Genomic DNA, 44,731 nt, shown 5'->3' with positions numbered 1-44,731 from the left:
CATTCTGGGCGGCGCATCCAACTCGCGTGACCTCCAAGACCTCTCCACCCTGATCGGAGAACGGGACGAGTTCACCGACTCGATCACGCTGGGAGCTTCGTAGCTGACGACTTGGCGGTTATCCGATTCTGACGCGGCGCGGCATCACTGCTCGCGGCGTCGTTCGTCCCACTTCTCTTCCAGATTGTTCATAAAACCGCTCTTTTGCTTGGCGGCTGACTGAGCCCCAGGCTTGCCCGGGGATTCGCTGGCAGCACCAAACTTTGATTTGGTCAGGGAGACGTAAACACCTGCTCCCATGAGGAGAAACCCGAGAATACCCACCACGATCAGATGCGTTGCGACGCCGGCCAGCAGCACTAGCAGTCCGGCAATCATCACCAGAACTCCGATGACAATGTTTCGCGTTGACATTGAGCGCGTGGGTGAGCTCGACAAGGCATGTGCAAATTTGGGATCTTCAGCATGCAGCTGCTGCTCTAATTGATCCAGCAGTCTCTGCTCGTGCTCGGAGAGGGGCATGACGACCTCCTTCAGGTCAGGGCCGTGGCGTTTGTCTCGTTAACGTCTTAACAGCGTTATTGGTTCCCGCTGGTTCAGTGTCGCGTCGGTAATCGCTGCGTCCCTGGCACGGCTGGAGTGCCAACAATGTTGAAGTCATCAAAGAGTCAACTCCTACTACTACTAACAATAGGCGTGTTCTTGCCGAACTGAAACCCAGTGTGACGTTGCTGTGACTCAGTAGTTGGCCGGCTCCGCGCAGCCACCGCACACTACGCGGAATCTCTGGGCTTGAGGAGCCTAGCGGGACCAATTTTGGCGTTTCCAAAACGTGCCGCAATGGCATCGCCCACCACTTCGGCGTTGCGCGAATTCCCGTCCCGAGGATCCAGTTCCAATTGCAACGGAACCTCATCGAGCGCTTCTAGCTTTTCCACGCGCACCCCGATCAGCCGCACGGCCTGCCCCCTGGGACCCAGCCCCTGCAACAGTGCCACGGCGGCAGCGTAAATGGCGGCTGAGCTATCAGTGGCCGCCCCCAGAGTCCGGGAGCGGCTGACAGCGGAGAAGTCTGCATATTTTAGTTTCAGCGCCACGGTCCGCCCACTCAGCTCCGATTGCCGCAGCCTTGCAGCTACCCGGTGCGAGAGCCGCAACAACTCACGGGTGAGAATGACGTCGTCGTGCGTGTCATGAGCAAAAGTCTCTTCGGCCCCAATGCTCTTCTCTTGATGCTCGGGGGTGACGGGCCTGGGGTCAATCCCCCAAGCGAGAGCATGCAGATTGGCGCCGCTACTGCCCAACGCCCGTTGCAGCGCGGAGACCGGCGTCGCGGCAAGATCGGCCACGGTGAAGATGCCCAGCCGGGCCAATGTCTCGCGGGTCTTGGCCCCGACACCCCAGAGCGCCTCCACGGGCAGAGTGTGTAAATACTCCACCGTGCGGGACTTTTCGATCAGCAGCATCCCGTTAGGCTTGCACCGAGTAGAGGCCACTTTGGCAACAAATTTGCTGGCCGCGATGCCTACGGAGGCGGTGATGCCCAGTTCGGCGGCAATGCGAGCCCGAATCAGGGCGCCGATCTCCAACGGGGTCCCCAATCGACGTAGCGAACCGCTGATGTCCAGGAACGCCTCATCGACGCTGAGCTGTTCCACCGTGGCCGTAATGGAGTGGAAGATCTCCATGATTTGACCAGAGACTTGCTGGTAGAGCTGATGTTGAGGAGCAATGACGACGGCGTTCGGGCACATCCGTTGGGCCGTCACCATGGGCATGGCCGAGCGGACGCCGCGGGCGCGTGCTTCGTAGGAAGCTGACAACACCACCGATCGCCCCTCAGGGTGGCCCACAATGACCATCTTGCCCTTGAGCTCGGGCCGTGTACGCAGTTCCACTAAAACAAAGAAGGCATCCATGTCTACATGCATGATGGTGCAGCCGTCCTGGACGGGGACGGGCGGATCCGCTGGCTGCTCGGGTTGATTCACCCCTCTAGTCTAGTGATCCGGGTTTACGCTGCGACCATCTGCGAGTGAGCTGCGCAACACGGGCCGGTACGCCTTCGCTCAACATGGGTAAACTGGTCAAGATGTCACCGCACCGGCACCGGCAGCTAAGGAAAACAGTCATGAATCCCACCCCGCTTCGGGCACTGCCCTCCCGCCGCAGGCAGCTTGTTGCAGCCGCAGCAGTCTCTGCCGCCTTGTTCTTGGGTGCGTGCTCAAGCCCGGCTGGCCAGGATGTTCCGCCCACCACAGCCTCCACTTCAGCGCCCGCTCCTTCAGCGACGGACTCATCGGCTTCTGCGGCCGCCTCTGCCTCTGCATCTGGCACGCCCGCCCCTTCGGCGGAAACAGCTGTCAAGGAGTTGGTGGCCAGCTTCCCCACCCAGGTACTTGCTTTGCCCAAGGGGGCTGCCATTCAGGCCTCGAGCCTTGAAAAGGGAGCAACTGTTTCCGTAGCCCAAGTGACAGCAACCACTACGGAAACACCGGCACAGATCCTGGAGTTCTACACCACCTCGTTAACAGCTCAGGGATTCAAGGCCCAGCCTGGCGATGCCGTGGACGGTGTCCCTCTGAAAACCTACGTTCGGGCCGACGGCCAGGAAATCGTCACCGTCTCGGTGGTGGTCACCTCCGGCACATCCACCTTCACCGCTGGGGCCACGCTGCTGCCGGGGTCACTGAAGTAAGCTCTCGGCCCCTCAATCAGGCCCTCCCAGCAACCCATCGCCGCCCATGGCTGGCAACCACCACAGCAAGGAATCTTGAAAGCATGAACCAAAAGCCTGGCCTGCCCCTGATCTCTCCCGCAGGCGAGCATGACGCCTACATTGGGGCGGTGGCAGCGCAGCTCAATAGTTTTCTGGCGGAGAAGCACCAGCTTTTGGCACAAATTTCCCCGGCGACGTTGGTCCTTGTTGACTCCATAAAGACCTTGGTCACCGGTGGCAAGCGCATGCGTGCGCTGCTGTGTTACTGGGGTTGGCGCGGAGCCGGAGGGGCTCCTGATGCCGAGGCCATCGTTCAGGCGGGCGCGGCCCTGGAATTATTCCAGGCCGCTGCCTTGATCCATGACGACATCATTGATCGTTCAGATACTCGCCGCGGCGGTCCCAGCGTGCACAAACAATTCAGCACCTTGCACACCGATAGCGCCTGGTCCTTGGACGAGGAGCGGTTTGGTCATGCCGCTGCCATTCTCACGGGTGATCTGTGCTTGTCGCTCAGTGAAGAAATGTTTTCGCGCATCGGCGCCGGAGCCACCAGCCGGGCGCGTGAGGTTTTCAACCTCATGCGCACCGAGGTGATGGCCGGGCAGTACCTTGACATTCTCGAAGAAGTTGCCGGCCCGTCAGAACCTCATGAAACGGCCGTGGCCAGGGCTTCAGCCATCATTCGCTTTAAGAGCGCCAAGTATTCCTCAGAACACCCCCTGGTGATGGGCGGTGCCCTGGCCGGGGCCGACGAGGCCATGTTGAAGGGTTACAGTGCCTTCGCGTTGCCCTTAGGAGAGGCTTTCCAGCTGCGCGACGACGTCCTGGGCGTGTTTGGGGATCCGGCCAAGACGGGCAAGCCTGCCGGCGACGATTTACGCGAAGGCAAGCGCACAGTTTTGGTTGGCCTAACCATTGACGCTGCCTCAACGCAGGATCGGGACTTTGTCGACCAGAATTTGGGCCGCCAGGATTTGAGCGAAGCAGAGGTGGCCCGGATGTGCGCCATCATGGTTGAATCCGGGGCATTGGAAAACACTGAGGCCATGATTTCCGGACTGAGCCAAAAGGCGTTCACTGCTCTGGCGGAACTTCCCGTCGAAGCCTCGGTACGCGAAGCATTGCTAACCTTGGGCCAGAGCGCCGTTTCCAGAACCTCCTGAGCCGGGCTGATGTTGCCGCTCCAGCGGATGTAATCCAGTGCCAGCTCCCGCGGATGTAATACAGTGCCAACTGCACTCACGCTGCTTCTTGCCGAAGCAAGGCAGCAGCGTGAGTGAGTATTACCAGCCGAGTGCGGCGGCGCGCCGGCGGATTTCTGTTTTCCGGCCTGCGTGCAAGGCGTCAATCGGACGCCCGGGCAGGGATTCGTCTGCCGTGAACAGCCAAGTGATGACTTCCTCATCTTCAAAACCTGCATCTTGAAGCACAGAGATAGTGCCTCGCAAGCTTTCCAAGATGTGATCCTCAACGATGAACGCTGCGGGAACCGCGCGGATATTGCGCTCTCCCACACGTGCGGCCAGCAAGGATCCGTCCTTGACGAGGGCGTGGACTTTGGTTACCGAAACATTTAGTTTTTCGGCAACATCGGGCAGGGGCAGCCATTCACTGACTACAGATTCAAGATTACTCACTCACAAAGGTTCCCACATTTTGGCATCTTGCGTATGAATATTGTGCTTGAATCCACATTCGAGCTCCCTTTGTACCGCCCTTTGGTGTAAATTCTCATTAGTCACACTAGTAACATCAACACCACTAGTACCGTCAGCAACGGAAACCCGAGGTCCGCACCCATGACTCCCCCACGCCCGTCTGCCACTTCCGGCAAACAGCTTGCAGCAGTTGCCACAGCAGCCATCCCCGTTGTAATGCTCTCTTCCTTGGCTATGGCGGTTCCTGCGACCGCTGCGCCCGTCCAAACCGGGGCGCAGCCACACGGGAATCACGGAGCACTAAACTCGGCAGATGTTCTGGCAGCAATTCAGGCTCGCTCTGCCCAAGCTCAGAGCAAGGCTCAGAGCGTCTCTGCCACCGTAGTGGCCAGCTCTGTACCAACGGCGGTGACCGCCAAGTTCCAGAACGCGGGGGCCCACAGCGCACAGGCGCGGGCGACTCAGAACCAGCCAACGGTTCGCTACACCGTACGTTCCGGGGACACCGTTTCTGCGATCGCAGCCAATCACGGCGTCAGCACGGCCTCGGTGCTGACCTTGAACAAGCTTTCGGCGTCCTCCATCATTCACCCCGGACAGGTCTTGGTGGTCTCCGGCGCCAACGACGCTGCGGCGAACGCGAGCACAACCACCAAAACGGCTACGGGTACTAGTTCCAGCAGCTACACCGTCAAGTCCGGTGACACGCTCAGCGCAATTGCGAGCAAGCACAACATCAGCCTCAGCTCGATCTTCTCCCTCAACGGACTCAACGGCAGCTCCGTGATCTACCCCGGCCAGAAAATCAAGGTGGGCGGAACAGCCGCGGCTGCCGCGCCGTCGAGCACGGCTACCACGCCGGCCGCAAGTACACCGGCTAGCTCGACCAGTTCCAGCAGCTACACCGTCAAGTCCGGTGACACGCTCAGCGCAATTGCGAGCAAGCACAACATCAGCCTCAGCTCGATCTTCTCCCTCAACGGACTCAACGGCAGCTCCGTGATCTACCCCGGCCAGAAAATCAAGGTGGGCGGAACAGCCGCGGCTGCCGCGCCGTCGAGCACGGCTACCACGCCGGCCGCACAGGCAGCCACGTCCGGGAAGTACACCATCAAGTCCGGTGACACGCTCAGCGCAATCGCTGCCAAGCACGGGGTCAGCGTCTCTGCTCTGGTTGCTGCCAATGGCATCAGCGCCAGTGCCGTCATCTACCCCGGCAAGGTCCTTTCAATCCCCGGCTTGAAAGCCAGTTCAAGTTCCATCACGCCCATCACCCCGGCCGCCGGCCTGACCCCGGACCAGGAAGTGCCCAGCACCTTCCTGCACTACACCTACCCTGCCGCAGTGGTTGCCGACGCCAACAAGAACAAGGCCGCCCTGCTCGCAGCCCCCTCACCCACTCGGGAACAGATGAAGCAGATCGTCTCCAGCACGGCATCCCAGATGGGTGTTGACCCGGCGTTGGCCTTGGCCTTTGCGCAGCAGGAATCCAGCTTCAACCACCAGTCGGTCTCCCCCGCAAATGCCATCGGCACCATGCAGGTAATTCCCGACGCCGGCGATTGGGCATCCGGGCTGGTAGGACGCAAGTTGAACCTGCTGGATCCCTACGACAATGTGACAGCTGGTGTGGCCATCATTCGGGCCCTGCTGCGCGGCGCCGCCAATGAGGATCTGGCCATTGCCGGCTATTACCAGGGGCAGTACTCGGTCAGCGTGAATGGGATGTTCGCTGACACGGTGAACTATGTTGCCGGTATCAAGGCGAAACGGGCAACATTCCGCTAGCACCAAAGTTCGCTAGCACCAAAGGTACTGTGGCTTAGCCACAGAGTACGCTCTCAACGAAAAGGGGCCCAGCACAGTGTTGCTGGCGGCCCCTTTCGTTTTGTGCTTCTAAACTACAAGTGTGCACGATGGATCTACCGACCCCCGCGTCGGGCAAACGATTGATGGACGCTACCTGGTCTTGTCACAGGTGGCGCACGGCGGCATGTCCACTGTGTACTTGGCCAAGGACTTGCGGCTGCACCGTAATATTGCGCTGAAGATCCTGCACCCGCATCTAGGCGCCGATCAGGCGTTCATTGCTAGGTTGAGCCGGGAAGCCCAAAGTGCCGCCAGCCTCTCGCACCCGCACGTGGTGCAGATTCATGACCACGGCGTGGGCCCCGAACACGCCTACCTGGTATTTGAGTTTATTGACGGCTACACGCTTCGGGATGTCATCAACAAACAAGGTGCGCTGAGTCCCCGGCAAGCACTGGACTTGCTGGATCCGATTGTGGAAGGTCTCGCCGCCGCGCACAGCGCCGGTCTAATCCACCGCGACGTCAAACCCGAGAATGTCCTCATCTCCCATCAAGGCTGGGTCAAGATTGGCGATTTTGGGCTGTCGCGGGCGGTCACCAACTCCACCAACACCGGCACTCTCTTCGGTACGGTGGGCTATATTGCCCCTGAGCTGGCTCGCGGCGAGGGCGGTGACGCCCGCAGCGACATCTACTCCGCCGGCGTGATGCTGTACGAGCTACTGACCGGCCACCAGCCCTTCCGTGCCGACATACCGGTAGCTGTGGTCATGTCGCACCTCCAGGAGCCCATGCCGGCCCCGTCCGCCGAGATTCCCGGGCTGCCCCCCGTCATGGATGAGCTAGTGCGTTACATGACCGAAAAGGACCCGGACCACCGGCCAGCCAATGGCGCTGTGTTGCTGGAGGATCTGCGCCACATTCGCCAAGACCTAACTCCTGCCGAACTCGATTTCGGGGCCGCTGCGACACGGCAAGACTCGACACGGCAAGAGCAGCCCCAGCCTGCCGATGCTCACCTGACCGAAGCCCTGGGGCAGGCCGACACCACCGTGCTGGCCACCCCGCGTTTCCCCACCTCTGTGCTACCCCGCTCTCCCCAGCTCTATACCGAAGACCCGCATCTTGAACAGTATGCTGTGGCTGCCGCTGCCACCACGTACGACGCCGGACAGGCACCCACCGCTGCCCTCGGCGGCTCTGCTCTCACCTCCACGGTTGAGGAAAGCTCCGCAACTACCGAGTCCGGGCAGCCCAACCTTTCCAAACGGCAGGCTGCCGCGGCAGCGAAGACTCAGGCCAAGGCTAAGGCGAAGGCCGCCGCCACCCCCCAGAAGACTCTCGGTTCACGGCATCCCCGCCGCCGGGCCGTGCTTTGGGTACTTCTGGTGCTGCTGCTGGGTGTTATAGCCGCCGGCGCTGGCTGGTTCTTGGCCTTGGGGCCAGGTGCGTTGGCAACTGTTCCTGAAGTGGGCAATAAAAGTGTTGAGCAGGCCTTGAACCTGTTGCACGCAGAAGGCTTTGACTTGACCTCCACCAGTGCCGTCCATGACGAGAAAGTTGCTGCCGGATTTGTTGTGGCTACTGACCCCACAGCTGGCAGCTCACTCCGCAAGTTCAACACTGTCACTGTTCACGTCTCCGCGGGTCCGGTACTCTATCCGGTCCCTAAGATCACCGGAGTGGCACAGGACAGCGCCACGAAGACACTAACGGACGCGCATCTCGCCGTAGGAACAGTCACAGAGGCGTTCGATGAAAAGGTGGCTGCCGGGGTGGTCCTGCAACAGGATCCCGCGGCTGGGAAAGAGTTCCGTGCAAACACCAAAGTGAATCTGGTGGTGTCCAAGGGTCCGAAACCGATCCCCGTCCCGGCCGTGACGGGCAAAACCCAGGCCGACGCCGAGGCAGCACTCACTGCGGTGGGGCTTGTTGCGGTGATCGCCCCGGAACAGGTCAACAGCCGCACCATCCCGGCCGGATCGGTGGTCACGGCCTCGCCGGACTCAGGCACGCTCACCGCTGGCGGCAAGGTCACGCTTACCCTTTCCAAGGGTCCGAAGATGGTCAGTGTGCCAGATTTGGTGGGCAAACAGGTCGGTGTCGCAACCAGTGAGCTCGAGGCGCTCGGTTTCACGGTCAAGGTGGAGAATCTGCTGGGCGGGTTCTTCGGCACCGTACGCTTCCAAGAACCCCAGGGTGGCGAAGCGCCGGAGGGCAGCACTGTGACGCTGCGAGTCATCTAAGCCCACATTTTCGCGCTGCGAGGTGGGGAGATTCGCGGAGGATGGACTCTTAACTTACGACGGCGGCCCGCCCCTTCGTGCTGAAGGGGCGGGCCGCCGTCGTATGTGGCAGCTACTACTTGGACTGGCGCAGTCCCTCGGAGACGAGGAAGGCCATTTCCAGTGACTGCTTGTGATTCAGGCGGGGGTCGCAGACTGACTCGTAGCCGGTCAGGAATGCTTCCTGGTCGATGGGGTCGGCGCCACCGAGGCACTCGGCCACGTCGTCACCTGTCATCTCCACGTGCAGGCCACCGGGGATGGTGCCCTGGGCCTGGTGGACCTCGAAGAAGCCACGAACCTCGTCAATGACGTCGTCGAAGTTGCGAGTCTTGTAGCCGTTGGGTGAGGTGACGGTGTTGCCGTGCATGGGGTCGGTGACCCACAAGACCTGAGCGCCGGACGCGGTGACCTTCTCGACGAGGCTCGGCAGCTTTTCACGGATGTTCTTCGCACCCATTCGGGTGATGAACGTCAGGCGACCGGGCTCGCGGTTGGGGTCGAGCTTCTCAATGAGGCGCAGAGCGTCGTCGCCGGTGGTGGTCGGGCCGAGCTTGACGCCGATCGGGTTGCGGACGCGGGAGAGGAAGTCGACGTGTGCCTGGTCCAGATCGCGTGTGCGCTCACCGATCCACAAGAAGTGGGCGGAGGTGTCGTACGGCAAGCCGGTGCGTGAATCGATGCGGGTCAGTGCGCGCTCGTAATCCAGCAGCAGGGCTTCGTGGCTTGCGAAGAACTCCACGGTCTTCAAAGCCTCGAAGTCGGCACCGCAGGAGGCCATGAACTTGATGGCGCTGTCGATTTCCTTGGCCAGTGCCTCGTAACGGCTGTGCGCCGGGTTGGAGGTGAAGCCGCGGTTCCACTCGTGGACGCTGCGCAGATCAGCAAAGCCGCCCTGCGTGAAGGCGCGAATCAAGTTCAACGTCGATGCTGAGGTGTGGTAAGCCTTGAGCATGCGGGCGGGATCGTGCTGGCGGGACTCCGGAGTGAACTCGAAACCGTTGACGATGTCTCCACGGTATGCCGGGAGGGTCACGCCGTCGCGCGTTTCATCATTGGAGGAGCGTGGCTTGGCGAACTGGCCAGCCATGCGCCCCATCTTGATGACGGGCAACTGAGCGCCATAGGTCAACACCACTGCCATCTGAAGAATGGTCTTGACGCGCGAGCTGATCTTGTCGGCCGTGGCGGCTTCGAAGGTCTCGGCGCAATCTCCGCCCTGCAGCAAGAAGGCCTTGCCCTGCGAAGCCTGAGCCAGGCGTGAGCGCAGCACATCCACTTCACCAGCAAAAACCAGCGGAGGAAGGACTGAAAGTTCCTTGACCGTGGGGGCAAAGGACGGGGACTCGGACCATGTGGGCTGCTGCGCGATCGGCAGGGAGCGCCAGTCATCGAGGCCGGGGTATACGGCGGCACCGGGTACGGGAAGTCCGGCAGCGGGTGCGTTAGATGTGTTCAAAGTTAGATCAGTCACCTCTAAAGCCTAGCCCCCAAAAGCAGCACCTGCTAACCAGTCCGTTCCATGAGATACCGGGGCCGGTTGACGGGTGAACAGAATTAGGGGGTGGAGGTGCCAGCGTCTGGAGTGGCGTCCGTGCCAGCGACCGGAATGGTGCCCTGGCCCGGCTCAACGGTGGCGGTTTCGGCAGGGGTTTCAACAGCAGCTTCGGCAGTAGCTTTTTTTGTCCCGATCACCGTCACAGTGCCCGGAGCAATGGTGTCTTGAGGCTCGATCCTGACAGCAGCGGCCTTGGCGTCCTTAGCAGCGGCCGGCTTGGCAGATTTGTCGGCCGCCAATTTGTCCTTGACGGTTGAAGCATAGGAGTCCACGTATTCCTGACCGGAGAGCCGCATGAGCTCGTACATGATCTCGTCCGTGACGGAGCGTTGCACAAAGCGGTCATCGGCCATGCCCTGGTAGCGACTGAAGTCCATGGGTTCACCGAAGATGACCCCGAGCCGACGGATGCTGGGAATGCGTCGACCAATGGGCTGGACCTTGTCGGTGCCAATCATGGCTACGGGGATCACGGGGACGTTGGCCGTCAACACCAGTTTGGCTACGCCCACCTTGCCGCGGTACAGGCGACCATCGGGGCTGCGGGTACCTTCGGGATAGATCCCCAGCAGCCCACCACCATTGAGTACTTCCACACCGGTTTGCAAGGAGTTGGCCGACGCGGCGCCGCCAGAACGGTCCATGGGCAACTGATTGGTGAGCTTAAAGAAGGCGGCCGTGAGGCGGCCCTTGATGCCACGTCCCGTGAAGTAATCGCTCTTGGCCAAGAACACCACGGGCCGGGGAACCATGAGCGGCATGAAGATTGAATCTGAAAAAGAAAGGTGGTTGCTGGCCAACACGGCCGGACCGTCAAGAGGCAGATTGTCCAAGCCCTTGGTCCAGGGACGGAACAGCACCTTCAATACCGGGCCTAAAAATATCTTCTTCAGTACCCAATAAATCACGGTGGCATTCCTCCTCTTGCGCGCCCGGTCCTCTGGTAACCGAGATCAGCGGTACCCCCGCTGTCGACGTATCAACAGTAGTCTAGTGACAGCATCATCGAAACGCGGCAGAAACTGCGCCGCAGGACAGAAAAGGACCCCTCTCAATGACGCAGCCCCAACCCAATCCCCAAGCACAGTCAATGGCGCTGTCCCAGTCGTTCCGTTCCGAGGGGCACGGGGAACTGGGCCGGGTGGGCGTAGCAGTGTGCCACGGTTTCACTGGATCGCCCGTAAGCATGCGAGGTTGGAGCGAGTACCTCGCAGAAGCCGGATTCGCCGTCAACATGCCACTTCTGGCGGGACATGGGAGCTCATGGCAGCAGCTTTCCAAGACGCCATGGCAGAACTGGTACCGGGATTTTGAGGCCGCTTACTTGGAACTGAGTGCCCGCTGCGACACCGTTTTTGTTGCCGGCATGTCCATGGGTGGCGCACTGGCGTTGCGGGTTGCTGCGCTACACCCCGTGGCAGGGGTGGCCTTGGTCAATCCCGGTTTGACGTTTAGTGACAAACGAGCGAAATATTCGGGACTGTTGAAATATGTGCTCAAGAGCGTCCCTGCGATCGGCGATGACATCAAGGCGCCCGGCATCTCCGAAGGTGCTTACACCCGTACTCCCGTGGCAGCCGTTCACCAGCTCGCCCGGCTCTTTGCCGACACCACCAGCCTGCTCCCCCAAGTCAGCGCCCCCACCCTCATCTTCCGTTCCACCGAGGACCATGTGGTGCCCGAGTCCAGCATTGATGTCATCAAGGCTGGTCTGGGCAGCACGGACGTTCAGGTGGTGCCCTTGGAAAACAGCTACCATGTAGCCACCATGGACAACGACGCACCCACCATTTTTTCCCAGTCTGCAGACTTCTTTCGGAGGCACCACGATGCAATCTGACCCCGGAGCGGGCACGCCGCACACCGGAGATGACGATGATGTCTGGCTGGACTTGGTGGCGCGGCTTGAAGAAGCCGATGACGCTTTTCTAGAGAGCGGCCTCTCAGGCGCGGGCTCTGCCGAGGCTGGCCATGCGGCCACGAAGGGTCCAGATGCGCACGACGGCGGCGACTCCGGTTCCGGCGACTCGGAACTGGGTGCGCCGGTTCCTAACGCTACGAAACCCCATGGTACGGAGCCACAATCAACCGGACCAAACTCCAATGAGCCAAAGACCGTGGTGGACTTTGACCCGCTCGGCGTCTGGCACGCACAAGAATCATCCCCACCCCGGGAGCCTGCTGCCGGGAGCCGATTCACTGCAACCCCGAGCAGCATCGGTGACGGCGGAGCCGACTTTGGACCGCGCGATTATGAGGTCGACGACGATGATGAAGACGGCTTTGTCCCCGAAGAACTACCGAGTCTGCGCAACTCAGATCCGGCCATCTTGATGTCATGGGTGGGCGCAGCGGGCGGTCCCTTGTTCCTCGTCTTTTCAGCCATCTTCTGGCGGCAGGTCCCCACGCTCTTGGTGGTGGCCGTCATCATGGCTTTCATTGCCGGAACCGGATACTTAATTTTCCGCCTGCCCAACCACCGTGACCACGACAGCGGTGACGGCGCAGTCGTCTAGCTGTCCTGCTCCTAGCTCTTTTTCTGGCTCTGTTCTCTGGCCAGATCAGCAGCGCCGATCAATCCTGCCATGGGCCCCAGCTGAGCCTCGGCAATGATCGCTTCCTGACGGTAGCCGCGGCCGGTGAGGTTTCTCAGGTAGGCCCGACGCGCGGGTTCGAGCAAAAGATCGCCAGCGGCACTGAGCCCGCCACCAATGATGAAGAGGGCAGGATCTAGGGCGGCCGCAAGATTGGCTATGCCCAGTCCCAGCCACTCCCCCACTTCGGCCACCAGTTCCTGCGCGGTGTGCTCGCCTTGCAGAGCTAGTGCCGTCACGACCTGCCCGGTGATCCCTTTGGGCCGTCCGCCCGCAGCGGCCAAGAGACCCGCTGCCATAGGCGAATGCTTGCGAGCCAGTTCCCGGCCCTCACGGCCTAGCGCGTTGCCGGAGGCGTACTGTTCCCAGCACCCCCGGTTTCCACATTCACAGCGGTGTCCACCAGGCATGATGATTTGGTGTCCGAATTCTCCGGCCATGCCAAAACTGCCACGTTCTACGCGTCCATCAAGGACCAAGGCGCCACCAATTCCGGTTCCTAGGGTCAGCATTACCATTCTGTCCCGGTCCCGGCCCGCACCAAAGCGCCATTCCGCCCATGCGGCGGCATCGGCGTCGTTCGTTACCAAAACTGGACGACCCAGCAGGCCCTGCAGATTCTCCTGCAACGGTTCGTCGCGCCAGGCCAAATGTGGGCTGAACACCACCCGTGAGCCGGCCAAGTCCATCCAGCCGGCGGCTCCGATGCCCACGGAACCCAGCTGGTGCCGAGTACCCAGCTCCTGTACCAGCTCGGTAATCACAGCCTCCACGGCACGGGGATCACGGCCGGGGGTATCGCGCCGGAGTTCCTCCACAATGGCTCCGTGCTCATCAACCACACCGGCGGCGACCTTAGTCCCACCAATGTCGATGCCAAGGGAGAGCGCAGGTGAGACGGTGGCGGAGGGAGCAGAGATCGGTGGCAGCATGCCCAAATTCTAGCGAGCCTGCCGAGCTAGCCTGAAATTGAAACTGTGAGCTGAACAACATAATGTTACTAACAAGTAACTTAGCCCTTCAGGCAGATCTCCTGGTTGACGGATAGAGTAAAGCAACACGGTCGCAGTCCCACATATCAAAGGAGCTATTGTGCAAGAGATTTCCGTTCCGGCCAAGGTAGTCAGCCCCAGGACCATGAACACCACCGACTTTGTGCTCCGCCAAGCAAAGTTGGCTGCCAACCCGGCACTCTTCTCAAGGCGCAACGAAGACAATGTATGGATCGATGTTTCCGCCAAGGAATTCCTCGCTGACGTCAGCGCTATCGCCAAGGGCCTGATCGCCTCCGGTATCAAGGTGGGCGACCGCGTGGGCATCATGGCCCGCACCCGCTATGAATGGTCGCTGGTCGACTTCGCCATCTGGTTTGCCGGAGCTGTCTCAGTGCCGATCTACGAAACTTCCTCCCCCTCGCAGGTCGCCTGGAACTTGGGCGACTCCGCTGCGGTAGCAATTTTCGCGGAGACCGGATCGCATGAGAACATCATCCGGCAGGCCGCTCACAACGAGAACCTGACCAACTTGGAGCATGTCTGGCAGCTCGAGGGCGACGGCTTGGATGTTTTGCGTGAGGCAGGACGCGAGGTCTCCGATGAAACCCTGGAGGCTGCCCGCACAGCCAATGGTTTGGATGATCTGGCCACCATCATTTACACCTCGGGCACCACCGGCCGACCCAAAGGCTGCATGCTCACCCACCACAACTTCGTGGAACTGAGCGAGAATGCCCGCGCAGTGCTGGGCCAAAGTGTGGTTCCGCCAGGCTCACAGACCATCATGTTCTTGCCCTTGGCCCACGTCTTTGCGCGCTACATTTCCGTACTGGCCGTTGCGGCTGGGGCGAAAGTCGGCCACACCCCGGATATCAAACATCTGCTCGAAGACCTCCAAAGCTTCAAGCCCACGTTCATTTTGGCCGTGCCGCGAGTCTTCGAGAAGGTCTACAACTCCGCCTCGCTGAAAGCAGAAGGCGAAGGTAAGGGTAAGATCTTTGCCGCTGCCACCAAGACCGCCATTGAGTATTCGCGTGCCAAGCAGGATGGAGGCGCTGGTTTTGCTCTCAAGGCCAAGCACTTCGTCTTCGACAAGCTGGTCTACGTCAAGCTCCGTAACGCCATGGGCGGCCAGGTCCGCCATGCAGTCTCGGGCGGTGGCCCCTTGGGCGAACGCCTGGGTCACTTCTTTCAGGGCATTGGCTTGCAGATCCTGGAGGGCTACGGCCTGACCGAGACCACCGCCCCCATTACCGTCAACCGGCCCGAACACATCAAGATCGGCACGGTAGGCGCCCCGCTCCCGGGTAACGCAGTCAAGATTGCGGCCGACGGCGAGATCCTCGCCAAGGGTGTTTGTGTCATGAAGGGTTACTTTGGTCGTGACGATCTGACCGCTGAAACCTTTGTTGATGGCTGGTTCCGCACGGGCGACATTGGTGAGCTGGATGATCAGGGTTTCCTGAAGATCACTGGGCGCAAGAAGGAAATCATTGTCACCTCAGGTGGCAAGAATGTGGTCCCGGCCTTGTTGGAGGATCAGATCCGAGCCGACGCCATTGTTTCGCAGTGCGTGGTCCTTGGCGACCAGCGCCCCTTCATTGCAGCCATCGTCACGATCGACGAAGACGCGCTGCCACAGTGGGGAAAGGCCCATGGCCTGCCCGAGGGGATCTCTGTTGCCGATGCTGCAAAGCATGCCACCGTGATTGCTGCCGTGCAGGCTGCCGTGAACAAGGCAAACTCCACGGTCTCTGCCGCCGAGGCTATCAAGCAGTTCCGGATCGTTGATACGGACTTCACCGAGACCTCCGGGCACCTGACCCCGTCCCTGAAGGTCAAGCGCGCGCAGGTCATGAAGGACTTCGAGTCCGTGGTGGAGGAGATCTACTTGAGCAAGAAGCCGGCCTAAGCTCAGGCAGCTAAACTCAGACCTCTAACAAAATTGAGACTGCAGCTGATGCGATAAATCCTCAAGATTTATCGCATCAGCTGCGTTTTGGTTTTAAAACTAAGCCAAATGGGAACGGCTGCGCCGGCTCCCCGCGAGGGAGCCGGCGCAGCCGCGCAACCGTCTCAGCTAGGAAATAACTACCAGCAGGTCTCCACCCTGGACCTGGGCAACCCCGGAGACAGCTAGGCGGGAGACCGTGCCACCCACCGGCGTCGTGATGGAGGCTTCCATCTTCATGGCCTCGATCGTGGCAACCGTTGCGCCAGCTTCGACCACGTCACCCACGGCAACAGTCACGGAGACTGCACCGGCGAACGGCGCTGCTATCTGACCGGCCACAGCCGCGTCAGCCTTCTCAGCAGCCTTGACGGTGCTTTCGATGCTCCGGTCGCGGACCGTGATCGGGCGGCTCTGACCGTTGAGCTTAGCTACGACGGTGCGCATGCCCTTCTCATCGGCCTCGGAGATGGTCTCAAGCTCGGCGATCAAGCGCACACCCTTGCCCAACGGCATGACGTGTTCCACGCCGCGGCGTAGGCCGTACAGGTAATCACGGGTGTCCAAGACGGAGACGTCGCCGTACGTCTTGCGGACACCTTCAAAGTCCTTCGTGGGACCGGCAAAGAGCAACCGGTTCAGTGCCGCACGGCGGGTTTCACTGTCGCCGGCGAGTTGCGCGCTGTCCTCGTCCGTGAGCGTGCCCATGCGTTCCACCACGGTGCGACCCTGCAGCGCCTTGGTGCGGAAAGGTTCGGGCCAGCCGCCGGGAGGGGTGCCCAGCTCGCCACCGAGGAAGCCCACGACCGAATCGGGGATGTCGTAGTTCTGCGGGTTTTCCTCAAAGTCGGCCGGATCAGCCTTGATGCCCACCAGGTGCAGGGCAAGATCGCCCACAACCTTGGACGACGGCGTGACCTTGACCAGGTGCCCCAAGATCCCGTCTGCGGCGGTGTACATGTCTTCGATTTCCTCAAAGCGCTCCCCCAGACCCAGCGCAATGGCCTGCTGGCGCAGGTTGGAGAGCTGTCCGCCGGGGATCTCGTGCGTGTACACGCGCCCTGTGGGCGCTGCCAGACCGGACTCGAAGGGTGCGTACAGGCGGCGCACGGCCTCCCAGTACGGTTCCAGCGAGCTGATGGCAGCCAGATCAATGCCGGTGTCACGCTCGGTGTGTGCCAACGCAGCCACCAGAGCAGAGGCGCTGGGCTGGCTGGTGGTGCCAGACAGGGCGGCAGAGGCGACGTCAACGGCGTCGACCCCTGCATTAATGGCAGCCATCAAGGTGGCGAGCTGACCACCGGCGGTGTCGTGCGTGTGCAGGTGTACCGGCAAGTCGAAGCGCTCACGCAGCGCGGTGACCAACTTGGCGGCGGCGGCCGGGCGGAGTACGCCAGCCATGTCCTTGATGGCCAGGATGTGTGCGCCGGCATCAACGATGCGCTGGGCCAGTTCCAGGTAGTAATCGAGGGTGTAGATGTCCTCGGCCGGGTCCAGCAGATCGCCGGTGTAGCAGAGGGCAACCTCGGCAACGGCGGTTCCGGTGGCACGCACGGCCTTGATGGCCGGCTCCATCTGGTCCACATCGTTCAGCGCGTCAAAGATACGGAAGATGTCGATACCGCTGGCGGCGGCCTCTTGCACAAACGCGTCGGTGACTGCGGCCGGGTACGGCGTGTAACCCACCGTGTTGCGGCCACGCAGCAGCATCTGCAGGCAGACGTTGGGCAGCGCTTCACGCAGCTGGGCCAGACGCTGCCACGGGTCCTCGCCCAGGAAGCGCAGTGAGACGTCATAGGTAGCCCCGCCCCACGCCTCAACGGAGAGCAGCTGCGGGGTCAGCACGGATACTGCCGGACCGGCTGCGAGCAAATCCCTGGTGCGCACGCGAGTGGCCAGCAGCGACTGGTGCGCGTCTCGGAAGGTGGTGTCAGTGACGGCTACGGCTGTCTGTGCACGCAATGCTGCGGCGAAGCCTTCCGGGCCAAGCTCTGCCAGCTGCTGCCGTGAGCCGGCGGGTGCATCGGCCAGATCGACGGCGGGCAGCTTGCGTGCCGGGTCCTCAACAACGGAGAGTTCGCCATTTGGCTTGTTGACGGTGACATCAGCCAGCCAGGTCAAGAGCTTGGTTCCGCGGTCGCTGGAGACATGAGAGTTCAGCAGTTCGGGGCGCTCGTCAATGAAGGACGTGGCCACATCGCCTGCGTTGAAGGCCGGGTCAGCCAAAACGGCCTGCAGGAAGGAGATGTTGGTAGAGACGCCGCGGATACGGAACTCGGCCAGGGCGCGGCGGGCACGGGAGACCGCCGTCTGGTAATCGCGGCCACGGCAGGTGAGCTTGACCAGCATGGAGTCAAAGTGCGGGCTGATCTCGGCGCCGGCGTAAATGGTGCCGCCGTCGAGTCTGACACCGGCGCCACCTGCGGAACGGTAGGTGGTGATCGTCCCCACGTCAGGGCGAAAACCGTTGGAAGGGTCTTCCGTGGTGATACGGCACTGCAACGCAGCACCCTTGACGTGAACGTTTTCCTGAGTCAGGCCCAAGTCAGCCAGGGTTTCACCTGCCGCAATGCGCATCTGCGCCTGGACCAGATCAACGTCGGTGATTTCTTCGGTCACCGTGTGCTCAACCTGGATGCGCGGGTTCATTTCAATAAACACGTGCTGACCGGCGCGCTCACCAACTGTGTCAACAAGGAACTCCACAGTTCCGGCGTTGACATAGCCCATGGCCTTGGCAAACTTCACAGCATCGGCATGCAGGGCCTTGCGGATGTTCTCGTCCAGGTTGGGGGCCGGAGCAATCTCCACTACCTTCTGGTGGCGGCGCTGCAGCGAGCAGTCGCGCTCGAACAGGTGGATGACATTGCCCTCGTTGTCAGCCAGAATCTGAACCTCGATGTGGCGCGGGCGCAAAACAGCCTGCTCCAGGAACATGGTGGCATCACCGAAGGCGGCGTCCGCCTCACGCATGGCAGCCTTAAGTGCTTCTTCGAGATCTTCAGCTTTTTCAACGCGGCGCATGCCGCGGCCACCGCCGCCGGCCACAGCCTTGGCAAAGATGGGGAAACCGATCTTCGCCGCTGCGCCGAGCAGGTAGTCCAGATCGTCACTGGGTTCGCTGGATTCTAGGACGGGAATGCCGGCCTTTCGGGCCGCGTCAATGGCGTGGACCTTATTTCCGGTCAGTTCCAGAACTTCGGCGGGCGGACCCACGAAGGTGATTCCGGCGTCGCGTGCGGCGCTGGCCAATTCGGGATTTTCTGACAGGAATCCGTAGCCGGGGTAAATGGCATCGGCGCCAGATTCCTTAGCAACACGAATCACTTCGGCCACGTCCAAGTAAGCCCGGACGGGGTGCCCTTCCTCACCAATCAAATACGCTTCGTCGGCCTTTTGGCGGTGGATGGAGGTGCGGTCCTCATGCGGGAACACCGCAACGGTCTTTGCACCGAGCTCGTAGCTGGCACGAAAGGCACGGATCGCGATTTCGCCGCGATTGGCAACCAGAATCTTCGAAAACATCTCACTCCTGTGTGAATGACGGGGTTGGGGCACGCGCTCCAACACTGTTGAGTCCAGCGATGAACAACACTGTTCAACACTGCTGAAGCGATGACGCTGATTCGAGGACATTTATGGCCAGCACCAGCTGGTGGCGCCGCGCCTGCGTCCCGAAATTCTTTTTCAAATCTTGTAAAAGTACTACCGATAAAACTATTGCCCCGCTATCAGCGAAGTTGTGCAAGTTTTACCCCGGAAGCCCATGAGCAGCAAATCCTGTGGCGCAAGTCACGCCACCCCTCGTAACAAAGCCAGCACCTGACTCCGGCGTGACAAGCCCCGAATGGGCCTACGCTTGCCGGCCCGAGAAATCACGTCAGCGATTTCTCGGGGCGGCAAGTGGTGGCTAGAACACCTCTGCCAGTTCCTCAATGCTGGGGCAGGAGCACACCAGGTGGCGGTCGCCATACGCCTGATCCACGCGCCGGACCACGGGCCAGTACTTGGCACGCGGGTCCACCCCGGCCGGGAAGACTGCTTCTTCTCGGCTGTAAGGGTGATCCCAGTCTTGGGCGATGCTCTGCGCCGTGTGCGGGGCGTTAACCAGCGGGTTGTCTTCCGCGGGCCACAGTCCGTCCTGCACCGCAGCGATTTCCTTGCGGATGGAGATCATGGCGTTGATGAAACGGTCAATCTCGCCCAGATCCTCGGATTCGGTGGGCTCCACCATCAGGGTGCCAGGCACAGGGAAGGACATGGTGGGTGCGTGGAAGCCGTAATCGATCAGCCGCTTGGCCACATCGTCAACACTCACGCCGGAGTCCGCCGTGATGCCGCGCAGGTCTAGGATGCATTCGTGCGCCACCAGATCGTGGGCGCCCGTGTACAGCACGGGATAGTGCTCGCTGAGTCGGCGGGCAATATAGTTCGCCGACAAAATGGCCGTCTGCGTGGCCTGCCGGAGCCCTTCCGGACCCATGAGACGAATGTAGGCCCAGGAGATGGGCAGGATCGACGCCGAACCGTACGGTGCGCTGGAGACCAGACCCACCGAGGTGCCCGCCTCGAGCTCGCGAGCCGGCAGGTGCTTGGCCAGGTGCGCGCCAACAGCCACAGGACCCACGCCGGGGCCACCGCCGCCGTGCGGGATGCAGAACGTCTTGTGCAAGTTCAGGTGCGAAACGTCGGCACCAAACTTGCCCGGCTGAGCCAAGCCAACCAGAGCGTTCAAGTTGGCGCCATCGACATAAACCTGCCCACCGGCGTCGTGAATCATGGCGCAAATGTTGGAGATCTCGGTCTCAAACACGCCGTGCGTTGACGGGTAGGTGACCATAATCGCGGCCAGGTTGTTCTCGTGGATGGAGATCTGCCGCTTGAGGTCATCGATGTCGACGTTGCCGAAGCCATCGGTGGCGACGGGGACAACCTTCAGCCCGGCCATGACGGCGGAGGCGGCGTTGGTGCCGTGTGCCGAGGTCGGGATCAAGACGATGTCGCGGTGCGGGTTGCCGTTTTCCACATGGTGCGCGCGGATGGCCATGAGACCGGCGAACTCGCCCTGTGAACCAGCGTTGGGCTGCACGGAGACGGCGTCGTAGCCGGTAATTTCGGCCAGCCAGGCTTCGAGCTGCGTGGCCATTTCCACGATGCCCACGGTGTCGGCGGCCGGTGCGAACGGGTGCAGATTGGCGAACTCGGGCCACGTAATGGCCGCCATCTCGGCCGTGGCGTTCAGCTTCATGGTGCACGAACCCAGCGGGATCATGCCCCGGTCCAGCGCGTAATCGGCGTCGGAAAGCTTGCGCAGGTAGCGCAGCATCTGCGTTTCGGAGTTGTGCGTGTGGAACACGGCGTTGCTCATGAACTCCGTGGCCCGTGCCGGGGTGGGAAGTTCGACGTCGGCCGCGCCCTTGGCCACTTGCGGCGCCTCGGTGCCGAACAGGGTGGCCAACGCCGCGATGTCGGCCTCGGTGGTGGTCTCATCCACGGCGATCTGCAGGTGGTCGTGGTCAATCTGACGCAGCAGGTATCCGGCGCGGTGAGCCGCTGCAACCAGTTCGGCGGCGGCGTGGCCGCTGCCGGCAGACACCTGCACCTTGACCGTGTCAAAGTAGTTTTCGTGGACCACTGTGTGGCCGGCGGCCGTGACGGTCTCGGCTACGGCAAGTGCCATGGCGTGCACACGGGTGGCAATTCGCTTCAGCCCTTCGGGGCCGTGGTAGACGGCGTACATGCCAGCCATGACCGCCAGCAGTACCTGCGCGGTGCAAATGTTGGAGGTGGCCTTCTCGCGGCGGATGTGCTGTTCGCGGGTCTGCAACGCCAAGCGGTAGGCCTGGTTTCCGGCAGCGTCCAAGGACACGCCCACCAGACGCCCTGGCAGTGAACGCTCAAGTCCCTTGCGGACCGCCATGTAACCGGCGTGCGGACCACCGAAGCCCATGGGGACGCCGAAGCGCTGCGAGGTACCCACAGCCAGGTCCGCGCCGAGCTCACCGGGCGATTCCAGCAGGGTCAGAGCCAGGAGGTCGGCGGCCACAGCCACCACGGCCTTCCTCGCATGGGCGGCGGCAATCACGGGGGCAATATCCCGGATCAGCCCGGAATCGCCGGGGTATTGCAGGAGCACGCCAAAGAACTCAACGTCAGGGAGTTCGTCGTCGAAGTTATGGGAAAGCACGGGAATGCCCATGGCCTTGGTCCGGGTCATGATCACGGCGAGGGTCTGCGGGAAGATGTCAGCGTCAACCAGCAGGACGGCGTCGTTACTGGCACTTCTATTGGTACGACGCATCAGCGCGACGGCCTCAGCAGCGGCAGTTCCCTCATCGAGCATCGATGCGTTGGCGGTCTCCATACCTGTGAGGTCTGCCACAACGGTTTGGAAATTCAGCAACGCCTCGAGCCGTCCCTGAGAAATTTCGGGCTGGTACGGGGTGTACGCCGTGTACCAGGCCGGGCTCTCCAAAACGTTGCGCTGAATGACACCGGGGGTGTGCGTGCCGTAATAACCCTGACCAATCAGGGACTTATTGACGGTATTCTTCCCCGCCAAGGCCTTCAGTTCCGCCAGCATGGCCTCTTCAGAGACGGCCGCCTGGAGGTTCAGAGGCTCGGTGCTGTAGATCGATTTTGGCAGCGCGGCTGTCGAAAGCTCCTCCAAAGAAGAAAATCCAAGGGTGCTCAACATATGATGAACGTGGGGCTGCGCTGCAACCCCAATGTGGCGCTCGCTAAAGTCGGCCGACACAAGACTGTTTGTGTTGGGGCGCGCGGGCAAATTTTCTGGGGTGTTTGTCAATGGATTCTCCAAGTCGCGAACGTTCCACAGCTATTGTATGTGTCAACGCCACCAACCGACACAAGATTTAATAAGCAACGCAAAGGGTAATGGTTAATCCGTGCAAGTAGTCAGTATCAGCAGCCTCAAGGGCGGCGTCGGCAAGACCTCAGTCACGCTCGGGCTGGCTTCGGCAGCCTTGGCTGCTGGCATCCCGACCCTCGTTATCGACCTTGATCCACATGCCGACGCCACCACCGGGCTCGGTGTTGCCCCGCGCGGCCAGCTGGATATTGGCCAGCTGATTAAAAATGCCCGCAAAGCAGATCTGGGTGCCAATGTGGTACCCAGCGGGTGGCTTGCCGCTCATAAGAACGACGGCGGGGCCCTCCCCACGCTTGATGTCGCCATGGGCTCTGCCTTCAGTGGTATTTACGACCGTCCCGACTTGGGCAAGCGGGATCTGCGCCGGCTGGCCACGATCTTGGCGAATGCCGACCGTGACGGCAGCGCCCCGTATCAGCTGGTCCTCATTGACTGTCCCCCGTCCTTGAACGGTCTGACGCGCATGGCCTGGACGGCCAGCTCCCGTGTTCTGCTTGTTGCTGAGCCTGGTTTGTTCTCCGTGGCAGGCACCCAGCGCACCGTCCGCGCGATAGAGCTTTTCCGCACCGAATTTGCCCCGGCCCTTGTACCGGCAGGAATTGTGGCTAACCGGGTCCGCTCCGGCTCGAACGAGCATGCGTACCGTTTGGCGGAGATGAAGACCATGTTTGGCGATTTACTGCTCTCCCCCACCATTCCTGAGCAGGCCAACTGGCAGCAGATTCAAGGTGCTGCTCATCCTGTGCACCAGTGGCCTGGAGACTCCGCCAAGAACGCTTCGGCACTCTTTGACCGGCTGCTCGATTCAGTGTTGACCCAGAGCGCTACACGCAGCCGTCTCTACAGGGGCTAACGCGCACCGTCAACGACCCGCAAGGCAGGCACTGGCAGACACTGGCAGGCACTGCACCCGTTGCACCCACCCCAACCCGCTACACCCGCTACAGCCACCCCAACCCGCTACAACAAGAAATGCCATGGTTTGACGTAAATGCCACAGTTCAAACTGTGGCATTTACGTCAAACCACGGCATTTTTCAACAATGGCCCACAAGTTTCAACAAATACGTTTCAACAAGGGGCCATAACGCGCCCTGCAATCGCGGCGCGACGGAGAAAACTAGGAAATTTTGCGCGCTGCCCGGCGCTTGCCGAGTTCGTCGTCAGGGTAGGACTGCACAGCAGCGTGTTCGCTGGGAAGGGCCGCCAAGCTGCCTTCTACTTCGCGCCACACACGGCCTACAGCAATACCGAAGACGCCCTGTCCGCCCTGGACCAGATCAATGACCTCATCCGCGGAGGTGCACTCGTACACAGAGGCACCGTCACTCATCAACGTAATCTGGGCGAGGTCTTCCACACCACGTTCGCGCAGGTGCTCCACGGCCGTGCGGATCTGCTGCAGGGAAACTCCCGTATCCAGGAGACGCTTGACGACTTTCAGGACCAAGATGTCCCGGAATCCGTAGAGACGCTGGGATCCGGAGCCTGCGGCACCGCGAACGGCCGGCTCCACCAAACCCGTGCGAGCCCAGTAGTCCAGTTGACGGTAGGTGATCCCCGCCGCCTTACAGGCAGTAGGTCCACGGTAGCCGGCATCCTGGTCTAGAACGGGCAGATCTTCGGTGAAGAGCAAACCCTGTGACCCTGCACTTAAGGCAGCGCTGGGGGCAGTGGCTGCGGTCAGCCCGCCGGCGTCACTGGTGGCACTCACGTGGATCCTCCTGTTTCACAGTCCCCTGGATGGTTGGCTGCAAGCCCGCGGTCACACAGCACCTAAGGCACGGGCGCTTAGGGCCCTAACCTCAAGTCTGCCCGTACCAGCCACGGCTTGCAATGGGGAACTCATTACCTTGACGTTAGAGCCACCTGAGAGCAAGGTCAAAGATCTCGAGAGAACTATTTCAGCGTGTCGAAAGTTTCGACCTCAACCTGAACCTTAGGGCCCGCAGGAAAAGCCCTGAAACTCGGGGATTACTTCTCAAAATCCTCAGGTTCAACGTCGTTGAGGAATTCTCGGAATTGACGAACCTCACGTTCCTTGGCTTCCTTATAAGCGGCACTGTCTGTCTCTTCGCCGTCGCCGTCGTGATCGGCAATTTCAACACCAGCTTCAGCTATCAGGCTTTCGGCAGCCCAGATGGAGCACTGTGCCCGCTGGGCGATGGCGATGGCATCTGAGGCCCGCGAGCCCACGACAGTGCCATTGTCCAGAACCAATTCACCGTGAAAAACCCCGTCTTCGACCTTGGTCAGGTTCACCCGCACAATGCTGTGCTCCAAGGCCAGCACCACCCCACACAAAAGATCGTGGGTCAGTGGCCGTGGCGGAACCACTCCCTGCTCGGCCAACGCGATGGCGGTTGCTTCTGCAGCTCCAATCCAGATGGGAATGTGCCGCGAGCCAATGCGCTCACGCAGCAACACTAGCGGCTGATTGGAAGGCATCTCGATCCGCACTCCCACAATTTCCACTTCAATCATGGCGTTTCCATCTCAGCAATCCGGGCCTGCACCAAGGAACTGTGCAAGTTCAGACAGAGCTCGGCAACTTCACGGGCAGCCTCGGCTGCACGCACGGCTGAGGTGCTGTCCTTGCGGGAAGACAGCGGAGCCACCACCCGTTCCACAAGCCCGAACTCCCGTTCTGCCGCTGCCTGGAAGGGACGCAGATGCCTGGGCTCAAGCCCGTGCGCGGCTAGGGCTGTGCAGGCTTGGGCGATCCGGACGGCGTGGTCATCAAAGGTGCCGCCGCGTTGTTCCACCAAACCGTAGCTGAGCATGGTCTCGAGAAGTTCAGTACTGGCCCCCGACTCGACGCGCAATTGCTCGGCCGTTAGCCGGCGAGACTTGCTCTTAAGTTCTCGCGCCAACTCATCGGAGACCATGCGCGGAGCCACAGAAACACCGGGTGGCAGGTTCTGCGGTGTCAGTCCCTGGTCAATAGCTTCCAGATACTCGCGAATAACCTTCAGTGGTAGATAATGGTCGCGTTGGAGCCCCAGGACAAACCTGAGACGCTCGACGTCGGACTCCCGGAATTGGCGGTACCCGGCCGGCGTGCGTTGCGGGGTGATGAGGCCTTTTTCTTCATAAAAGCGAATCTTCGATGCTGTCACGGAGGGAAAATCAGTGCACAGCAAAGCCAGCACTTCACCGATGTTCAAGACAGCTGCGGCACCGGTACGCCGGCTGGTGGACGCTACGTCCACCAACCGGCGCCCGGCACCTGAATTCAGGCTTCCCATGGTGCCCTTAGGAATCCGATGCGGTATCGGCGGAACCCGTGTTCGAACTGAGGTAGTACGTCAGCCGGAACTTGCCAATCTGCACCTCGTTGCCGGTGCGCAGACGAACTGCATCTACTCTGTCCCCGTTGACGTAGGTCCCGTTGAGGCTGCCGGAATCGACAACTTCAAAACCGCCGTCGAACTTAATGAAGTTCACGTGGCGGCGCGAGACTGTGACATCGTCCAAGAAGATGTCAGCGTCAGGATGCCGTCCAGCCGTGGTGACCTGGCTATCCAACAGGAACCGGGCGCCTGCGTTCGGGCCGACGTGAGCAATGAGCAGCGCCGAACCGGCGGGCAAGGAGTTCACCGCATTTTGTTCATCGGCCGCTAAGACTGGCACCGTGGTAGGACCCGCCTGAACGGGAGGGAGCTGAATCGAAGTGGTATCTGGTGCACCGGGCTGATCCTGGAGGCCCGCCTGATCGTTCACCCCGGCGTTGTTACCTCTGTCAACCATTGGTACTCCTCCTTGAAAAAAGTTGTTGAGAGCTCATGTGAACTCCCAAAGTGTTAACAACGTACGAGCTGTTGCTGGGAAAGCCCTGATTTACCGGTTTCAGCCCCGTAATGATGAAGCTGACCCGGTACAAAGTTTCCTAGTTACGAGCCTACCTTTTCTTGGTAGTCCGCTGCACTGAGCAGGGTCCCGAAAGAGGAAGCATCGCTCAGGGTGATTTCAAACAGCCATCCGGCACCGTAGGGATCGGAGTTAATGAGCGCCGGATCCGCGTCTAGGTCCTCGTTGCGGGCCGAGACTGATCCGGTCAGCGGTGCGTAAATGTCGCTGACGCTCTTGGTTGATTCGACCTCACCGACAACGGTGTCTGCGGTGACGTCAGTGCCGGCTTCTGGCATCTGCACGTACACAACATCGCCCAGTGCATCCTGCGCAAAATCGGTGATGCCAACGCGCACCACTCCTTCAGCGGAGGGGGCTGAAACCCATTCGTGCTCGGCCGTGTAGGACAGGTCTGCGGGAATGCTGCTCATTGGGCGCACCTTTCAAGGTTCATCGCTGCCATGCGAGGAAAGTGAAGTTTAATGTAGAACGAAGTAGAACACGGCCGCCAGCTGTTTTAGCCCTTTGACCACAACCAGTCTTTAGTGTGTAACCGTACTTGACAAGTCGAAGACGAGTCGAAGGTACATTCTAGCAATATTGCTTGACTTTCCTGCCCATGGCTACGAAAAATCGACAGCAAATCTGACATGATTCAACTATGACTGAATCTGTGACACCCCCTACCAACGGCGGCCCCGAGACCACCGGAACGGTGGCAGGAGCCAAGGCAAAGATGCCCACCTGGCTTTCGCGCACCGTCATTGGTGCCGTGACCGCCGTCGTTCTCGTTGTTGGTTATCTGATTGGCTCGGTGACGGTGCCCTTGATGTGGGCCACCTCCATCAGGGACCAGATAGGCGGCCAGTTGGGCAACAGCATCCCGCTGGGCATGTTCTATGGGTTCGTGTTTACTTTTGTCCCGGTCCTGATCGCCTGGCAAGCGCACCGCAGGAAACTGAACAAGTGGGTGCGGATCTTCCTGCTGGCTCTGGGCGTGGTCCTGCTGATCCCGAACCTGCTGACCTTGGGTGTCATCTACGGCAATTCTGGTTCAGCCGCGGATGCTCGCAATATCTGGGCCAACAGTGCCAACTGGTTTGGTACGTGGAGCCAGGCCTTCATGTTGGTGGGCGTGGTGTGCGCAGTGGCCTTGATCGTCTTGGGAAGGATGTGGCTGCGTCGCAGCAAGAAGCTCCGTGAACTCAAAGCCGCCGAAAAGCTTGTCAAGAAGGAGCAGCAGTCCCGGGAACGCGCCGCTAGCGAGTACGCCAAGGAAGCCGAAAAGGCTGCTGCACGGGCACGTCGGAACGCCCCCAAAACGCCAGCACCGTCGTCAGAGCCCGCAGCTAGTTCCGGGCCCACACCGTCGATTCCCGCACCGTCTACCGAAGACCCTACGCAGCCGATGGCCTAAATGAACCCCCGCAGCATGGTCCTCGTAGCCTTGGGTGGCACCTTTGGTGTTGCCAGCCGTGAAACTCTGGGCTTAGCTTTGGCCCCATTGAACGGAACGTCCGACGACGCATCCCTCCCTTGGGCGGTGATTCTCGCCAACCTGGCAGGTGCGTTCCTTTTAGGACTGCTGTATGGAGCCTTAGCTCACCGCCGTCTGGTGCACCACACCACCCGGCTGGGGCAGACATTGAGACTCCTGTTGGGCATTGGCTTCTGCGGTGGCTTCACCACTTACAGCACTTTCGCGGTGGGCTTGGTCTTGATGGCCGGCACCGGAGATCCATGGGTGGCCGTTTTGTGGGGGTTGGGCATCGTCACCGCCGGTGCCGTAGCGTCGTGGTTGGGCCTGGCAGCGGGTGCCGGCCGCGCGAATGGATCCCAGCTGCAAACCGGAAGCCTCCCATGAACGTCCTCCTCTTTTGGGCCGTGGCCGCCTGTGGAGGGTTGGGAGCCGCCAGCCGTTTCGCTATTGACAGCGCCATCCTCAATCGGATGCGCATGAGCTTTCCATGGGTGACGTTTGCCATTAACGTCAGCGGTTCCTTTGCCTTGGGTCTGCTGACAGCTTGGCTCAACGGGGCGCTGGCAGCACCTGCGTGGATGCTACTGCTAGGTGCAGGGTTCCTCGGCGGCTACACCACCTTCAGCACCACCAGTTACGACACCGTCAGGTTGCTTAAGGAACGCCGCTTTGCCGCATCATTTTTGAATCTGCTCGGCACGCTGGTGTCGGGTGTGGGCGCCGCCGCGCTAGGGCTTTACTGCGGCTCGCTACTCTAGGAAGTAGTCCCTCTAGCTGACGCCGGAGGCGCCAGGGCGGAAGTGAGCCAAGGCCGGAGGCGCACTTTCCCAGAGCATGCGCAAGAGCGGTTGAGGCTTTCCATAGGCCTCGCGTTCCAAACGGCTCACCGGTGTGAAACCTCGTTTAGCGTAGAAGACCGCCGCTCTCGGATTATGCTCGTTGACGTCAACACTCAAAAGCGGGGACTGCTCCTTGGCCCAGTCCAAAAGGGCTCCACCAACTCCAGTTGAGCGCGCCTCATCGGCCACATACAACATGGCCACGTGCTGGCTGTCCATACCGATGAACCCCAACGTGCAACCATTTCGCTCGGCCACATGGATCCGTAACCGTGGAAGATATTCATCCCGAACCACCGGCTCGAGGCGTTCGATCGCTTCCAGAGAGAGATAGTGGTGGGTTGCTTCAACAGAGTCCCGCCACACATTTGTTAGCTCTTCAAGATCGTCGGGACCACGCCCAGGACGTAACACCAAGGCAGGGATTGCCAACACGTTTCTCCATTCTCCCCCGGAGTTTTACGCGGAGCGCGAGCCAGAACGAGTCCTTTTCTGTTGCCCGCGAACCATCTCCACCCTACTGCCGCGGCGCCAGAACCCAGCCGGAAGTGACCGAAACGTTATGGCCTTTCACTCAAAGGTTGCCGTCAGTACCCGTGTCAGCTGCGCCCGAGTGTTGACCCCAACACGAGCAAAAATGTGCCCCAAATGCGTGTCCACTGTGCGCACCGAAATGTTCAGCTTCTCGCCGATGGACTTGCTGCTCATCCCCGCAGCTACCATGGCTGCAATCTCTTGCTGGCGGGGCGTCAGCGCCAACACTTTGGCAGGCGCCGGCAACCAAATGCCCACCTGAGCCAACCCGGCGGCAGCGGCACTGACTGCGCCGGCGTCGCCGTCGTTCAATGCTTGCCCATGGGCCAACAGGGCCGCAGGAAGCTGCCCCTGCACCCGCTCCGCCGACTCCGCCAGAGCAGCTAACAACGATCCCCGCAGCCCCGGTGCAGCCGTCACCACTTGCAGGTGCCGTCCCAGTAGAACTCCGAGCAGCAGCCCCTGACTCTGGGCCAACGCAATGTACCCGCTGATGCCTTGCTCTAGTCCCTTCAGGCCCAGGGCGAGCTTCGCCAAGAGGACACGGTACCGGCTATCGACTTCGACGCTGCGGTCCATGGCAGGAAGCAATTCCTCAAACTGCTGACAGGCGTCAAGAGCCTCCGCCCGCTCCCCACGCATGGCATGAGCTTGCGCCAACCCGGCCCACACCATCGCTTCCAGACCCGTCGGAGCCAACAACCCCATGCGCGAGAGCGCGCCACGCAAATCAGCCACGGCCTGCTCCCACACCCCAAATAGTAAATAGACGTACCCGGAACCGGCCTGATAGAGCGCCGAGTCGTGCCGCTGGATGCCATCTTCCACATACTCAGGCAAGGTCACTGCCAAATCTGGCCGGCCAGCCCACACCGCTGACCAAAACCGTGCAGACATGAGGTTTGCGCGCAGCAGCGGAAAGTCGGCATGCTCGCCCCCCACCAATTTGATGTTAGTTTCAGCTAGTTCCAGCGCGTCCATCGGCCGCCCGGCTTGGGCCAGGGCATAGATGTACGACGGCGCTAGGCTCACGTTGGCGGGGTGGTTGGCCGCGGCCAGCTGTGGGCCGTAACCGGCCAGTACCTCAGCATGCCGTCCACCAAAACCCAAACGTCCCAACTGCTCTATGGCAAGTTCCGTCGCGGCGCCCCCTCCCGGCTCAACTTCTTGGGCCGCCTGATCCAGGATCGCCAAGGCGCCGTCAAGGTCGCCAAAGTGCCGCTGGCGCAGATCAGCATGAATTCTGGCACTGGCCACTATGACGGCGTCCGGTAAGGCAGTTCCTTGCTCCGCAAAGGTTCGTAGTAACACCAGGTCAGCTTCGGCACTTTCTGAGCGTCCGGCGTCGCGGTTTGCTCTGGCACTCAATAACAGGGCAGTGACCCGTTCCTGCGGAGGTAGCTGCTCGTGCTTGCGGGCCAGCGCCGCGAGGGCAGCCGCACGCTCTGGCTGCGAGAAGCGTTCCCGGACCGTCCCAGCCGCCAACAGCACCTGAGGGCTAGGCATGAGGCCGCATTCCAGCGCCCAGTCCACCCACCGGCACAGTTCTTGGGGAGAGTGCTGCTCTGGACTCGGTTCGGGAAGTAGCCCAAAGAGCTCCCGTTTCCGGCGTGGATACAGCAGTGAACGCAAGGTTTCCGCGTAGAGCGGGTGGCCAATGCGTACCGTCGGCTCGCCGTGACCGGTGGCGAGAACAATCAATCCACGATCCACCAAGGAACTCAGCACCGCGTCCGTGGCGGTCGGGGCGAGCAGGCTCAACGGGACGCTTTCCGCCAACGACACCAAATCCACTACGTCGCGTTCAGCTCCACTCAAAGTGGTGATATCGGAGGCGAGCAAGTCTACGAGCCTGCGATTGGTGCGTAGCGGCGCGGTCCAAACCCAAGCGTGTTCGGCGTAGCTCACATCCCCTGCCTCAACAATGGAATACAACAGCTCGCGTACATGCAGCGGGTTGCCGGCAGTGGCCTGCCAGAGCCTGTAGGCCATGTCATTGGAAGCCGGACCGGGCAACGCTGCACGCAGAATCAAACGGATGGAGTCGTAGCTCAACGGCACCAGATCTATCCTGTCGATCCGACCGCCGCGCCACAGCGAATTCAGTGCTGGCGGCAAACCGGGCTCCTCGCGCGAGGTGCCTACTAACTGGATCCGGCCATCGGTGACGAGCCGGGCCAGCACCCCGGCGCTGAAGTTATCCACGAGGTGTAAGTCATCGAGCGCAAGGATAAGGACCGGTGCTGGGTCTGGAACCGCAGGGTCCGGAACCGCAGGATCCGGGAGCAGCCGCGCCAGGATCTGATCGGCCACCGCATCAATGGTGGCGGCCACAGCTGTGGTGACCCCTAACCATTGCTCCACGTAGCTCAGCGCCCCAGCCTGTTCTTGGGGTGTGGGCAGGAGCAGCACGTGCTGGTTGTTCTGGTTGTTGTCCCGGATTTGAGCCAGGGCGGCCGCAGCCACCGTGGACTTTCCCATTCCAGGGGAGCCCATGACCACTACTCCCCCGCTACCGGAGCTCAATCGCTGGAGCAGCAACGCAGCATCCTCTTCCCGGCCCACAATGGGCCAGTGGACTCGCGGTGGCAAGGCGTGTTTCAAGGATTCCTGCGAGACCATGGGTAGCTTCCCCTGAGTGCGGGCCGTGGCCGCGGGCCCGCTGAGCCTGGCGGCTCTAGCAGGGTCGGCCCTGTGCATACTTCGGTTGTGATTGTATCGCTACAACCCACCGGGCAGCAGAGTGAGGGGTTAGCGGCCGCAATGTGTTTGCGGACTGGATTTGAAAACGCAGACGATGCGAGGAAAATCGCAAATTTGTCGCGTCTGCTGCAGTCTCGAACAGGTTCAGCGCAGCATCTGCTGTTTCGAAGCAGAATCCAGAATCCACCGACGCGCATTGGGTTTACAAACATTTTGGCCGCTACCCCATATTGGCCACCACCCCGGAAACATAAGGTTCCCGCTTTAAAATAGGACGACCCGCAGAGCATCGGCGAGATACTCGTACGGGCCTAACCGCCGCTAACTCTGAGAAGAGCGCCTTGGCTACTAAGAACACTACCTGCCGCGGATTGGAAGGCTTGCATCGATATGGCCCAGTGAGCGGCATGTCACACGGTTCGCATCTGCCTGCAAGCACCTCTTGCCTGTGATCCACGCAACAATACTGGTTAGTAACAAATTTCCACCACAAACGGGCAATCCCACGGTACGCTGACGATTATGAGCCAATACCAGCCTCCCATCGCAGACATCGCCTTCGCCCTCGAGCACGTTGTGGGCTACCCAGACATCGCCCAACTCCCAGGTTACGAACACGCCGATCTGGACACCGCCGTCGAGCTTCTTGAACAGTGCGGCGAGTTTATGGCCCAGGTGGTGGCCCCCCTCAACCGGCAAGGGGACCTCCAAGGATCCACACTCCAAGCTGATGGCACCGTGGTCACCCCGGATGGCTTCAAGGAGGCCTACCAGCAGTACGTCGACGCCGGATGGGGTTCAGTTCCACTTCCTGAGGAGTACGGTGGCGGCGGTTTCCCGCGCACCATAGGCCTCGCCATCCAGGAGATCTTCACTAGCGCCAACATGGCATTCTCCCTCTGCCCGCTGCTCACGCAGGGCGCCATCGATGCACTGCTGCACTATGGGGATGAGGATCTTAAAAACCGTTACCTACCCAAAATGGTCAGCGGCGAGTGGACCGGCACCATGAACCTGACGGAGCCGCAGGCCGGCTCCGATGTTGGCGCGCTGACCACGCGGGCGGTCAAGAACGACGACGGCAGCTACGCGATCACCGGACAAAAGATCTTCATCACCTACGGTGATCACGACATGGCCGAACAAATTGTCCATCTGGTATTGGCCCGTACACCGGGAGCCCCCGAAGGCACCCGGGGAATATCCTGCTTCATCGTGCCCAAGTACCTTGTCAATGACGACGAGTCGCTGGGTGAGCGCAACACCGTGGAGACCGTCTCGCTGGAACACAAGATGGGCATCCATGCCTCTCCCACGTGCGTGTTGTCCTACGAAAACGCGACCGGGTACTTGATTGGCGAAGAGAACAAGGGCATGCGGATCATGTTTGTCATGATGAACGCGGCACGTCTCGGCGTGGGCGCGCAGGGCTTGGCCCTCGCCGAACGCGCTTACCAGCAGTCGCTGGAGTACGCCCAGCAGCGCCAGCAGGGCCGGGCCATCGGCGCCACGAGCCCCAGTTCCGCCATCATTGAGTTCCCGGATGTTCGGCGCATGCTCCTGACTCAGCGAGCCAGCATCGCAGCCCTGCGGTACCTGATGCTCTTGGATGCCAGCTACGTGGACAAGAGCTCCAATGATCCAGATCCCGCCGTGCGGGTTAGGGCAGATGAGATCGTGGGTATCCTGACGCCGATCTGCAAATCCTTCGGCACCGATATGGGCAATGAACTCTCCTCACTGGCCCTGCAAATTCACGGAGGCATGGGTTTCATCGAGGAAACAGGCGTCGCCCAGCATGTGCGAGATATCCGTATCGCGGCTATTTACGAGGGCACCAACGGCATTCAGGCCGCCGATCTGGTGGGACGTAAGCTGGGTATCCGCGGTGGCGCTTCCATCTTGGAGTTCCTGGCCACTATGCGCGAAGTGGAAACAGATCTGGCCGCGGCTGGTGCTGACTTCGACGGAATACGCGAAGAGCTCGAACGCCAGTTCACCGCTCTGGAAACTGCCACGCAGTGGATGCTCCGCACGGGCCAAGGTGACCCGAACGCCGCTTTGGCCGGCTCCACACCATACCTGCGCATGTGGGGATTGTGCACGAGTGCTTGGATGCTGGCTCGGGCAGCTGTCGCGGCGGCGAAGACCGACAATGCCGAATTGGCTAACAATCAGTTGGTATTGGCACGCTTCTACGCCCAGCAGATACTGCCGCAGTGCGCGAGCCTCCTCGGAGCAGCAACGGCCGGCGCCGAGGACCTGTTCGCGTTGGACGCTCAGCAGCTCTCGGGCAACGCCAGCAAGTCCAGCAAGGTCAGCAGCTAGCCTCTGCGCTGCGATTCTCCGGACGGGCCCTCGCAGCCAGTGGTATCCTCACTGGCTGCGAGCGCAGCCCTCTGTTCCAACCAACGGCCTGAGCGATGTCCTGCCTGGCGCCTTTTCTTGAAACTCCTACAGGACGTGAGCTCTAGAGGGGCCGCACAGGCTGGCGAAGAATGGTCTTCAACTTCTCCGGCGCTGTGCGGCGCGGGTCATTCAAATAGATTTCATGGTGCTTGCCGTTGAATTGCAGCAAGTTTTCCGGCAAGTAATGCTCATGGAGGCGCTTGAGGACAGGGCCCTCGTCGTCATAAGAGCCGTGGTGCAGAATCTGCACACACAATCCCTCGAACATACTTTCGAACGTGAGTTTATTCAAGCCGGGTAGTTCCTTCTTCGCACCTACCTTAGCTGCGGCCTCGGCCACCATTGTGGCGGTGATCCAGTCCGGCTGGGTGATCATCATGGTCCAGGACCAGGCATCTTTGTCTCGGGTGATGAAGGCATCCATGTTCTCGGCCCACCAGAGTCCCTCCAAAGGTGCCACGACGTAGTCGCGACCCAGGGTGTTCTTACTTTCGAACTTCAGGGAGTAGGAGAGGGAGTACAGGGCCTCGAGAGCTTGGCTATACGCTACGGCGGTGCCAGGGTTGCCGTGGCCTTCGACGCAAAGGTACTGGAACGAGGGCACCTCAACGCGTGAGAACTCCCGAGCACTAGGTGCGTACAGCGTCCTGTGTGCTTTCTTGAGATCGTATTTATCCATGGTTCACTCCCCTGTCACTGCCTTCGCATTATGGTGTCAGTCTAGGATGAGCGGACAGCAACACCATCCCAAGGAGAATCATGCAAGCTGCATCGGGAGCTCCATTTACCGGTTGGCCGCTGGTAAGCACTAAACCGCTGTGGTGGGGGTTTGTTCCCTACATCGTCATCTCCTTGATCCACGTTGCCATCTTGGCCTTGGGGGCCGCCGACGCTGTCCAGCCGAGCAAACTACTGCTCATGCCAGCGTTAGCTCTCGCCCTACTCTGGGGCGTGTTCGGCTCTACTTACCGGACTGGCTTTGTTTCACTCCTCGCGGCGGTGTTGCTCTCCTGGCTGGGCGACGGCGTCGGCAGCTTCTTCCCGTCCGCCCCAACCCTGCCACTGATGCTGGCATTCTTTGGGTTGGCGCACCTTTGCTACATGGGAGCATTCTGGCACCACTTCATCCGCAGGCCGCTCTCGCACTGGGCTCTTGTCTATGTCATCTGGTGGATAGTGCTCCTGCTTGTCATAGCTCCCCAGGCTGGCGGGTTGGCCGTTGCGGTGGCCGTCTATGGAGTAGTTCTTGGTGGCACTGCGGCCTTAGCATCACGGTGCCACCGGCTCATCTTGATTGGTGGGGTCTTCTTCCTCGCATCAGATTCCATCCTGGCCTTCCGCCTCTTCGCCGCTGACCTCATGCCGGGTTGGACCAGTCCCTTGGTGATGGTGACGTACACGCTGGGGCAAGGCTTGATCATTGCCGGGGCACTGCTCACCCTGCATAGCCGCGTTAGCCCGCGCGGGCACGCGGATAAGGTGGTGCCATGAGGATTCATGACACTTCCCCCGCGGAGGACAACACTCCACGACGCTTCAGCGTAGATGCCGTGCTGTTTGATCTTGACGGGACACTGATCGATTCCACTCCTGCCACAGAACGCGCCTGGCGTCGTTGGGGCGAACACATGGGGCTGGAGAACTTCAGCTACGGCGCTCACGGAGTTCCTGCGCAGGCCCTCGTGGAGCAGGTCATTGAAGCAGACCGGCAAGCTGAAGCGTTCGAACTGATCAAGGCCTTGGAAATGGCTGATACCGACGGCGTGGTGCGCAAGGACGGAGCAGTGGAATTACTGGAGTCGCTGCCGGACGGCGCTTGGACCATCGTCACCTCCTGCACCCATGGGCTGGCCCAGACGCGCATGAGTGCAGCAGGCATCGCCGAGCCCGCGCGTATGGTCACCGCCGATCACGTCAGCCACGGCAAACCGCACCCTGAGCCGTTCTTGCTCGGTGCCAGCCGCCTCGGGGTGGACATCACCCGCTGCCTCGTGGTGGAAGACGCACCGGCCGGACTAGCCTCAGGCCGTGCCGCCGGTGCCGTGACACTTGCGGTGACTGGCACCAGCGCCGCAACCGAGCCCGACGCCGACCACATCGTTGCCAGCCTGTCCGCAGTAAGCGCCGAGGTCCTTCCCGATGGCCGGATTCAGATCACCTTGAGCTAGAGCCTCACTGGCATTAGACCACGGCCGAGCGCAACCGCATCCGGTACCACTGAGGGGAGGTGAGGTCCATGGGCCAGCCCAGTCCCGCCGTGGGCGCTGGCCAGACCTTGAGCATCTCCCAGCGGGGGAAGCCTTCTGTGATCTCGGCCTGAGATACGCCTTCGATCATGGAGCGGAAACGCGTCCAGCCAAACGCCAACATCAGCACGGTGGCGCCCGGGTTGGCGAGTGCCGAAACACCGGCACCCATGGCTAGACGTTGTTGGCTGTCCAAGCCTTGGAAGCAGCCAATGTCGACAAATGGATCGAAGGTGCCCAGGTCCGTGAGCGAAAGCTGCGTTACGTCGCCCAAGACGTAACACGCTGACCCATCATCGCGGGCTTGGGCCCCGGCAATCGCCTCCGGGGCTGTGTCGATTCCAGTAACGTCCCAACCGAGACGGGCCAGTTCCGAGCTGTACGTGCCACGGCCACAACCGAGATCCAGTGCCCGGCCGAATGGCTCCACACGACCCTCCAACTCCCGCTCGAACACATGGCTGATGTGTTCACCTGAAACCTTGGCGTAGCGTTCCCATGGCGTGTCCCGCCGCCCATAGCCACGATAGGCCCGCGAATAATTCACCATGGCGTGCTCCTAGCCGCGAATGCACCTATCACCAGTCACCCAGCAAGCACAGAGCGACCCGTGTAAAACGTTCAGATGGCAGTAAGTATGAAACTCGCCCACACGCCGCGCTAGAGCAAAACGTTCGTGAGTTTGCTCCAGCCCAGCATGGTACTACTCACCCCCGGGTCGGGGTCAGCGTTCTACACGCGCACCAAAAACGACGCGAGCTTGGGTTATCGCAGCACCTAGGACAGGGCGGCGACCTTGGAGCCAGGACAGCGAGGGTCCGAACGTCCATTGCGTCTGCGCTAGGTGCAGCCTCCCCCGCACGGAGTTCGATGACCGGATGAACGTGGAAGGGTCACTGGCTGCTTCTCCCACGCGCTGCACCGTAGGGAGCGGCAGGCTCCACGTGCCGGGGATGCTCCTGCGCACGCTCACGCTCGTTTCCGCGAGGATGGTGCGATCCCCACCGCGGTAGAGCGCCTGCAGCCGGCGCCCAGTGCTGCGACGATGTGCGTTCATGAGTTCCTTGGGAATTCCCCACAGTGCCCGTCCGCCAGCGCGCGACGCCGGTGAGCTCACCCAAATCTGTGGGATAGTCACCGCGAGGCGAGCCCGGTGAACCACCGGCAGCGCGACCAGCAACTCATCGTAGGCCAGGACTCCCCCAGGGGTATATTGCACAGCAGCCACGCCCACCACCGCACAGCCTGCCAACACCAAGGGCCGAGACCCAACCGGCAACTGAGTCCTCACTTCGGCTGGAAGGTCGCGGAGCGGCACCAGGAACACCCCAACGGCGAAGTTGCCGCGGAGCACCCATGGCTCAGGAGGGTAGGCGGGACCATCACCATCGTGGCGCCAGCCCTCAGCTTGCATACATCGACTCAATCGCTTCGGCTTGGTCCGTCTCCACGAGACCGCGCTTGACCTTCATTGACGGTGTCAGCTCTCCGCCCTCAATGGAAAGATCAGTGTCAAGGATGCTCCAGCGTTTGATGGTCTCCCACTTATTGAGGCGCTCATTGAGTTGCCCGATGTAGCCTTCCACGAGCGCGTGCACCGCAGGTGTTGCCACTTGCTCGGCATAGCTTGTTGCGCTCACCCCGTTCTCTTTGCACCATGCCGCAATGGAATCGGGGTCCAAGGTGATCAGTGCGACGCAGTACGGGCGTGTGTCACCAAAGACCAGCATCTGACTGACATACGGGCACAGTGCCTTGAAGGTGGCCTCTACCGCACCAGGGACGACGGTCTTGCCGCCGGATGTTTTGATGAGGTCCTTGATGCGCCCCGTGATGGTCAGGAAACCCTCGGAATCCAGTGAGCCTTGGTCGCCGGTGCGCAACCAGCCGTCTTCGGTGAAGGCTGCTTCGCTCTCGCTGGGGAGGTTGTTGTAGCCGGACATGATGTGCGGCCCGCGCAGTTGGATCTCACCGTCTTCGCCGATCCGAACATCAGAGCCCGGCAATGCGCGCCCCACTGTGCCGAACTTATTGTCGATGGGCCGCCCACAAAAGGCTCCCGCCGTGGTTTCGGTGAGTCCGTACCCCTCGATGATCAGAATACCGGCGGAGTTGAACCATTCGGCAATTTCCCGGTTCAGTGGAGCTGAGCCGGAGATGAAGAACCGAACGCGCCCTCCGAAGCGTTCGCGCACCTTGGAGAACACAAGCTTGTCAAAGACGCGGTGGCGTAACACCAAGCCTGTGCCGATGCGTTCCCCCGCTACTCTGCGGCGTTCGTACTCAGCACCCGCTGCGAAAGCACTGTTGAAGATCTTCTCTTTGAGACCACCCTCGGCCGCCTGAGTGGAAAGAATCTTGCCATACGCTTTTTCGAAGATTCGCGGAGCAGCACCCATAAAGGTGGGCTTGATGACAGCTAGGTTTTCGATGATCTTATCGACGCGGCCATCGATCGCCGTCGTGAAGCCAACAGCAAGCTGTGCAGAGAGGATGACCTTGCCGAAAGAGTGTGACATTGGCAGCCACAGGAAGTTGACATCGTCGGTTCGCAGGAAACCCAGCGCCTTGAGTGCCTCACCCTCGTACACCCAGCAGTGATGCGTGAGCCTCACACCCTTAGGCCGTCCGGTGGTACCCGAGGTGTAAATGAGGGTGGCAAGGTCGCCGTGGCCTATGGCGTCCGTTGCCACGGTGACCGCGTCAGGTACCTCGGCGAGGTGTTCGCGGCCAAGACCACGAACCTCAGCGAGCGACATGGTGCCGGGAACATCATCGATCGAGATGACCTTCTCAAGGCTCCCCGGACGCGAGGTGATCTTCTCGAACTGCTCGGCGTCCTCGACGATCGCGAACCGACACCGCGCGTCAGCCAGGATGTACGCGGCGTCCTCGGCCGACGTCGTCGGATAGATGGTGGTGGTGGCTCCCCCGGCACACATCACCCCCAAATCGGCCAGGAGCCACTCATAACGGGTATTGGCGACGATTGCGACTGTGTCCTCCTTGGCCAGGCCGAGGGCGAGCAGGCCCGCAGCCACCTCGTAAACCTCCGCGGCAGCCTCGGCCCACGTCACCGAGATCCAGTTCTCACCGATTAGGTAGCGGTAGGCCTCGTGATTGGGTGTGCTCTCCACACGGCGTCGCAACATCACCCCCAATGAGGGCGCAAGGTTTTGTAGGAATTGGGTGTCAATTGTCTCGGTCATTCTCACTCCTTGGTGGGGGCCGGGCATGGACTACTTGGTGGCGTAGCGGGCGGCCTGTTCACGGCCGATGATCTCCTTCATGATTTCGGTGGTGCCGCCGTAAATGGTTTGGATGCGCGAGTCGCGGAAGGCGCGAGCGATGGGGTATTCGAGCATGTAGCCGAAGCCGCCGAAGAGTTGCAGGCAGCGGCTGGTGGCACGTACCTGCAGTTCGCTGGCCCACCACTTCGCCTTGGATGCTTCAACTGCTGTGAGCTCCCCCTCATTCAGGGCGAGGACGGCCTTCTCCACGTAGGCGCGGGTTACGTCGGTCTCGGTCTCGAGTTCGGCAAGGACAAACCGGGTGTTTTGGAAATCGCCAATCTTTTGGCCGAAGGCGGTGCGCTCGTGGACGTACTCCAGCGTCCACCGCACGGCTGCTTCGGAGGCGGCCACCCCTGCCACGGCGATGGAGAGCCGCTCGCGTGGCAAGCGTTCCATCAGGTACCGCATGCCGCCACCGAGTTTTCCCAGGAGACGATCCTCTCCCAGCCTGACATCCGTGAAGAAGAGCTCAGCGGTGTCTTGGGCGCTCAGCCCGATCTTCTCCAGCTTGCGCCCGCGGGAGAAGCCTGGGTCTGAAGTCTCAACGACGAACAGGCTGAAGCCGCGGGAGCCCGCTTCTGGATCGGTTTTGGCCACGACGATCACCAGATCTGCATGGATGCCGCTGGTGATGAAGGTCTTGGCCCCATTGAGGACCCATTGATCACCGTCCCGCACGGCTGTGGTGCGAATGCCTTGCAGATCGCTCCCTGTGCCTGGTTCGGTCATGGCGATGGCGCCGATGATGCGCCCGTCGGCCATGCCCGGGAGCCAACGCTTTTTCTGCTCATCGTTGGCCAGATCAAGCATGTAAGGGATCAAGATGTCCTCTTGCAGACCGATCCCGACGCCGAACGACGTCACCGCAGTGCGCGCCACCTCTTCGGCGAAGATGAATCGGTAGCGGTAATCAGCTTCGCCACCGCCGCCGAATTCCTCAGGCACAGCGAGCCCGATCATGCCATGAGTTCCCGCACGCAGCCACACCTCGCGAGGAATGAGGTGTTCTGCCTCCCACGTCTCGTAGTGGGGTTCCACTTCTCGGCGCAGAAACTCGCGCACGCTCTCCCGGAACGCCTCATGATCTTCGGTGTAGAACGTGCTCTTCATCTGGTGTCCTTATCTAGTGGAGGGTTGCCTTTGGCTGAGGGAAGCTGTTCGAGGATTAGCGCAACGCAACGCTCCGGGTCATCGGAGAATGGGAGGTGACCGCAGCCATCCAGGAGAACATGGTGAGCCCTCCCCCAGACTCGGCGAGCTCGCAGCGACTGGGAACGGGCGGGAAGCACCATGTCACGGCGACCCCACACGATGGTGGTGGGAACGCCGTCGGCCGCGGGAACGGCGCGCTGCGTGGCGAATGCGGCACGTGCAGGGCCAAAACCATCGCAGGACGCCAGGGCGGCGAGATCAGCGATGGCCGCCTGCGGGTCGACGTGAGCGGGCCGCCCGAACAGCGGGAACAGCAGCAGCGCCCGTCCGGCCCGAGTGCGCAGCGCCGCTCTGAGCGGTCGCGGCAGGGCCTGGGCCGCGGTGCGCAGCACGCTCAAGATGCCAACGCACCACCGGCGCTCAGCAGCGTTCCAAAAACCAATAGGCGCGAAGGCGGTAACCCGTCCGGCGATGCCACGATGGGCCAGTTCCAGCGCAATACCCGCCCCCATGGAGCTGCCAACAATGTGTGGCGAAAGGATGCCGCGCGTTTGGAGCTCGGCGCTCACCCAATCGGCAAGACCAGCTGTTCCGGGACGCAACGATGGATCGCTAGGCTGCACGCCGAATCCTGGGAGATCGAACGCGTGCACGCGGTGATGCTGTTCGAGGGAAGCGATGATAGGCGTGAAGATCTGCCAGCGGGCACCGAGACCATGCAGGAGCACAATGTTCTCCCCCGCACCGCCTACGTGCACCGCGGCCGTCATGAGGTGCCGGGTTCGAAGGTTGGCGGCACAGTCTGTGGACGGACGCTGTTGGGGCGCACTGAGTTTCCGCGGATGGTGGGCTCCGGCAGCCGCACCGGCAGCCGCACGGGTAGGCGCAGTGCGCCAGGAGCCGTCTCCGGTACCACGGGATGAGCCGGCGCAACAGCGTCGATGCGCTGATACGCCTCACCCAGGCGCGGACGAGGGTCGGCGTCGCCCTTGTTGGGCCAGAACGACATGGCTCGCTCAGCCTGCGCCGTGATGGTCAGCGACGGGTTCACCCCGAGGTTCGCCGTGACCGCGGAGCCATCGGCAATATGCAGCCCGTCGTAGCCAAAAACGCGCTGGTACGGGTCGATCACACCCTCGGTAATAGAGGTGCCAATGACACAGCCACCAATGAAATGGGCTGTCATCGGGATGCCGATCAGATCGGCCGATGAGCCACCCGCTAGCCCGTCAACGCGCTGTGACAGGTCACGGGCCACTCGGTGCGCGGTGGGGATCCACTCGGGATTAGGCTCACCCCGCCCCTGCCGTGTGGTCATGCGCCGGCCAAACAATCCGCGCTTCAGGTAGGTGCTCAGCGAATTGTCCAGCGATTGCATGACCAGCACAATGACTGATTGTTCCGCCCAACGCGACACCGAATGCATGCGTAGCCCCGCCCGCCAGCCGAGCTTGCGGTACGTCTGCACTGCCGCCCGCCAGCGCGGAATCCCCTCCACAGGGTCCACAAGGTGTGCGTTCAGGAGCGCGAGCAGGCTCGAGCCGTGCCCATATCTGACCGGTTCAACATGAGTCTGTGGATCCGGATAGAACGACGACGTAATGGCCGTTCCATGGGTCATGTCGGCATCCGCTGCACTCGATCGAGCAGACAAAACCGCTTCGGAGTTGGTCCGGCTGAGCTCCCCCAGCCGTGGCGAGAGTCGTGGGAGCGAGCGCTGCTTGAGCCGGTGCAAGAGGCGTTGGGTATTCAGAGCGTTGCCGGCGAAGACCACGTGCTCCGCGGTGTAGCTCGCCCGCTTGAGCGGGTTGCCGGTAGCGTGCCCGCTGACGCGATACCGTCCACCCGAAATGGGTTGCACATCGGTCACGGTAGTCAGCGCCTGGATGCTGGCACCTGCGCGCTGGGCGAGTGGGAGATAGTTCTTCACGATGGTGTTCTTTGCACCAACGCGGCAGCCTGTCATACACGCACCACATTCGGTACATCCGTGCCGCGCAGGTCCCATGCCCCCGAAGAAGGGGTCAGCGGCGCCAATGCCCGGCCCGTCGCCAAAGAAGACGCCCACGTCAGCCGGGTGCAGCGTCTCACTCACACCGTATTCCTCGGCCAGTTCACGCATCAGCTCATCGGCAGCTGTTGTATCGCGAGCTGTTGTGACACCCAGCATCCGCTTGGCCTGGTCATAGTGGGAAGCAAGCTCGGACTTCCAGTCAGTGATGTGCGCCCACTGCGGGTCCCGGTAGAACGCATCCAGCGGCTCGTACAGCGTGTTCGCATACACCAAGGATCCGCCACCAACGCCCGTGCCGCTGACAATCAAAACATTGCGCAGCAACGTCATCCGCATGATCCCGAAGCAGCGCGCGGCGGGGAGCCAGAGATAACGACGCGGCCGCCACGAGGTCTGCGGGAGTTCATCGTCACTGAACCACCGGCCCGCTTCGATGACAGCGACGCGATAGCCCTTCTCACTCAAGCGCAGCGCTGCGACACTCCCGCCGAAACCGGAGCCGATCACCACGACGTCATAGTCGTTCATGCGGCCAACTTATCCCACTATTGACAGTTTGCCAATAGCCGATCAGACTAGCGCTATGGACCACACCCCGAGGACTCGGCTGAGCCCGGATGCGCGGCGGCAACAGATACTTCACGCCGCCAGCAAGCTCTACCGTGAACGCCGCTACGACGATGTCTCGCTGGAGGAACTGGCTGCCGCGGCCGGAGTCGCGCGTGGTTTGTTACACCACTACTTCGGCTCAAAGCGCGAGCTCTTTCTGGCAGTCATGACCGCGTCCGTACGGCTGCCTCTTGAACAACTACCCGACCTCGATGGCCGGTCCATCAGCGAGAGAGCCACACTGACCATGTCGTGGATCCTTGAGGGTGCGCAGAGCTACGGCCAGAGCTGGGTCAACGCCGCCGGCGCCGAACAATGGAACCCCGACAACGATGTGCAGGCCCTCGTTGACGCCGCCGATGACCGTGCCGCCCGCTTCATGCTCGATGCACTGGGGCTTCCAGACGACGCCGGGTTGCGCCCGCGGCTTCGCCCGGTGGCCGCTCTCACCAAGGCACTGTGCCGCGAGTGGTTGCAGCGAAAGACCCTTACTCGCGATGAGGTGCTGGAGCTCAGCACGGCGGCGGTTCTGCGCGCCGTGCGGGTGAGCTGATGCCGCGCATCGGGATCATCGGCTCCGGGTTCGGCGCTCTTGCGGTCGCTGCCGAATTTTTGCGGCACGGCTATTCTGACGTGCGGCTTTGGGAACGCTCCGATGCAATGGGTGGTTTTTGGCGTGACAATACCTACCCCGGCGCTGCATGCGATGTCCCTTCCCCGTTCTATTCCTTCTCCTTCGCACCATCGAAGCAGTGGCCGCGGCGCTACGCCGAGCAACCGGACATCCTGGCCTATCTACGGACCGTAGCCCAGCGCGAAGGGGTAACCTCCCGCACACTTGTGAATACCGAGGTACGCAGCGCACAGTGGAGCGGGACGGCATGGCACGTGACGTTCGCCGACGGCACGCACGAGGAAGTTGACGTGCTGGTCAGCGCCGTAGGCCAGCTACCCAACCCCACTATCCCCGCGATCCCGGGGGCCGGGAGCTTCCGGGGCCCAACGTTCCACTCGGCGCAGTGGCCTGCAGACCTCGATCTGGGGTTAGCCTGAATTAGTGGACACCCGAATTAGCGGGATTTTTGATCCTGCTGAGAGGATGTCAGTGATGTCAGAGAAGAAAAGTCAACGTCG

Annotated in this window: 38 protein-coding genes; 16 read left to right on the top strand and 22 right to left on the bottom strand. The window is 61.3% G+C overall.

Annotated elements, in window-relative coordinates; genetic code table 11:
- Positions 1 to 144 precede the first annotated feature (144 nt).
- Positions 145 to 522: a DUF3040 domain-containing protein gene (locus AB0O97_RS17315; RefSeq protein WP_363844425.1), complete on the bottom strand. Its 378-nt coding sequence runs from the start codon at positions 520 to 522 to the stop codon at positions 145 to 147.
- A 251-nt stretch (positions 523 to 773) separates the two neighbouring features.
- Positions 774 to 1,931 carry a DNA polymerase IV gene (dinB, locus tag AB0O97_RS17310; RefSeq protein WP_363884322.1) on the bottom strand — a complete coding sequence of 386 codons (1,158 nt, stop codon included), beginning with the start codon at positions 1,929 to 1,931 and terminating at the stop codon, positions 774 to 776.
- A 200-nt stretch (positions 1,932 to 2,131) separates the two neighbouring features.
- Here dinB and AB0O97_RS17305 point away from each other — a divergent pair, with 200 nt between their 5' ends.
- Positions 2,132 to 2,698, top strand: a complete 567-nt coding sequence (locus AB0O97_RS17305; protein WP_363884320.1) for a hypothetical protein — start codon at positions 2,132 to 2,134, stop codon at positions 2,696 to 2,698.
- Positions 2,699 to 2,781: 83 nt separating this feature from the next.
- A complete protein-coding gene (locus AB0O97_RS17300; RefSeq protein ID WP_363884318.1) occupies positions 2,782 to 3,885 on the top strand; it encodes a polyprenyl synthetase family protein in 1,104 nt (367 codons plus the stop codon).
- A gap of 120 nt (positions 3,886 to 4,005) precedes the next feature.
- On the opposite strand, the gene AB0O97_RS17295 is transcribed toward AB0O97_RS17300, so the two are convergent.
- Entirely contained in the window at positions 4,006 to 4,359 is a 354-nt protein-coding gene (locus AB0O97_RS17295; RefSeq protein ID WP_363884316.1) for an Rv2175c family DNA-binding protein, read from the bottom strand.
- A gap of 162 nt (positions 4,360 to 4,521) precedes the next feature.
- Here AB0O97_RS17295 and AB0O97_RS17290 point away from each other — a divergent pair, with 162 nt between their 5' ends.
- Entirely contained in the window at positions 4,522 to 6,168 is a 1,647-nt protein-coding gene (locus AB0O97_RS17290) for a LysM peptidoglycan-binding domain-containing protein (protein ID WP_363884314.1), read from the top strand.
- Between the two features lie 121 nt (positions 6,169 to 6,289).
- Complete coding sequence (locus AB0O97_RS17285) at positions 6,290 to 8,437, top strand: PASTA domain-containing protein (protein ID WP_363884312.1); 2,148 nt, start codon at positions 6,290 to 6,292, stop codon at positions 8,435 to 8,437.
- 115 nt (positions 8,438 to 8,552) lie between these two features.
- Here AB0O97_RS17285 and AB0O97_RS17280 read toward each other — a convergent pair whose 3' ends face one another.
- Together AB0O97_RS17280 and AB0O97_RS17275 are read right to left on the bottom strand one after the other, a co-directional pair.
- Positions 8,553 to 9,950 (bottom strand): class II 3-deoxy-7-phosphoheptulonate synthase, encoded by a 1,398-nt coding sequence (locus AB0O97_RS17280; RefSeq protein ID WP_363884310.1) that lies wholly within the window; start codon positions 9,948 to 9,950, stop codon positions 8,553 to 8,555.
- A gap of 83 nt (positions 9,951 to 10,033) precedes the next feature.
- The gene (locus AB0O97_RS17275; protein ID WP_363884309.1) at positions 10,034 to 10,942 is read right to left on the bottom strand and encodes a lysophospholipid acyltransferase family protein; all 909 of its coding nucleotides are present in this window, start codon (positions 10,940 to 10,942) and stop codon (positions 10,034 to 10,036) included.
- Positions 10,943 to 11,088: 146 nt separating this feature from the next.
- Here AB0O97_RS17275 and AB0O97_RS17270 point away from each other — a divergent pair, with 146 nt between their 5' ends.
- On the top strand, positions 11,089 to 11,874 hold the full coding sequence (locus tag AB0O97_RS17270) for an alpha/beta fold hydrolase (protein ID WP_363884307.1): 786 nt from the start codon (positions 11,089 to 11,091) through the stop codon (positions 11,872 to 11,874).
- Complete coding sequence (locus AB0O97_RS17265; RefSeq protein ID WP_363884305.1) at positions 11,864 to 12,550, top strand: hypothetical protein; 687 nt, start codon at positions 11,864 to 11,866, stop codon at positions 12,548 to 12,550. The genes AB0O97_RS17270 and AB0O97_RS17265 overlap by 11 nt, the downstream gene beginning before the upstream one ends.
- 11 nt (positions 12,551 to 12,561) lie before the next feature.
- On the opposite strand, the gene AB0O97_RS17260 is transcribed toward AB0O97_RS17265, so the two are convergent.
- Positions 12,562 to 13,560 carry an ROK family glucokinase gene (locus AB0O97_RS17260; protein ID WP_363884304.1) on the bottom strand — a complete coding sequence of 333 codons (999 nt, stop codon included), beginning with the start codon at positions 13,558 to 13,560 and terminating at the stop codon, positions 12,562 to 12,564.
- Positions 13,561 to 13,720: 160 nt separating this feature from the next.
- On the opposite strand from AB0O97_RS17260, the gene AB0O97_RS17255 reads away from it, so the two are divergent.
- Positions 13,721 to 15,535, top strand: a complete 1,815-nt coding sequence (locus AB0O97_RS17255; RefSeq protein ID WP_363884302.1) for a long-chain fatty acid--CoA ligase — start codon at positions 13,721 to 13,723, stop codon at positions 15,533 to 15,535.
- A 168-nt stretch (positions 15,536 to 15,703) separates the two neighbouring features.
- Here the strand turns inward: AB0O97_RS17255 and AB0O97_RS17250 are convergent, their stop codons facing one another.
- Positions 15,704 to 19,099 (bottom strand): pyruvate carboxylase, encoded by a 3,396-nt coding sequence (locus AB0O97_RS17250; protein ID WP_363884300.1) that lies wholly within the window; start codon positions 19,097 to 19,099, stop codon positions 15,704 to 15,706.
- A gap of 385 nt (positions 19,100 to 19,484) precedes the next feature.
- Entirely contained in the window at positions 19,485 to 22,331 is a 2,847-nt protein-coding gene (gcvP, locus tag AB0O97_RS17245) for an aminomethyl-transferring glycine dehydrogenase (protein ID WP_363884298.1), read from the bottom strand.
- Between the two features lie 151 nt (positions 22,332 to 22,482).
- Between gcvP and AB0O97_RS17240 the strand changes: the two genes are divergently transcribed.
- Positions 22,483 to 23,319: a ParA family protein gene (locus AB0O97_RS17240; RefSeq protein ID WP_363844384.1), complete on the top strand. Its 837-nt coding sequence runs from the start codon at positions 22,483 to 22,485 to the stop codon at positions 23,317 to 23,319.
- 267 nt (positions 23,320 to 23,586) lie between these two features.
- Here AB0O97_RS17240 and AB0O97_RS17235 read toward each other — a convergent pair whose 3' ends face one another.
- The 5 genes from AB0O97_RS17235 to gcvH form a co-directional block, all read right to left on the bottom strand.
- On the bottom strand, positions 23,587 to 24,153 hold the full coding sequence (locus AB0O97_RS17235; RefSeq protein ID WP_363844532.1) for a MerR family transcriptional regulator: 567 nt from the start codon (positions 24,151 to 24,153) through the stop codon (positions 23,587 to 23,589).
- Positions 24,154 to 24,440: 287 nt separating this feature from the next.
- Complete coding sequence (locus AB0O97_RS17230; protein WP_363884296.1) at positions 24,441 to 24,950, bottom strand: bifunctional nuclease family protein; 510 nt, start codon at positions 24,948 to 24,950, stop codon at positions 24,441 to 24,443.
- On the bottom strand, positions 24,947 to 25,714 hold the full coding sequence (locus tag AB0O97_RS17225) for a MerR family transcriptional regulator (RefSeq protein WP_363884294.1): 768 nt from the start codon (positions 25,712 to 25,714) through the stop codon (positions 24,947 to 24,949). The genes AB0O97_RS17230 and AB0O97_RS17225 overlap by 4 nt, the downstream gene beginning before the upstream one ends.
- A gap of 7 nt (positions 25,715 to 25,721) precedes the next feature.
- On the bottom strand, positions 25,722 to 26,216 hold the full coding sequence (locus AB0O97_RS17220; RefSeq protein WP_363884292.1) for an FHA domain-containing protein: 495 nt from the start codon (positions 26,214 to 26,216) through the stop codon (positions 25,722 to 25,724).
- Between the two features lie 143 nt (positions 26,217 to 26,359).
- Positions 26,360 to 26,749 carry a glycine cleavage system protein GcvH gene (gene gcvH / locus AB0O97_RS17215; RefSeq protein WP_363844372.1) on the bottom strand — a complete coding sequence of 130 codons (390 nt, stop codon included), beginning with the start codon at positions 26,747 to 26,749 and terminating at the stop codon, positions 26,360 to 26,362.
- A 230-nt stretch (positions 26,750 to 26,979) separates the two neighbouring features.
- Here gcvH and AB0O97_RS17210 point away from each other — a divergent pair, with 230 nt between their 5' ends.
- From AB0O97_RS17210 to crcB, 3 genes are read left to right on the top strand one after another with little or no spacing between them, the layout of a single operon-like run.
- Positions 26,980 to 27,735 carry a hypothetical protein gene (locus AB0O97_RS17210; RefSeq protein ID WP_363884291.1) on the top strand — a complete coding sequence of 252 codons (756 nt, stop codon included), beginning with the start codon at positions 26,980 to 26,982 and terminating at the stop codon, positions 27,733 to 27,735.
- Complete coding sequence (locus AB0O97_RS17205; protein WP_363884289.1) at positions 27,736 to 28,182, top strand: CrcB family protein; 447 nt, start codon at positions 27,736 to 27,738, stop codon at positions 28,180 to 28,182. It abuts the gene before it with no gap.
- Positions 28,179 to 28,556, top strand: a complete 378-nt coding sequence (gene crcB / locus AB0O97_RS17200; RefSeq protein ID WP_363884288.1) for a fluoride efflux transporter CrcB — start codon at positions 28,179 to 28,181, stop codon at positions 28,554 to 28,556. Before AB0O97_RS17205 ends, crcB begins: the two co-directional genes overlap by 4 nt.
- A gap of 12 nt (positions 28,557 to 28,568) precedes the next feature.
- Here the strand turns inward: crcB and AB0O97_RS17195 are convergent, their stop codons facing one another.
- Both AB0O97_RS17195 and AB0O97_RS17190 read right to left on the bottom strand, forming a co-directional pair.
- On the bottom strand, positions 28,569 to 29,072 hold the full coding sequence (locus tag AB0O97_RS17195) for a GNAT family N-acetyltransferase (RefSeq protein ID WP_363884286.1): 504 nt from the start codon (positions 29,070 to 29,072) through the stop codon (positions 28,569 to 28,571).
- Between the two features lie 135 nt (positions 29,073 to 29,207).
- On the bottom strand, positions 29,208 to 31,793 hold the full coding sequence (locus tag AB0O97_RS17190; RefSeq protein ID WP_363884284.1) for a LuxR C-terminal-related transcriptional regulator: 2,586 nt from the start codon (positions 31,791 to 31,793) through the stop codon (positions 29,208 to 29,210).
- Positions 31,794 to 32,396: 603 nt separating this feature from the next.
- Between AB0O97_RS17190 and AB0O97_RS17185 the strand changes: the two genes are divergently transcribed.
- Positions 32,397 to 34,202, top strand: coding sequence for an acyl-CoA dehydrogenase (locus AB0O97_RS17185; RefSeq protein ID WP_363884282.1), 1,806 nt, complete (start codon positions 32,397 to 32,399; stop codon positions 34,200 to 34,202).
- 142 nt (positions 34,203 to 34,344) lie between these two features.
- Here AB0O97_RS17185 and AB0O97_RS17180 read toward each other — a convergent pair whose 3' ends face one another.
- The gene (locus AB0O97_RS17180) at positions 34,345 to 34,962 is read right to left on the bottom strand and encodes a GyrI-like domain-containing protein (protein WP_363844352.1); all 618 of its coding nucleotides are present in this window, start codon (positions 34,960 to 34,962) and stop codon (positions 34,345 to 34,347) included.
- Between the two features lie 80 nt (positions 34,963 to 35,042).
- Between AB0O97_RS17180 and AB0O97_RS17175 the strand changes: the two genes are divergently transcribed.
- Positions 35,043 to 35,774 carry a lysoplasmalogenase family protein gene (locus AB0O97_RS17175; RefSeq protein WP_363884280.1) on the top strand — a complete coding sequence of 244 codons (732 nt, stop codon included), beginning with the start codon at positions 35,043 to 35,045 and terminating at the stop codon, positions 35,772 to 35,774.
- Positions 35,771 to 36,451, top strand: a complete 681-nt coding sequence (locus AB0O97_RS17170) for an HAD-IA family hydrolase (RefSeq protein ID WP_363884278.1) — start codon at positions 35,771 to 35,773, stop codon at positions 36,449 to 36,451. Before AB0O97_RS17175 ends, AB0O97_RS17170 begins: the two co-directional genes overlap by 4 nt.
- Positions 36,452 to 36,464: 13 nt before the next feature.
- On the opposite strand, the gene AB0O97_RS17165 is transcribed toward AB0O97_RS17170, so the two are convergent.
- The 6 genes from AB0O97_RS17165 to AB0O97_RS17140 form a co-directional block, all read right to left on the bottom strand.
- On the bottom strand, positions 36,465 to 37,079 hold the full coding sequence (locus tag AB0O97_RS17165; RefSeq protein WP_363884276.1) for a class I SAM-dependent methyltransferase: 615 nt from the start codon (positions 37,077 to 37,079) through the stop codon (positions 36,465 to 36,467).
- Positions 37,080 to 37,253: 174 nt separating this feature from the next.
- Positions 37,254 to 37,943 (bottom strand): acetoacetate decarboxylase family protein, encoded by a 690-nt coding sequence (locus AB0O97_RS17160; protein WP_363884274.1) that lies wholly within the window; start codon positions 37,941 to 37,943, stop codon positions 37,254 to 37,256.
- A complete protein-coding gene (locus AB0O97_RS17155) occupies positions 37,933 to 39,738 on the bottom strand; it encodes an AMP-dependent synthetase/ligase (protein ID WP_363884272.1) in 1,806 nt (601 codons plus the stop codon). The genes AB0O97_RS17160 and AB0O97_RS17155 overlap by 11 nt, the downstream gene beginning before the upstream one ends.
- A 30-nt stretch (positions 39,739 to 39,768) precedes the next feature.
- The gene (locus tag AB0O97_RS17150) at positions 39,769 to 40,932 is read right to left on the bottom strand and encodes an acyl-CoA dehydrogenase family protein (protein ID WP_363884271.1); all 1,164 of its coding nucleotides are present in this window, start codon (positions 40,930 to 40,932) and stop codon (positions 39,769 to 39,771) included.
- The gene (locus tag AB0O97_RS17145; protein ID WP_363884269.1) at positions 40,929 to 41,744 is read right to left on the bottom strand and encodes an alpha/beta fold hydrolase; all 816 of its coding nucleotides are present in this window, start codon (positions 41,742 to 41,744) and stop codon (positions 40,929 to 40,931) included. The genes AB0O97_RS17150 and AB0O97_RS17145 overlap by 4 nt, the downstream gene beginning before the upstream one ends.
- The gene (locus AB0O97_RS17140; RefSeq protein ID WP_363884268.1) at positions 41,741 to 43,516 is read right to left on the bottom strand and encodes a GMC family oxidoreductase; all 1,776 of its coding nucleotides are present in this window, start codon (positions 43,514 to 43,516) and stop codon (positions 41,741 to 41,743) included. Before AB0O97_RS17140 ends, AB0O97_RS17145 begins: the two co-directional genes overlap by 4 nt.
- A gap of 55 nt (positions 43,517 to 43,571) precedes the next feature.
- Here AB0O97_RS17140 and AB0O97_RS17135 point away from each other — a divergent pair, with 55 nt between their 5' ends.
- Entirely contained in the window at positions 43,572 to 44,150 is a 579-nt protein-coding gene (locus tag AB0O97_RS17135) for a helix-turn-helix domain-containing protein (RefSeq protein ID WP_363884266.1), read from the top strand.
- Positions 44,150 to 44,650, top strand: coding sequence for an NAD(P)/FAD-dependent oxidoreductase (locus tag AB0O97_RS17130; protein ID WP_363884265.1), 501 nt, complete (start codon positions 44,150 to 44,152; stop codon positions 44,648 to 44,650). The genes AB0O97_RS17135 and AB0O97_RS17130 overlap by 1 nt, the downstream gene beginning before the upstream one ends.
- Positions 44,651 to 44,731: the final 81 nt, after the last annotated feature.

It is taken from the genome of Specibacter sp. NPDC078692 (genome assembly GCF_040686835.1).
Classification (GTDB): Bacteria; Actinomycetota; Actinomycetes; order Actinomycetales; family Micrococcaceae; genus Specibacter.
This window is presented reverse-complemented; position numbering and strand designations above follow the sequence as displayed.

What these genes read in the sequence shown, in the direction of transcription:
- AB0O97_RS17315 (WP_363844425.1), bottom strand. Translation starts at nt 522, where the DNA reads ATGCCCCTCTCCGAGCACGAGCAGAGACTGCTGGATCAATTAGAGCAG.
- AB0O97_RS17250 (WP_363884300.1), bottom strand. Translation starts at nt 19,099, where the DNA reads ATGTTTTCGAAGATTCTGGTTGCCAATCGCGGCGAAATCGCGATCCGT.
- AB0O97_RS17150 (WP_363884271.1), bottom strand. Translation starts at nt 40,932, where the DNA reads ATGAAGAGCACGTTCTACACCGAAGATCATGAGGCGTTCCGGGAGAGC.
- AB0O97_RS17220 (WP_363884292.1), bottom strand. Translation starts at nt 26,216, where the DNA reads ATGGTTGACAGAGGTAACAACGCCGGGGTGAACGATCAGGCGGGCCTC.
- AB0O97_RS17230 (WP_363884296.1), bottom strand. Translation starts at nt 24,950, where the DNA reads ATGATTGAAGTGGAAATTGTGGGAGTGCGGATCGAGATGCCTTCCAAT.
- AB0O97_RS17205 (WP_363884289.1), top strand. Translation starts at nt 27,736, where the DNA reads ATGAACCCCCGCAGCATGGTCCTCGTAGCCTTGGGTGGCACCTTTGGT.
- AB0O97_RS17270 (WP_363884307.1), top strand. Translation starts at nt 11,089, where the DNA reads ATGACGCAGCCCCAACCCAATCCCCAAGCACAGTCAATGGCGCTGTCC.
- AB0O97_RS17145 (WP_363884269.1), bottom strand. Translation starts at nt 41,744, where the DNA reads ATGACGGCCGCGGTGCACGTAGGCGGTGCGGGGGAGAACATTGTGCTC.
- AB0O97_RS17225 (WP_363884294.1), bottom strand. Translation starts at nt 25,714, where the DNA reads ATGGGAAGCCTGAATTCAGGTGCCGGGCGCCGGTTGGTGGACGTAGCG.
- AB0O97_RS17175 (WP_363884280.1), top strand. Translation starts at nt 35,043, where the DNA reads ATGCAAGCTGCATCGGGAGCTCCATTTACCGGTTGGCCGCTGGTAAGC.
- AB0O97_RS17155 (WP_363884272.1), bottom strand. Translation starts at nt 39,738, where the DNA reads ATGACCGAGACAATTGACACCCAATTCCTACAAAACCTTGCGCCCTCA.
- AB0O97_RS17160 (WP_363884274.1), bottom strand. Translation starts at nt 37,943, where the DNA reads ATGCAAGCTGAGGGCTGGCGCCACGATGGTGATGGTCCCGCCTACCCT.
- AB0O97_RS17300 (WP_363884318.1), top strand. Translation starts at nt 2,782, where the DNA reads ATGAACCAAAAGCCTGGCCTGCCCCTGATCTCTCCCGCAGGCGAGCAT.
- AB0O97_RS17290 (WP_363884314.1), top strand. Translation starts at nt 4,522, where the DNA reads ATGACTCCCCCACGCCCGTCTGCCACTTCCGGCAAACAGCTTGCAGCA.
- AB0O97_RS17190 (WP_363884284.1), bottom strand. Translation starts at nt 31,793, where the DNA reads ATGGTCTCGCAGGAATCCTTGAAACACGCCTTGCCACCGCGAGTCCAC.
- AB0O97_RS17265 (WP_363884305.1), top strand. Translation starts at nt 11,864, where the DNA reads ATGCAATCTGACCCCGGAGCGGGCACGCCGCACACCGGAGATGACGAT.
- AB0O97_RS17140 (WP_363884268.1), bottom strand. Translation starts at nt 43,516, where the DNA reads ATGAACGACTATGACGTCGTGGTGATCGGCTCCGGTTTCGGCGGGAGT.
- gcvH (WP_363844372.1), bottom strand. Translation starts at nt 26,749, where the DNA reads ATGAGCAGCATTCCCGCAGACCTGTCCTACACGGCCGAGCACGAATGG.
- AB0O97_RS17135 (WP_363884266.1), top strand. Translation starts at nt 43,572, where the DNA reads ATGGACCACACCCCGAGGACTCGGCTGAGCCCGGATGCGCGGCGGCAA.
- AB0O97_RS17130 (WP_363884265.1), top strand. Translation starts at nt 44,150, where the DNA reads ATGCCGCGCATCGGGATCATCGGCTCCGGGTTCGGCGCTCTTGCGGTC.
- AB0O97_RS17260 (WP_363884304.1), bottom strand. Translation starts at nt 13,560, where the DNA reads ATGCTGCCACCGATCTCTGCTCCCTCCGCCACCGTCTCACCTGCGCTC.
- dinB (WP_363884322.1), bottom strand. Translation starts at nt 1,931, where the DNA reads ATGCATGTAGACATGGATGCCTTCTTTGTTTTAGTGGAACTGCGTACA.
- AB0O97_RS17210 (WP_363884291.1), top strand. Translation starts at nt 26,980, where the DNA reads ATGACTGAATCTGTGACACCCCCTACCAACGGCGGCCCCGAGACCACC.
- AB0O97_RS17170 (WP_363884278.1), top strand. Translation starts at nt 35,771, where the DNA reads ATGAGGATTCATGACACTTCCCCCGCGGAGGACAACACTCCACGACGC.
- AB0O97_RS17305 (WP_363884320.1), top strand. Translation starts at nt 2,132, where the DNA reads ATGAATCCCACCCCGCTTCGGGCACTGCCCTCCCGCCGCAGGCAGCTT.
- AB0O97_RS17165 (WP_363884276.1), bottom strand. Translation starts at nt 37,079, where the DNA reads ATGGTGAATTATTCGCGGGCCTATCGTGGCTATGGGCGGCGGGACACG.
- AB0O97_RS17180 (WP_363844352.1), bottom strand. Translation starts at nt 34,962, where the DNA reads ATGGATAAATACGATCTCAAGAAAGCACACAGGACGCTGTACGCACCT.
- AB0O97_RS17185 (WP_363884282.1), top strand. Translation starts at nt 32,397, where the DNA reads ATGAGCCAATACCAGCCTCCCATCGCAGACATCGCCTTCGCCCTCGAG.
- crcB (WP_363884288.1), top strand. Translation starts at nt 28,179, where the DNA reads ATGAACGTCCTCCTCTTTTGGGCCGTGGCCGCCTGTGGAGGGTTGGGA.